Source organism: Acinetobacter sp. ANC_7511, from assembly GCF_056779975.1.
In genome coordinates this window covers 1-57,671 of record NZ_JBWYIY010000008.1, presented here as the reverse complement: position 1 = coordinate 57,671, position 57,671 = coordinate 1, and the positions used below count along the sequence as shown (strand labels likewise).

The following is a 57,671-nucleotide window of genomic DNA, read 5'->3' as shown; positions in this document are numbered from 1 at the left end:
TCAAAGTGTTCGCTGGTCCTGCTAAAGATCCTAAAGGTCGTATTGTTGCGCTTCGTGTACCGGGTGCAGGCTCTCTTCCACGTAGCCAAATCGACGAGTATACTAAATTTGTTGGCATCTACGGTGCAAAAGGTTTGGCGTATATCAAAGTTAACGAACTTGAAAAAGGTATCGAAGGCTTACAATCTCCTATCGTGAAATTCATCGAGCCAATCGTGCTTGATTTATTGAAACGTGTGGGTGCTGAGAATGGTGACATCGTATTCTTCGGTGCAGATAAAGCGAAAGTTGTAAACGATGCAATGGGTGCTTTACGTATCAAAGTCGGTCATGACATGAAGATGGCAACTTGCGAGTGGGCACCACTTTGGGTTGTTGATTTCCCAATGTTTGAAGAAACTGATGATGGTAAATGGACCTCTGTTCACCACCCATTCACGCTGCCTAAATCTAGCGTAGAAGAAGTGAAGAACAACCCAGGTGCAGCATTATCTGTAGCTTACGATATGGTGCTTAACGGTACTGAAATCGGTGGTGGTTCACTTCGTATTCACAACCTAGAAATGCAAAAAGCAATTTTTGAAGCTTTAGGTATTGGTGAAGAAGAAGCAGAAGAGAAATTCAGCTTCTTATTGAACGCTCTACGTTATGGTGCACCTCCACACGGTGGTTTGGCATTCGGTTTAGACCGTCTTGTGATGCTAATGACAGGTGGTTCATCAATCCGTGATGTGATTGCATTCCCGAAAACGAAAACTGCGGAATGTCCGTTAACACAAGCACCTGCACCAGTTGAATCAACTCAACTTCGTGATCTTGGTATTCGCTTACGTGAAAAACCAAAAGCTGAATCACAAGAATAAGTTTTTGTTGATCTAAATAAAAACCCTGCAACGGCAGGGTTTTTATTTCATTGAGATAAACGCTCAAAAATGGCATAATCGCAGAAAATATTTAAGAGTTCATTCATATGGCTATGCGTCCTGATGTTCGTCGTCATACAATCATTATTATTGTATTTTGCATCGTGCAGTGGGCATTTATGCGCTATATTTTGAATGAACAGTTGTTTAACTTAACAACTTACCAACGTATTGTTTATTTCAGTACCAGTAGTTTTATTGCAGGTTTTGGTACTATCGCAGCATTAATTTATATGGTGCTTAAAGGAAATGCAGATCAGGAATAACTCATTAAAAGAAATCATTATTTAAACAATAAAAAAGCCCAATTTGCTGGGCTTTTTTATTTACGCTAAACCATTCAAATCTTTGAATTTACTTGATTTAAGCTCTTAGGATAAAGGTTTTACAATCGTTTTAAGCAAATAAGCCAAACTATATCTCAGGCGTAAAGCCAAATATGCAAGGTAATTTTTTTCTTTCATTGGTCTAATCTTATAAAATTTATAAACCTTATATTCTGCATATGCATAACCTTTTTTATTTTTATATCTTTGTAAAATCTTGAATACTTCCTCGAACATTAATGATTTATCTCGACTTAAATTTGTATCGTGCATACGATAAGCCACTATGACCTGTGGAAGATAAACCAGTTTTGCTCCTCGCTCCGTTAATCTTAGCCATAAATCCCAATCTTCGACCTTAGTATTTTCATTATACCCCCCAATCTCTTTCAGCAGTTTTAGGTCAATTAATTGTGAAGAAGCTGGGATATCATGCTGATGAAAAAAAATCTCCTGAAATGTAAATTCTCGATAACGTGCATTCTCCTTTACTCTCATGATCTGACCATCATCATTAATGAGTTGATGTGCTCCAAAAATTCCAGCAATATTGGCGTCTTTCTTTATTGCTGCAATTTGGATTGCTGTTTTTTCAGGAAGCATCATATCATCTGAAGCAACAATACTTAAAAACTCACCTTTAGCTAAAGCCATTCCTTGATTTAAAGTTTTACTTAAGCCTCTATTCTCTCGAGAAATAAATAAAAAATTCTCAAAACGTCGCTCACAATTCACTCGCATTTGCTCAATTTTCAAAATCGAATCATCACGAGAACCATCATCAATAATAATGAGTTCAATACGTTCATATGTCTGATCAATGACGGATTGAATACTTTGCTGAATATATTTTGAATGGTTATAGCTTGGAATGACAACGGTCACTAATGGTAAAACAGTATTCATATTATTCACCATTAAAAGCATTACATGCAGCAATTACTTTTTCAATATCATCATCTTGTAAAATCGGGCTGATAGGTAAGCTTAAAACTTGCTCATGAATACTTTCAGTGACAGGGAGACTCAAATGATTTAACTCTGTATAGGCTTGTTGCTTATGAGGTGGAACTGGATAATGAATAAGCGTTTGAATACCTCTTTCTACCAAATATTTTTGTAACTCATTTCGTTTAACTGTTCTTATAACAAATAAATGCCAAACATGCTGAGAGTAATTTTTAGGATCAACATCTTGCAATGGTAAGGTGATTAAGGAATTTTTAATTCCTTGAATATATTTAGATGCAACCGCTCTACGACATTCGATTTCAGCATCCAAATATTTTAACTTGATATCTAACATTGCGGCTTGAATTTCATCGAGACGACTATTTACCCCAACAAATAAATTTTTATACTTTTCATGTGATCCGTAATTTCGCAATGCTTTTAAAGTCTGTGCCAATTCCACATCATTAGTGGTTATAGCGCCTGCATCTCCTAATGCACCCAAATTTTTACCTGGATAAAAACTAAAACCTGCGGCATGTCCCCAACTACCAGCCTTACGACCATCAAGTTCTGCACCATGTGCTTGTGCGGCATCCTCAAGCACCAGCAAATCATATTGATCAGCAAGACTCATTATTGCCGGCATATCAGCCAATTGCCCATACAAATGAACAGCTAAAATAACTTTTGTTTTTGGTGTAATTGCTTGTTTAATTAAGTCTAAACTAATGTTAAAAGTTGAGAGGTCTGGCTCAACCAATACAGGTTTTAAATTGTTTGCTGTAATAGCTAAAATACTGGCGATATAAGTATTAGCAGGAACAATAACCTCATCCCCATCCGTTAATTTACCTAGTTCTTTCCACGCCCTTAAACTAAGAATAAGAGCGTCTAATCCATTGGCAACTCCAACAGCAAAATTAGTCCCACAATAGCTTGAAAAATTTTTCTCAAATGTTTCTAATTCTTTACCATCAATATACCATCCTGCATCAATAACGCGACTGCATGCCGCCTTTAAATCCTCAGCATACTGACTATTAATTTTTTTCAAATCTAAAAAAGGGATCATTCTATTACATAACCTTTTATCACTGCTGGATTTCCCACAACTATAGCCCGATCTGGTATATCTTTTGTGACCACAGCCCCAGCACCAATCATGGATTTCTTGCCAATTCTTATCCCAGGCAAAATTGTAGCATTTGCACCAATACTTGCCCCTTCTTTCACGACTGTTCTTAAAAAATCTGTAGGATACTGTTTTGAGCGTGGATGTTTATCATTGGTAAAGCTGACACATGGTCCAACAAATACGTTATCTTCGATAGTAATTCCATCCCAAACAAACACACCTGACTTTATAGTGACATTGTCGCCAATCAAAACATCATTTTCGATCAACGTGTGTGCACAAATATTACAATTTTCTCCGATTTTCGCTTGTGGTAAAATCACACTGTATTGCCAAACACGTGTATCACAACCTATATTTTTACTCTGCACATCAGCAGTTGGATGAATTATAGGCCGATGCACCTCTTTAAGAAAATCATCATAATCACGAATATAATCTGACTCATCATAATTTTCGCTAGCCAACACCAACAGTACACAATCTGGCGAAAAGTCATGCATTTCACGCCACAATAGACTTTCAATAAGAAGACCTTGTTTGGCAGAGGACAAGACTACTTCTTCCTTTTGATAACCATTATCTAATATAAAACGGCATGATCCATGTAAACATATTGCGATTTGTTTTAAATTCTTATGTGCATGAAATCCGCGCGGCGAATTTTTTGTATTATTAAAAATATAATAGATCCGCTTCAATTGAAATGGAATTGATTTCATTGACTCCAAGGCAACAAGCCCACCTCGATCATCACTCAAATCAGGTAGATCAATTAATTTTATCAAACTCATAAATTTCAACTTACCAAAGAGATCAAATATTGGCCGTAGTCATTTTTACTCATGCTTTGACCAATTTCTAGAACTTGTTCTTTTGTTAACCAACCTTGATTCAAGGCAATTTCTTCAAGACAAGCTACTTTATAGCCTTGTCTTTTTTCAATAGTTTCTACAAATTGTGCAGCTTCGAGTAAGCTTGCATGCGTGCCTGTATCCAACCAAGCAAAGCCACGCCCTAACAGTTCAACGTTAAGATCACCCCGCTCTAAGTACATCTGATTAATTGATGTAATCTCTAACTCACCGCGCTCCGATGGCCGCACTTTTTTTGCAATTTGCACCACATCATGATCATAAAAATATAATCCTGTTACCGCGAAATTTGATTTTGGTTGCTTTGGCTTTTCTTCTAAAGAAATTGCTCTCTTCTGCTCATCAAACTCAACAACACCAAAACGCTCAGGATCTTTCACTTGATATCCAAAGACAGTTGCCCCCTTGGTACGTGACACAGCATTTTTCAGCATTTGTGTAAATCCCTGTCCAAAGAAAATATTATCTCCTAAGACTAAACAAACATGATGGTCGCCAATAAAGCTTTCTCCAAGAATAAAAGCCTGTGCTAGACCATCTGGACTTGGCTGAACGATATAAGTTAGCTCAATGCCAAATTGAGAACCATCCCCTAGTAAGCGTTTAAAACTCTCTAAGTCCTCTGGCGTAGTAATAATCAGAATTTCACGGATACCCGCTAACATGAGCACTGAAAGGGGATAATAGATCATTGGCTTATCATAAACAGGCAGCAGCTGTTTAGATATACCTTTCGTAATCGGATACAAACGTGTACCTGAACCACCAGCGAGAACAATACCTTTTGTCTTCATTCTATATTTCCTAACCGCTCACCTTGATAACGTCCATCTTGAACCCGATGGCACCACTCTAAATGATTCAAATACCATTGCACTGTTTTACGTAGCCCTGATTCAAATGACTCTTTAGGTGTCCAATCAAGTTCTTTTTGAATTTTAGAGGCATCAATTGCATAACGCACATCATGGCCAGGTCGGTCGGTCACATAATGAATAAGGTCCTGATAGTGCTTTACACCTTGTGGCTTGGTTGGGGCCAGCTCCTCAAGTAAATCGCAAATACTTTTTACTACGTCAATATTCGCTTTTTCATTATGTCCACCAATATTATAGGTTTCGCCGACTGCACCTTCGGTAACCACTTTATATAAAGCACAAGCATGATCTTCCACAAATAACCAATCACGGATTTGTTGGCCATTTCCATATACAGGTAAAGGCTTCCCTTGTAATGCATTGAGAATCATCAATGGGATAAGCTTTTCAGGAAAGTGATAAGGACCATAGTTATTTGAACAGTTAGTGACAATCACTGGTAAACCATAAGTCCGATGCCATGCTCTCACCAAATGATCTGAACTAGCTTTAGAAGCAGAATATGGCGAACTCGGTGAATATGGTGTTTCTTCAGTAAAAAGATCTGTCGTTCCGTCTAAATCACCATACACTTCATCTGTTGAAATATGATGAAAGCGAAATTTTTTCTGCGCGCTTGAATCCAACTTTGACCAATAATGGCGGGCAGCCTCAAGTAGTTGGTATGTTCCAATAATGTTGGTTTCAATAAAAGCAGAAGGTCCAGAAATAGATCTATCTACATGCGATTCCGCAGCCAGATGCATGACAGCATCTGGGGAAAAATGGCTAAACAGCTGTTCTAATGCCACTCTATCACAGATATCGGTCTGACTAAATTGATAACGCTCATGCTTTGCAACAGAAAGCAAAGACTCTAAATTACCCGCATAAGTCAATTTATCGACATTTAAAATGTGATGTTGAGTATGTTCAATAATATAGCGTATTACTGCTGAGCCTATAAAACCAGCACCACCGGTTACTAGAATACGCATTCAAGCTGTTCCTATCATTCTTTGTATAAAACTAAATGGAGAGATAAGTCTGATGACAAAATCATTTAAACCCGACAACTTTCCCCACCAATGCGCATTTGATTTGTTTCAATATGCGCATAATTTCTAACTGCACTTTTGCCCACCCTTTTTTCTTTTGTTTTTTCATACGCGCTTTTCGCTCTGCTAGCAAATCACTTGACAGTACGGTTTTCTTAGCAGGAAACAACATCATTTCTTGAATACATAAAGCTGGAGACATCTGATAAACATCAAGACATTTTGTACCCACAAATTCACTGAACATTACTTGATCTAAGGGGATTAATGGAATAGATTTCACATACTCTAGGAAAGCTTTCGCTCCATTTAAAGATAAAATATATCCAGCAGTCCCTAAATTCTTTCCAACCAATTGAACAATTTGCCTTTGACCTTTTGCAATAGGTACATTTTTTTTACCTAAAAAGACTTTTTCAGCAAAAGCTTCCGTTTTGATAATATCCCAATCAGGTTGAATCCACTGAGAATCATTCAGAAGTTCATGAGCTTGTTCACCTAAATACACATCATCTTCAAAGACAGCCAAATAAGGAATATTTTCATCCACGATTTTTTGCCATACAGAAACATGGCTCATAAAGCAGGCGAGTTCACCCGGACTTAAAAAATCATCATGAACATTTAATCGCATTTCTTCAGCTAAAGGACGTGCTAAATCAGGTGTCAGTGCATCAAAAAAATCATATTCAATTTTTTGTTTCGAAAATTCAGCCTCTATATGTTCACGACGTTGATGAGCGGTTTTTAGACTAATTACGATACTTTGCATTAGAATGACCTTAATTTATTTAAATGCAATTAAATGCTGAAGAGCATAGAGTTTATCTCGCCACATTCTTTTTTGCTTTTTCAAACCATAAGAAGCAGATCGGTTTTCCTTTTCCTTTCTTGCAATCCCTTGCGATGCTACAGTCCCTAAAATATCGCTATCTAAACCTGCGGGTTTAACCAATGCTGGCCAAACACCAAGCCCCTTACCTGTTTTACTCAACCAAGACTGGAATAAAATATCCACGGGTTTACAGATAGGTTGCGCTTGTTGTAAAAATGCTTCAGCCCCTTTTCTTGACCAAATTAACCCTAGGCCACGAATTGGGAAATAATATGCATGCCACAATGCAAAATCACCAAACTGAATAATATCTTTGGCAAATTTCTTTTTCTTCGCCGCAATATTCACTAAGTACCATTCGAGATCTTGGTGAGTGTCGAGATATTCCAAAATCTGATGCATCTTTTCAGAGAAATCTGCTGAAATTTGCATATCATCCTCAAGCACAACCAAATAATCTGCATCTGTCGATAAAAATTTCTCAACACACCCCTGATGACTCAGATAACACCCTAATTCAGAATTTAACAAACTACGACCCAACAATTGTTGTGACAATTTATCGTTATATTGACTGAATTCTGTTAATTTTTTTCCACGACCATCATAGGCAGAAAAACGCTCATACGGCCACTTCACGGCGTTTAACTGCTTCGTCGCCTGTTCTAGACGCTGATCACTACCATCTAGATTAATTAGATAAGTTATAACTTTCATAATTTACTCTTGGTCTAGAAGAGACTGTGGTAAGTAGTCCTTAAATTTAGCATTTAGGGCATCAATTACTTGCTGTCTTTGATCAGCTGTAAATTGATCTAAACTCTGAACACACCCATAAGGAATATCTGTTTGCTGTAGTGCTTGATTAAAATTATCAATACCATCTGCATTTTTCAGATACGCAATATCAACATCTGGTAATAAAATTGCTTTATGATTTTGAATACATAGATGATTACTGAGTCCTACTGGCAGTAACTGATAAAAACTTCGGAATCTTGGCGAAATCTGTTCAATTAAAAGTTGTGGATGTGCTTTAAAAAATGCAGCAAGTCGTGATTGTACTAATACATGTGGGCGATGGTGAATCTCAAAATAACGATTGAGACCTACTACATCAGCACTCAGCATTTGTGCCATTGTATATTTAGCTTTAGGTGTTTTATTTAACGTCTTATTGAGCCAATCGCGCCATTTAAACTTTATTTTTAAAGCTGTGCTTGAACTCCAATGACCATATATTTTTATTTGATCATTAACAATGAAATCTTCTAAAGCAGAAGGTGAGTTAAAGAAAAAATCATCATTCAAATACAAAAAATACGGTGAAATATCGGGAATATTCCATAGCATCATTTCAATGGATAGGGAGTTAAATGTTGGTAAATAATCCTGATAACCTGCAAACAAAACTTGATGATCAATGATTCTAATCTGATCTTTTATAACTAAACCTTGTTGCTCGAACTCATCTATCCACTGAGGTTTCTGCTGATCTGTAACAATGTAAATATGCCTAGCATAAGGTACATATTTTAAAATCGAGGCAATATTATAATAAATTTCATTATTACTAGCATAGCGAGTATTCTCAATTTTAACATCGGTATCCCGAAGATAAGATTGACGTTTTTGCTGAAGCTCAACATCCTGACCATCAACCCATGCAATGACAATATCTAAGCTTTGCTGCATATTTAAATAAGTACTCATCAACAATGTTACTGCCAAGCGTCCTTAATCCATTGACTTGGCAACACATAGCGGTACCATTTACCACCGCCACCATTCACAGCATCAGGTGGATTAATCTCACCATGGAAAATAATAATTTTGGCACCTTCAGGTTTTACTGGTGGCTTAAAAAATGCCATTGGGATTTTTTGTAAACAGTGATATTTATAACTCTTACACCAGCTATCTGGCCAATAAGTTTGCTTCGCATGTTTATCTACATACCATGACAAATAGGCTTGCTCATTACGGAATTTTTTTCGAATTTCATCAAAGTTTTCACGAAAATATGGTAATAATCCAGGGAAAGCGCCCAATTTAAAACGATATACTGAGCTATTACCTGTGATTCGCCATGGTCGTTTCCAGTCGTGAATAATTAAAAAATCACCTGGATAAGTGAAAAACTCATCCATGTTATCAACGATAACAACATCCAAATCTAAAAATAGCGCGTTACCCTTTAAGCCATATAAGTCAGGCTCAAAAGTTGAAAGTTTGTTCCAACCACGCTCAGGCGCACCTTCAGGCAATGCTAACGGTGGAATAGGAAAGCATTTAACATTTGGATCAATTCCTTCTGTACGGTCAGTGAGACAAACCATTTGGAAATCAACAGTCGTGTGTCGTTTCACCATATTGTAAAGACGATTCACATACTCAGAACCATATTTGGTTCCCCACTTCATACACAAAACAATGTTCTGTTCTTGTGCAATCTCTTCTTCTAATAAGACATTGTTTTCATGTATTGACATGTCGTTTTATTCCACCGAATCAATAGCTGCATCATACCACAGAGTTAAAATATTCTTGAACGATAAGAATTCAAACTCGTCCAAATTGAAATCAAATCTTCATTAAATTGTCACGTCTTAGAAACCCTATTTTGTCAAATTAAATTTAATCTGGCTTGAACTAAAATAATGAAAATTACTATTGTCGGCACTGGGTACGTCGGTCTCTCAAATGCGATGATTTTAGCACAACATCATGAAGTCACCGCCTTAGACATTGATCAAAACAAAGTAAATTTATTGAACAAGAAAATCTCACCTATACAAGACACAGAAATCTCTGATTTTCTAAGTAATAAACCATTAAACTTTAAAGCAACAACTAATGCTGTGGATGCGTATTTTCAGGCAGACTATATTCTTATTGCGACGCCAACCGATTATAACCCTACAACCAATTATTTTGACACTTCAAGTGTTGAATCTGTGATCACTGAGATTTTAAGGATTAATCCATTAGCGACGATCATTATCAAATCGACAGTTCCTGTAGGTTACACCCAACAACTAAAAAGTAAATTTGAAACACAGAATATTATATTTTCACCTGAGTTTCTCAGAGAAGGAAAAGCATTGCTGGATAACTTATATCCTTCAAGAATTATAATGGGTGAAAATTCTGAACGAGCACATCAATTCGCAAACATGCTCATAGAGGGTGCTTATAAAACAGATTGTCCAGTCTTGTTCACTGACTCCACCGAAGCAGAGGCAATCAAACTTTTCGCAAACACCTATCTAGCTATGCGCGTTGCATTCTTCAATGAACTAGATACTTACGCGCAAATATACCAATTGGACACTCGCCAAATGATCGAGGGCGTATGTTTAGACCCTCGTATTGGTAAATTTTATAACAATCCATCTTTCGGTTACGGCGGATATTGCCTTCCTAAAGATACTAAACAATTACTCGCCAACTACGATCAAGTTCCAAGCAATTTAATTCAAGCCATTGTAGATGCAAATAGTACTCGCAAAGATTTTATCGCTCAGTCTATTTTGGAAAGATGCCCTAGCGTTGTTGGGATATATCGTTTGGTCATGAAAAGTGGTTCAGACAATTTTCGATCGTCAGCAATACAAGGTGTTATGCGTCGTCTCAAAGCGCAAGGAATCAAGATCATTATTTACGAACCAACGCTTTCAGAGAAAAAATTTCAAAACTCAAAAATCATCAAAACACTAGAAGAATTTAAAAAAAGAGCAGATTTAATTATTAGTAATCGTCATTGCGATGAACTGAATGATGTTGCAGATAAAGTGTATACCAGAGATATTTTTGCTAAAGATGATTAAAAAAGGACTCAATTGAGTCCTTTTTTCAAAGCATTAATTATTTCACATATGTTAACCAGTGAGCATATTTAGGGTCTTTACCTTGTACGGCATCGAAGTATGCTTTTTGGATTTGTGTTGTGATTGGACCACGAACACCCTCACCAATTTGACGGTCATCATATTCACGGATTGGCGTTACTTCAGCAGCAGTACCCGTAAAGAATGCCTCATCAGCGATATAGAATTCATCACGCGTAATACGACGTTCAACGACTTCATAACCAAGGTCTTTCGCAATCGTAATAATGGTTTGACGTGTAATACCATCAAGAGCACCACCAGCGATATCAGGGGTATGAATCACACCATCACGCACTAAGAATACATTTTCACCTGAACCTTGACACACATAACCTTGTGGATCAAGTAACATTGCTTCGTCATAACCTGAGTGCGCAACTTCTTGGTGTGCCAAGATAGACAGCGTATAGTTTCCTGATGCTTTCGCCTTACACATCGTCACGTTAGGATGATGGTGTGTAAAAGAAGAAGTTTTTACACGAATACCCTTCGCCATTGCCTCTTCACCAAGGTAAGCACCCCAGCTCCACGCAGCAACCACTGCATGAATTGTATTATCCGTCGCTGCAATACCTAGCTTTTCCGAACCAATAAAGATAATTGGACGTAAATAGCAAGAAGCCAATTTATTTTCACGTACCACATCAATTTGAGCTTGTTCTAACGTCGCCTGATCAAACGGAACTTTCATTTGATAAATTTTGGCAGAGTTTAAAAGACGTTTAGTGTGTTCTTTTAAACGGAAAATTGCCGTTCCATTCGGAGTTTCGTAGGCACGGACACCCTCAAACACACCCATACTGTAGTGTAAAGTGTGTGTTAAGACGTGAGTTTTTGCTTCACGCCAATCAACTAATTGTCCATCTTGCCAAATAAAACCATCACGATCAGCCAAATTCATGACCTAAACTCCAAATTTTTATACACAGTCATTTCTATCCAACTACTGATGCAGTTGGATCTATTAATCTTTGCCATAGCTTGCAAACGACCTTACGGGTATCGAGCCAATTCGCAGCACTCACTTGCATGGATTGATTTGCAAGGGCTAAACGATGACTCTCGGCACGTTCACGGAGATAAGCTTGAATCAATGCTGTCGCATCGGCGCTGGATAAGCAGCCAGTTTTTGCGGCATCCTCAAGGATTCGTACATTGTCGGAGTAATGGGCGAGATCAGGATTCGTCCCACTCCATGCTAATACTGCATACTGTGCCATAAATTCGATATCAACGATACCACCTGCATCCTGTTTTAAATGAAAAATTCCATCTTTTTTTTGCTCATTTGATGAGCCTAAATGGTCTTTCATTTTTTGACGCATTTTTAGCACTTCTGCTCTTACCGTTTCTTCATTTCGAGGCAAAGTTAAAATACGACAGCGTAATTCTTCAAACTTTTCTCTTAAGCTTTGCTCACCCGCTATACTACGTGCACGAACAATGGCTTGATGCTCCCAAAGCCATGCGTTTTTAAGTTGGTATTGCTCAAAAGCCTTAAGACTTGTGACGAGAAGCCCAGCTTCTCCTGAAGGACGCAATCGTGTATCAATCTCATACACACGACCATCTAAAGTTTGGGTTGTCATCAGCGACATGAGCTTTTGCCCAACACGCATCGCAAATTCAAAACCACTAATTGGTTTCAAGCCATCCGTATCTGCCTGTTCATCCATATAGTGAATAAACACTAAATCAAGGTCTGAACCATACCCAAGTTCGATACCGCCTAATTTCCCATACCCAATGACACTAAATGCCATATGATTTTGTGAACAACGTTGACCATCTGCATCTACTGGGTAACCATGTTTTTTGGCTGTAATTTGATATGCCAAATTCAAGGTCGCTTGAACTGAAACCTCAGCAATATCGGTGAGCGCATCAGACACACGCATCAGGGGACTTTCAGCCAATACATCACTGGCTGCTACAGTCAAAACATTCGATTTTTTGAATAAGCGCAATACGCGCATTTGATCTTCCACCTGATCTATTTCAATGCGCAGCAGCTGCTGTCTGAGTGAATCCTCCAAATCTTGGCGTTTAGGTAGCTCAAAATCCATCGATAAAAATTCATCGAGTAAAACTGGATAATGGGTTAACTCTTCACAAATCCATGGGCTTACAGTCGCCATTTTAACGAGTCGCTGTAATGCTCCTTTGCTTTCAATTAACATCACTAGATAGACTGTTCGCCGCATCACAGATTCAACCAGTGGCATCAGCCTTACCAAAGCGACTTGTGGATTATCCGATTCGAGAACAGCTTGAATCAGATGAGGCCAAAACTCTTTTAAACGATTAACTGCTTTAGCGGGTAATTTTTTTATGGCATGTCCATACCAAAATTCACGAACCAAATTTTTAGCAGACTCATCTAAAACTTCATTCAATTGCTGCTCTATTTGGCTAAAGCTTTCAACCAATGGATCTACTTCTTTTTCTTTAATTAAATGCTCAAACTGATAAGTTACTATAGCGCGCTTCTCATTGAGAACATTTAAGAAAGCATCCCAACTCTCAAATCCAAGTGTCTCTACGATGCGATTTCTTTGGTCAAGTTCTGTAGGCAGTGATTGAGTTTGTTGGTCGTTCAACGCTTGAATGGCATGTTCTACACGACGCAAGAATAAATAAGCATTTTCAAGCTCATCCACCACTTCAGGTTCAAGTAATCCAACAACCCCCAAATGATGTAGACTCACTAAACATTGACGGTCTTGTAGCTCAAGTTTTGAACCACCATAAATCAACTGGAAAACTTGAACGATAAACTCAACTTCACGAATACCACCTGCACCAAGTTTAATATCATCTTCAATATTTCTACGTTGAACTTCACGCTCAATCATCGCTTTCATTTCACGCATCGCTGCAAAAGCGGTGTAATCCACATAACGGCGGAATACAAAAGGTCGAGTCATTTCCAGAAGCTCATCCCCTTCCTTTCCTCCTGTAACAATACGCGCCTTTATCCATGCATAACGCTCCCACTCACGTCCATGTTGACTGAGATACTTTTCAAGTGCCACATGACTGATTGCAAGTGCTGAACCATCACCCCATGGTCGTAATCGCATATCCACTCGGAATACAAATCCATCTGCGGTGATATGTTCCAACAAATAAATAATTTTTTGCCCCCAAAGGATGCAAAATTGCTGAACATCAATACATTTACGACCATTGGTTTCACCTTGCTCATCGAAGGCAAATATAAGATCAATATCACTGGATAAATTAAGTTCCTGAGCCCCCAATTTACCCATTGCAATCACGATAAGGTCTTGAAGCTTACCGTTATAGCCGATCGGCTCTCCATGTTTGGCTTGCAATGGACGATAAGCGAAGCTTTTGGCTGCATCAATACTGGCATCGGCAAAGTCTGAAAGCTCACGAGTCAATGTAATAACTGAAATGAGGCGGTTCGCATCCTGCCAAATCCACCGAAACATTAAACGTGCTCGCAAAATTCGAATTTTTTGCATCCATTCTTTTTCATCCTGAATGTCAGCAAGTTCTTTTTGTACAATGTGATAGATTTGTTCAGTACTTAAAAATTTATTAAATTGATCAGATGAATAATCTTGTTCTAATAATGTTTGATGTAAATTATAAACTTGTTCCGCGTATTGACTGGCTCTAAGAGTTTTTTGCAACTGATCAGCATTCATTTGAAAAAAAGCCTGAATAAATCTAAAACTCTTTTATATCAGTCCTTACGCATTTTGTGGACTATTTAGTTCACTTTTTCCAAAGATGTTTGATTACTCGTATTTGGGGTGGCAGGTAACGCTGCATGAGTGTCTGCTTCAGGTAATATGACTTTAAAAGTCGTACCTTGACCTTGTTGAGAACTGACACAAATTTCACCATGATTCAAATCAACAAATCTTTTACATAACACCAAACCTAAACCAGCACCTTTTTCACCAGATGTACCACGAATAGATACCTTCAAATCCGGTTGAAAAAGCTTCTCAATTTGCTGTGATGTCATACCTAAACCTGTATCGCGAATGGCAATTTCGACACCTTGATCGCATTTTGATGCTTCGATATAAACTTTTCCAGTTCCATCCACATGAGTAAACTTCAAAGCATTGGATACCAAGTTTTGAATCACTGATGTGATCATATTAATGTCGGCAAAGACTTTTAACTCTTGCGGCACACTTTCAATTAATTGAATATTTTTTTTCACAGCCAACGTGTTTAAAACATCAAAAACGATTTTTGTCACCTGTTTAAGCTCAAACTGAATAGGGTGATAGACAAATCTCCCGCCTTCAGCCATTGCCCAATTTAATAGGCTTTCCAATAAGTTATAAGTCGATTGAGCGGTATCATGTAGATACTCAGCGATATTCTGTACACTGTCCTCATCCAAACTTTCACGTTCATTGGCCAATACATCAGAAAAACCTAATAAGCCATGAAATGGTGCGCGTAAATCGTGTGCAATGATTTGAAAGAATTTTGTTTTACTGAAATTAAGCGCCGATTGTTGTTCATATAATTCTTTGAGTTCCGCATAATCCGAATGAAGCTCTAATATACGAATTAAGCTCATTGAAAAATCATAAACCAGTTCTAAATTTTGATCATCAAAAGGTTGGTGCTGATTATCAAATAAAATCACTTGACCAATTGAAAAATCATCATTCACTTTTAAATCAATGGCTATAATTCGCTCGTGATCAACTCCGAGTTGATGAATATGTGCTGAAAAAGATGAATAATTAGGATGATCACGACTGATCGAAGTTTGACCCGCGAAATATGGTAATAATTTTGCTTTTTTATTGGCATTAAAAGCTTTAAATCCATTTGGAGAAGAATGCCACACATATGGTTCATCATGAAAAGCTAAGATTGCTGACTCCGCATTTAAAATGCCACGCGCAAATCTTAAAAAACTCTCAAGTTGATTTTTTGGCGTTGATACACCGAGTAAAAGAGACATTTTGCAGGCACTGAGCTGATCAGCTTGATCGACATCTATAAATTCTATTTTCATGTCTACATCCTGCCATGGAGTAAAGGGGAATAATGATCGATTACATTTTATTTTTTCATTTCACAGTAAAGAAATGAAACCTTATTTCATCAAGACTAATACATTCTCAAATATTAAGAAAGTGCATTTTTGAGGACTGAATATCTAGCTAAAGCATGAGTCGTACTTTATAAAACGTAAGCGTCTAGTGAAGATCGATTGAATAAACCATAACTATTTATTATTAAAATAAAATTTACTCAATCCTTATCTTATATATTATTCATCAAATCTTCATTTGAAATTTTAAAATTCCTTTATTTATTTAAAACAAATAAAAAGGCCCTCAAGTCTGAATATGCTTGAAGGCCTTTAAGTATTTGGTCCCGAGGGTCGGACTCGAACCGACACGTCATCTCTGACAGCGGATTTTGAGTCCGCCGCGTCTACCAATTTCACCACCTCGGGAAAGGTTGTGTTCGGTATAATATCGTTTTTCTTTTCTTTGTCAATGCAAAACCTGACTCAAGCGCCTATTTTTAAATCAATAGCATGCATTATGCTTTTTTAACCACCAAACTCAACTCGAACTGGGCAAAAAAAGCATATACTAATGCCAAAATTTTTGCTGATTCCATTTTTATATTCTTATGCAACTTTCTGATTTTAACTTTGAACTCCCTGACGAACTTATTGCCCGTTACCCTCTTGAAGAGCGAAGCGCTTCTCGCTTACTTCATCTTAAAGCCGATGGTCAATATGACGATCACCAATTTACCGATATTTTAGACCTGTTTAATGAAGGTGATTTATTAGTTCTCAATGATACTAAGGTAATGAAAGCTCGCTTGAAAGGTAAGCGTGCTTCGGGTGGTGCGATTGAGGTTCTGGTTGAAAGAATGCTTGATCAATTTATTGCTCATTGCCATATCAAAGCAAGTAACTCACCAAAACCAGGTGCTGAGCTTTTTGTCGGATCAGATGAGGTTAAAGTTACGGTTCAAGGGCGCCATGAAAATCTCTATGTGGTGGAATTTTCCAAACCAATCTTAGATGTATTGGATCAGTATGGTGCATTGCCTATTCCACCTTACTTCAACCGAGAAGCAGAAGATATTGATACTGTTCGTTATCAAACCGTATTTAATGATCCTACAAAAATTGCTAGCGTTGCTGCTCCAACGGCGTCTCTACATTTTGATGAACAACTATTAAAAAAACTTGAAGATAAAGGTGTAAACAAGACATTTGTCACCTTACATGTGGGTGCAGGTACCTTCTTACCAGTACGCACCACTGATATCGAAAATCACATCATGCACAGTGAATGGTGCCAAGTCAGCGATGAAGCTATGGCGTTGATTAAGGCGACTAAAGATCGAGGCAATAAAGTGATTGCCGTCGGAACGACTGCAACACGGGCAACTGAAAGTGCGGCTCAAGCCAATGATGGCCAACTGAAGGGCTGGACTGGTGATACTCAGATTTTTATTTATCCTGGTTATGAATTTAAAGTAGTAGATCGCTTAATTACTAACTTCCACCTTCCAGAATCAACATTATTAATGCTTGTCTCAGCCCTGTCCAATCGTGATTATATTTTGAATGCGTATCAACATGCTGTAAAAGAACGCTATCGTTTCTTTAGTTATGGTGACGCAATGTTGATTGACCAAGCAAAAGATTAGGATCTGATCTATGCCGATTGATTCTGTTCAGCAACTGCTTCACCTTCGCACCCGAAAGAACAAGCAAATTATGGCCAGTGTTGATCGGCTTTGGGCTCTTGGACGTTCTGCTCAACATTCTGATGACATCCTGCAAGGATTACATCCATGGGGTTCGAATACCCAACTCTTTTTTCACAATGGCATACCTAAATTTTTAGTTACGCTTGCCATCATATTCAGTGTTTTTTCGCTCTTTCCTATTTTTGACACATTAAAATGGATGGCATATAGCGCATCGGCGATACTTATCCTGATTGCATATATAATTTATGAACCGAATAAACCTATTCATGAAGTGATTTCATTTCTTGAAGAGCGAATGATTGGTTTTAAATTCGGTATAGAAGCTTATTCAACGCCATCACACCTTGGAACAAATAGACATAACACCTTGATCATAAGTCAGCTAAGGCAAAAATTTCCTTTGTTTAACCAAGGTAACCATGCCAATGATATTTTAAAGTTTGCCTCCACCACGTGGAAAAACGCGCAAAATCAAGATTTTCCTGTTATGCTTTTTCATTACCGATTTATTGATGAAATCAATCTGCCTGAGCAAAACAAAACACCACAAAAATTAAAAAAAATTGAACGTCATCATTGGGGCGTATTTGTATTTGATATATCACCACTAGGATTAGCGACAACCAGTAGAAAGAAAGGGTTCACAGCACCATATACAGAGCACTGGGAGAGCAGCGATTTAGAGCTACGTAAAAAAGTTCAGATTTACGGTACAGACCGCTTACAACTCGCAAAGATCATGACGCCATCAACCACACTCAAACTAATTGAATTTTATCGACTTCACCAGGGCGACTTAATTTTCCACCCTCATGACCAAATCATGTGCTATTTGGGAGAGCGCGATTTATTTGAAGTCACGCACAAGCTTGAAATCAAAGACATTAAAAATATATCCGCTTTGCGCGGTTACTTAAGAACATTAACCATGCCAAATTATCAACAACTCAAACAGAGCATGCTAAACTTAGTTGCATAATAACGATCATATTAGGTAATGCGTGTGGGCTTATTCATTTTTCTTTCCATCTTTGTTTTGATTATTGTTTGGGGAATATGGGTTCGAAATAATATCGTTAGATATTTGAATGCTTCTCAGCGTGCTTGGTCAGATGTCGCAAATTTTGAACGTCAGAAAATTAAAACATTAGAGCATCTTGAGCAAAATTTATCTCAATACACTGAGTTTGAAAAATCAACATTAGAAAATATCACAGCCTTACGCCAACAAATCCTAAATCTCAATACACAATCAACTGATGTAGCTCAGCTTCAGCATATTGAAGCGCTAAGTCAGTCGTTAATGAAAAGTTTAAATGTGGTTGTTGAGAATTATCCAGATCTCAAAGCTGATCAGCTTTACAACCAAATGATGCATGACATTCAAGAGCAAAATGAAAATGTCAGTGCTGCAATTTCAATATTCAATCGAAATGTCGAAGAGTTTAATAACTTGATTCAAATTTTTCCAAATAACTTAATCAACAGTATCAGCCTCGCAAAGAAACCTATTCGCCCATTTACAGATCATCAAGCTCAACAAAATTTTGATTATCGCCCTAATTTCAAATAAGGATTCCACCTTAAAAAGTGGCAATATCTTAGAGAATCACGTTGTTTATCCATTACGATTTATTCATATTAAGATATGCTAAAAACTGTATAGCTGGGCGAAAAATAAGCAGATATCTTCATTGTTTAGCAAGATCATGAATCTCTTGTAATTTTTCATAAACAAAAATCCAAGTCGTTAAGAATAATGTAATTTTTCTAGCATAAACTGCGCGAATCTAGGAAAATAGAGCGCTTTATCGCTATCAATCAGCGAACTGTTTTTTCGCCTCGATTTGGACAATTTATGAAGTTTGAAAAATTAGGTCAGTCTGGTCGCGCTCGACGCGGACGCTTAACCTTGGAACATGGTGTCGTTGAAACACCGATGTTTATGCCTGTCGGAACTTACGGTACTGTTAAAGGCATGCTCCCACGTGATATTGAAGAAATTAAATCACAGGTCATTTTAGGAAATACCTTTCATTTATATCTACGCCCTGGTCTAGATGTCATTCGTGAGCACGGTGGTCTACATGGTTTTATGAAATGGAATAAACCAATTTTGACTGACTCTGGTGGCTTCCAAGTATTTAGCTTAGGCGCAATGCGTAGTATCAAAGAGGACGGCGTAACATTCCGCTCTCCAATTGATGGCTCTAAAGTCTTCCTTTCTCCTGAAATTTCGATGGATATTCAACATACATTGAATTCAGATATCGTGATGATTTTTGATGAATGTACACCCTATCCAGCGACTCACGAAGAAGCTCAGAAATCGCTACAACTTTCATTGCGTTGGGCAAAGCGTTGTAAGACTCAACATCATGACGTGTTAAAAAACCGCAATGCCCTGTTTGGTATTATTCAAGGCGGCATGTATGAAGACCTCCGCCAAGAATCCCTAAATGGATTAAAAGAAATCGGTTTTGATGGTTACGCGATTGGCGGTCTTTCTGTAGGCGAGCCAAAAGAAGAGATGATCAAAGTCCTTGATTATCTTCCAGAGCAAATGCCTGCGGATAAACCACGTTATTTAATGGGTGTAGGCAAACCAGAAGACATCGTTGAAGCTGTTCGTCGTGGTGTAGACATGTTTGACTGTGTTATGCCAACTCGTAACGCACGTAATGGACATTATTTTGTTACGGACGGTTTAGTGCGTATACGAAATGCGAAATACCGCCATGATCAAAGCCCACTTGATCCGCATTGTGATTGTTACACTTGTACCAATTTTACCCGTTCGTATCTATACCATTTAGAAAAATGTGGTGAGATGCTTGCATCAATGCTTGGCACAATCCATAACCTCCGTTATTACTTGCGTTTAGCAGAAATGATGCGTGATGCATTAGATAACGGAACATTTGATGATTTTGTTCACGATTTTTATGCACGCCGTGGGCTTGAAGTACCACCTTGTCCGCAAGATTAATACATCAGTATTTGCGCTGAGCAAAAAGACAATGTAAATTGCTGAACAAGCCGATTTTTTATCATCTTTTTTGATATTTTTAGTTTAGGAAAATGAAATGAGCCTTTTTATTTCGACTGCACACGCAGCTGGTGAAGCTGCACAACAACCAAGCTTAGTTGCTAACTTATTGATGATTGCAGTATTCATTGCAATTTTCTACTTCTTAATTTGGCGTCCTCAAGCAAAACGTGCGAAAGAACATCGCACTTTGGTTGAGAGCTTAGGCGTTGGCAGCGAAATCGTTTTTGCAGGCGGTTTAATGGGCCGTATTACTAAACTCGAAGGTGATTTCGCTGTGGTTGAATTAAACCGTGGCAACGAAGTTAAAATTCAGCGTGCAAGCGTGATTTCAGTATTACCTGAAGGCACACTAAATAACCTTTAATTATAAAATAGTCGTGCAGCTGCACGACTTTTTTCATTTTAAGAAGAAAGCGAATGCGTTACCCAGCATGGAAATATTTACTCATTCTAGTTGTACTAGTCGTGAGTACATTATATGCCCTGCCAAGTTTGTATCCTGATGAACCAGCTGTCCAAATTTCTGGTGCAAAAGCTGGTTCTGTCATTGATGACACAGTGATTCAAAAAGCAGAGCAACTATTAAAAAGCAACAATATCCAATCCCACAATAACAGCTTTACTCAAAATGCTGCCCTTCTACGTTTAGACAGTTCTGAAGCCCAATTAAAAGCAAAAGATATCCTACGTGAAGGTCTGGGTGAAAACTATGTTGTTGCATTAAACCTCGCACCAACAACACCTGAATGGTTACAGAAAATCGGTGCACGACCAATGAAACTTGGTCTTGATTTGCGCGGTGGTGTCCACTTCCTCCTTGAGGTGGATATGGACAAAGCGATTGCGCAGCGTATGGAAACTTCGGCTGCTGACTTGCGACGCGAATTCCGTGAGAACAAGATCAAATTCAATAGTCTTTCACTAAATAACAATGCGATCACTGTTCAATTTGCTAACAATGAAGATCGTGCAGCAGCGATGGATCAACTTCGTCGTAACGGCAATAAATATACTCAACAAGCACTTGCAACTGAAAATGGTGCCAGTCTTCGTTTAACCTATACAGACACCACGAAGCAAGAAATTCAGTCATATGCGTTAGATCAAAACTTAACAACACTTCGCAATCGTATTAATGAACTTGGTGTTGCAGAAGCATTGGTTCAAACCCAAGGTAGCAACCGTATTGTGGTTGAATTACCAGGTGTCCAAGACACAGCTGAAGCAAAACGTATCTTAGGTCGTACAGCAAACTTAGAATTCCGTTTGGTGTCTGATCTAAATGATCAATATATTGATCCTTATTCAGGGAAATATAATGGTCAACCCTTACCTCCAGGGACAGAAGTATTCGCCTATGAGTCTTTAGACAGTGGTCGTGAACTTTTACTTAACCGTAATCGTATTCTGACGGGTGAGCGTGTACAAAATGCTTCTTCAGGCTTTGGACAAGATAGTGGTACAGCAGAAGTTAACATTACCCTTGATAATGCAGGTGGTAAGTTAATGTCAGATGCGACTCGTAGCGCTGTTGGTAAGCGTATGGCGGTACTGTTCATTGAGAATAAACAACGTATCAGTTACGTTGAAGATCCTGAAACAGGTGCACAAACTGAAGTACGCACACCATATACTGAATCTGTCGTCATTAATGCAGCAAATATTCAAGCAGTACTGGGTTCACAGTTCCGTATTACTGGTTTAGATTCACCTCAAGAAGCAGCTGAGCTAGCTTTAATGCTTCGTGCAGGTGCGCTCGCTGCGCCAATGTACTTTGTTGAAGAGCGTGTTATCGGTCCAAGCTTAGGTCAAGAAAACATCGATAAGGGTGTACTATCCACTCAAATTGGATTCATCTTGGTCGCAATTTGGATGGTGGTATTCTTCCGCTTATTCGGTGTCATTGCGAACTTCGCTCTAGTATTTAACTTAGCCATGATCTTGACGGTTATGTCTTGGATCGGTGCTTCATTAACGCTGCCAGGTATTGCAGGTATCGTTATTACCATCGGTATGGCGGTGGATGCAAACGTTCTAATTTGCGAGCGAATACGCGAGGAAATCAAATGGGGAGCATCGCCTAAACAGGCGATTGTTGCAGGTTATGATCGAGCTTATAACACCATCTTTGACTCGAACTTAACCACATTCCTTGTTGCATTTATCCTCTTTGCCATTGGTACTGGTCCGATCAAAGGATTTGCCGTGACACTCATGATTGGTATTGTTTGCTCGATGTTTACTGCGATTACAGTAACCCGTGCAATTGTACAGATCATTTACGGTAAAAAACGTAACTTGAAAAAGTTGAGCATTTAGGAGATCTATCATGACTGAAAATACTCAACTCGAATCAAAACAGTACGGCCGTCCAGACAACGAACGCGTAATTCCTTTCATGAAGATTGCAAAGCCAGCAGCTTGGCTTTCAATCATCCTCACTATTGCAAGTATCTTCTTTATTGCGACCAAAGGTCTTAATTTAGGACTAGACTTTACTGGTGGTGTTGCAGCTGAATTGAATTATACCAATCCTGTAAAACCCTCTGAAGTTACGCAAGCATTAAGTAATGCGGGTTTCAATGATGCTGTAGTTCAAACCTTAGGTTCTGAACGAGATTTAATGGTTCGTATGCCTGTTCAAGAAGACCTTGAAGCGGAAGATTTAACCAAAGCAATTACCACTGCAGTTCAGTTAGACAATAATCCAGTCACTGTTCCAAAAGTGGATGTTGTTGGTGGTCAAGTTGGAAACGAACTTTACGTTAAATCAGCAGGTGCTGTGGCTTTAGCACTGATTATCATGCTGATTTATGTGACGATTCGCTTCGAATTCAAGTTGGCAATGGGTGCAGTTCTATCGTTATTTCACGATATTATCGTGACTCTTGGTATTTTTGCATTGATGCAGTGGCCATTTGACTTAACCGTGCTGGCTGCCCTGCTTGCGATTATTGGCTTCTCATTAAACGATAATATTGTTGTCTCGGATCGTATTCGTGAAAACTTCCGTAAAATTCGTGGGGCAGAACCTCTTGAGATCATCAATATTGCATTGACTGAAACCTTACGTCGTACCATCCACACTTCGATGACGCTATTGCTTGTGGTCGTTGCTATGATGATCATGGGCGGCGATGGTTTGAAATGGTTCTCGATTGCAATGTTTGTCGGTGTTTTTGTCGGAACATATTCTTCGATTTATATCGGTACTGCATTTGCATTGTGGCGTGGTCTGAACCGCCAAGACTTTATTGTTCAAGTAAAACCTGAATTTGAAGAGGAAGAAGAAATTCCTCAATAAACATTCAGTACAAAAAAGCCCATCAAATGATGGGCTTTTTTAATGTTGAGTGATTTGAATTTGAGGAATTGCAAAACCACGGCAAGAGTATTCACTTCGCCATGCGACTGTCAGCATACAATCCATGATTTCAAAATTCTGATAAGCAAATACCCCTAAGACTGGATGCTCACAAACCCCACCCATGTGTGTGGTATGGGCATTGGTATTCAACTCATTTAAGCTCATGCGGATTCCCATCCCATGTGCCTTCAAAATTGCTTCCTTAATGGTCCAGACTTTAAACCAATAGCGAGAATCAAAATCCAATTCTGCCCATATCGCATATTCCAGTGGATGAAATGCATGTTTGGCTAAGGCTTCGAATCGAATTGATCGATTCAGCTCCTCAATATCCACACCCAAATCTCGAATGCGATGTGAGGTAGCTAAAGCATAATAATGTTGACTATGACTATGATTAAACTCAAAGTTTGAAAATTCCTTCAAAAAAGGTTTTCCATCTTTTGTTTGGTCAATATCCTCATTTTTTATTGTTCTGTTTAATTTACTTCCTAGTAAGCTGTTGCGATATTGGTGAATCATGTTTTTTCTAAGACTGATTTCTTCTGTGCGTGTGAGATTTTCAGGAACTTGAAAAAAAGAAGAAATTTTTGAAATATCAATTTGAATATGACGGGTCATAATAGGGTTCTCAATGATTCCATTTATCTTAATTTATTCGCATCATAAAAAAAGCCCAAACTTCACATTTGGGCTTTCTGAACTGAATTTACAATTGATTAACCGCGTTTGAACTTCTTCTCGGCTTTCTTAAACTTCTGCACATAACGACGTTTTCGTGCCGCAGTACGTTCATCAATTTGAGATTTACGACCTTCAAATGGGTTTTCTGAAGTTTTGAATTCAATTTTTACAGGTGTACCTTCAAGTTTATACACTTTACGGAACACGTTTTCTAAGTAACGACGATAGTCAGCTGGGGTTTTATCAACTTTATTACCGTGAATCACAATCGTAGGTGGGTTTTGACCACCAATATGCGCATAACGCATTTTAATTGCACGACCTTGAACTTTAGGTGGATGATGCGCGTCTGTTGCATCTTTTAAGATCTCAGTGATTTTCGCTGGAGATACTTTCAAACGTGAAGATTCATATGCACGATGAATTGAAGGATAAAGCTCACCCACACCTGTACCATGCAAAGCAGAAATTAAATGGATTTTTGCCCATGGAATAAAGTCAAAACGACGCTCAACATCCAATTTACATTGTTTGCGGTCATATTCTGACATATTGTCCCATTTATTGATCGCAATCACCATCGCACGACCAGCTTCAATCGCATATCCAATCAAATGCAAGTCTTGCTCAACAATACCTTCACGCGCATCAACAACAACAACGACAACGTTGGCATCTTTCATTGCTTGTAAAGTCTTTACGATTGAGAATTTCTCAATCATTTCATCCACTTTACCTTTACGACGAACACCGGCAGTGTCAATGAGCGTATATTTTCGACCATCACGCTCAAATGGGATGTAAATTGAGTCACGTGTAGTACCAGGCTGGTCAAAAGCAACGACACGTTCTTCACCTAACAGGCGATTAACTAATGTTGACTTACCTACGTTCGGACGACCGATAATCGCTAGACGAAGCCCAGTATCTTCATCACGCTGTTCACTTAGGTCATCTTCTGGCACATCTTCAAGCACTTCTTCGAGCATTTGTTGAACACCACGCCCATGGCTTGCAGCCACTTGCATCGGTTCACCCATACCCAACTTAAAAAACTCAACCAATGCTGCCTCTGCATGGACACCATCGACTTTGTTGGCAACTAAAAATACTTTTTTACCGAGTGTACGTAACTCACGCGCAATCTGTTCATCAGAAGCTAGAAGACCTGCACGCGCATCGACAACAAAGATAATCATATCTGCTTCATGAATCGCAGTTTTAGACTGCTCTGCCATGTAAGAGTCGATCCCACCTTCGTTTTCACCGATACCGCCAGTATCTACAACGATAAATGATTTATTTTGATAAACTGCATCACCATATTTACGGTCACGAGTAAGACCGGCAAAGTCTGCAACAAGCGCGTCACGACTTTTGGTAATCTGGTTAAACAGCGTTGATTTTCCGACGTTCGGACGACCAATGAGCGCAATAACGGGTTTCATAGATTAACCTTTAACAAGATCAGCCAACTCAATTGGCCTGAGCATCAGAAACTGTGGAAGAAGTTAGACGAATCATCTACTTAAAAATAAAAATGTCGGGGTCTGAAAATTCAACACCCCGAACTTAAAATATGTATTCAGCGACTAGTTTACCATAAGCAGAGAAAAAATTAACGATTCTGCCAAATTGTAAGTGCGCCTGTACGTGTCACTGAGTAAAGCTGATTGTTTACTACACGTAACGAACGTACTTCACCACGCGTTTTTTCACGACCAACAAGTTGACCATTTTTAGGATCTATAAGGTGGAGTACCCCCTCATAATCACCTACCACTAAATACTGACCTAACATTACGGGGTTGCTTAATTGACGGTTAAGCAATTGATCATTAGTCCATAACGGCTGACCCGTCACCAGATCAAACGATACAATTTTACCATCTGTTTGCGTGACGAAGACTTGGCGACCTGCAACTTCAGCACGATTAATACTGCTTGCATCTTCACTCCAAATCACACGTTGCGAAACTAGATCTAGTACAGTGACTTGGCCTTGATAGCTAGTGGTTACAACCAATTGTCCTGCAACGATTGGATCTGCATCCACATCAACTAAACGCTGTATATCAGAACGACCATCGCTGACTGCCACACGTCTTTGCATACGCAAAGTTCCAGTGAGACTATCAATTGCGTACACGTATGCATTTGACGAGGCCACTAACACTGTTCGTGGGTCTAAGCGCACAGGTGAAGCTTGACCGCGTAAGCTCAATTGTTCGTTAGGCATACGATAGGTCCACACTTGTTGACCTGTTTTTTCATCCAGACCAAACACCGTACCGTCATTTGCAACAACGATCACTCGACCAGTCTGAATAAGCGCCGCACTCAAAATTGCACCACTTAATTGCGCCGTCCAACGGATATCACCCGTTTTTTGATCGAGAGCAAACAGTTGACCTTTCTTGTTGCCGACGATCACTAACCCATTGGCCGCTTCAACACCTGAACTTAAACCAAGCTTTGTAACTTGTTTTTCCCAGACACGCTGCTTACCTTGATATGCAGAAACCTGTCCCTTAGGATCTAAAAAGTATAAAACACCTTGATCATTCGCCATTCTCAAACGCAATGGATCAGCAGTATCCGTCGCTGAAACGTTATGTGAAAAAATAGGTGCTAAGCTCACCGATTGCTGAATTTTAGGCAACGGATTAGGTTTCACCTTTTCTTCTTTCACCGTATTGCTTGTACACGCCATTAGTGCACACGACAATGTCGCTAGAACAAAAGAAATTTTATACTTTCTATCCATTAAGACTCATCCGTTTGTATATCTAAAATTGGGCGCTCAATTTCAGGATCATCTACTAATATGCCAACACTTTCGAGTTTAATTTGTAAGATTTGGCGTTCTTGTTTAGTTGCAATTAAGTTATCCCATGCGCTCTGATAAGCTTTTTTCGCATTTTCAATATCATTCTTAGCAATATAAATATCGCCACGTGCTTCATCTACAGTTGTTTTGAAAGCGGGCAAATTTAACCCAGACAGTGTTTTTAAAGCCTCATCATATTTTTTTTGTGCCAGTTGAGCATCTGCTAAACGAAGCTTAATGATGTGTTGTAAACCTTCATCTTTGATTTGAGCATTTTCAATTTTTTTCAATTCACGTTCAGCTTTGGCATAATTCTCTTGATCATAAGCCAATTTTGCCATTACAAATTGCGTTTGAACCGCATGAATCGAATCAGGATTTTCTTTTACAATTTTTTCTGCAGTTCCATCCAAAGCAGTCGCTACTTTAGGATCAGTTGTTGCAGCTTTCGCTTCATCAACTAAGAGCTGTACTTTAGCAGTCTGTATTTGATCTTCTGCTGCGTTTTTCTTCTTCCAATATTCCCATCCGAAAAAGGCGATCAGGGCAAGAAGAATCAGCGTAATCAACGCCGATCCATATTTCTTAAAAAACGACTTTGCTGTATGCAGTTGTTCTTCGTCAGTCATTGCGCTCATATGATCGCCCTTTCCTTATGTTCTTAAATTTATTTTGAAGATAGTTTATCAATGATGAACGGCACAATGTCATTGACCGCTACTTGTGTCTGCTCTGCTGTAGCCAACGCTTTGACTGAAAGTTGTTGCACCTCAGCTTCACGCTCACCAAAGATTAAGGCATAAATTGCACCAGACTGATCCGCTTTTTTCATTTGACTTTTCATCGAGCCTTGAGAGCCAACTTTCAGACGCACTGAACTGCTTGCAGCTTCAAGTTGATCTCGAATTTGCTCAGCCAAAACTAAAGCTTTACCTTGCGTCGAAGGATCTGCAAGTAAAAATACTTCACAATCACGTACTGGTGTATTGTCTTCTACTTGTTCTAAAAGAAGCAATAAACGCTCAATACCCATTGCAAAACCAACCGCAGGAACCGATTGATCTGGTTTACCTTTTAACTGACCCACTAAACCATCATAACGACCACCAGCACAAACCGTACCCTGTGAACCGAGATGTGTCGTCGTCCATTCAAATACAGTTTTATTATAGTAATCCAAGCCACGAACCAACTTTTGGTTAATGACAAATGAAATACCTGCATCGGTTAGATATTGCTGTAATTGTTGGAAATGTGCCAGCGTCTCTTCACCCATAAAGTCATGAAGTTTAGGCGCATTTTCTAAAATGCTTTGAGTTTTAGCATCTTTAGAGTCCAAAATACGCAGTGGATTCGTCGTTAAACGACGCTGCGAATCTTCATCTAAATCTGACTTATGTGATTCTAAAAACTCAACCAAGGCTGCACGATAAGCTGCACGCTCATCTGACTCACCTAAAGTATTAAGCTCTAATTGAACTTTGTCCGCAACACCCATCCGTTTCCACAGACGCGCAGTCATCAAAATCAGTTCAGCATCTTGATCAGGAGTTGCAACACCAAACGTTTCCACACCAAATTGATGGAATTGACGGTAACGACCTTTTTGCGGTTTTTCATAACGGAACATCGGTCCAATATACCAAACACGCGGTGTCGCACCACGAAGCAAATTATGTTCGAGCATAGCACGTACACAACCCGCAGTACCTTCAGGACGTAAAGTCAAAGACTCAGGAGGATTACCTTTATCTAAAAACGTATACATCTCTTTTTCAACGATATCCGTTGCATCACCAATAGAACGCTTGAACAAGTTTGTCTGTTCAACCATCGGCAAACGAATTTGTTGATAGCCATAGGCATCCATCAAACCAGACAGATGCTGTTCAAGACGTCTCCAAGCTGGGGTTTGCGTTGGGAGAATGTCATTAAAACCTTTGATTGCGACGATTGAACTCATGATCTACTCAGAAAAACCTGTGCGAATAATCTCTTTTGATTTAGCTTTTTCAAGCTCGTTAACACGTTGACGAACCATATTTTCGATTTCGTCAACCAATTGATTTGTGTCAATTAAATGACTCTTTTCACCATTACGATACACCAGTGAACGTGGACTTGCGCCCACTACACCAATATCAGCTTCTTTAGCTTCACCAGGACCGTTGACTTTACACCCGATGACAGAAACATCCATTGGAGTACGTACATCTTCCAAACGCTCTTCAAGCATTTGCATCACTTTGATGACATTAAATTCTTGACGTGAACAACTTGGGCAAGCAATAAAGTTAATACCATTTGAACGTAAGCCCAAAGATTTAAGAATATCAAAACCAATTTTGATTTCTTCCTCAGGTTCCGCTGCTAATGAAATTCGCATAGTGTCGCCAATGCCTTCCATTAACAATCCGCCCAGTGCAATTGCCGACTTCACCGAACCAGTACGGTAAATTCCAGCTTCAGTCACCCCTAAATGTAAAGGATTGTCAATTTGTTGTGACAACAAACGATAAGCATCCATCGTCAAAAAGACATTCGATGCTTTCACTGACACTTTAAACTCTTGGAAATCCAAACGATCTAAAATATCAATATGACGCATTGCTGACTCAAGCAAAGCTTGACCTGTTGGCTCACCATATTTCTTTTGAATATCTTTTTCGAGAGAGCCTGCATTGACTCCAATTCGCATTGAAATATCGTTGTGACGAGCCGCAGCAACCACTTCACGAATCTTTGCTTCTGAACCGATATTCCCTGGGTTAATACGCAGACAATCTGCACCCAAATCTGCAACAGCTAAAGCAATTTTATAGTCAAAATGGATATCGGCAACGAGTGGAACTTGCACTTGTTTACGGATTTCTCCAAAAGCAGTAGCGGCTTCCATACTCGGTACAGACACACGCATAATATCCGCACCCGCATCCACACAACGTTGAATTTGTGCAACTGTTGCAGCTACATCACACGTTTCAGTATTGGTCATGCTTTGAATACTGATTGGCGCATCGCCACCCACATACACAGAACCTACGCGAATTTTACGCGTTGGTTTGCGTCGAATCGGATTCTCGATCATCGTTTTACCTTTAACCCATTAACGTGATAAACGGAATTCAGCTTTTCCGTTTACGGTATATGGTGACAATGAAATATTTTCATTATTTAAACTCAATGAAACGGCTTGAGCATCATCTAATCGAATTTGGAATGGAGACTGTCCATTCAAACTAATCGCAGTTGATTGGCGTCCAGTTGCTAAAACTTTACCCGTACTGTCCACAATGTGTACTGATGTAGGGCGGCTAAAACTGAGATTCATCGTATCGCCTGATACTGCTTCAGTCGTGCCTGTACCATTGTTTAAGGTCAGAATTTGGACATTGTTGGATTGATTCGTATCAGAGTTTGACGAATCGCCTTTAGCAGCCCATTTTTGGATTGCGGAGATTAATAGCCAAGCCACGCCCAAAATAATTAACGCAATCACGATGCGTTTAATCCACTTGCGATTACGTACGCTTTTCGAGCCAGGAAGTTTCCCCATAATTTTAATTGGAGAATTGTTCAAAGCATGATTTGGCAGTAAACCTGTATCATTTTGATAGATTTCATCAAAACGTTGAATCAAAGCAGAGGCATCAACTTTGAGATACTTCGCATACGAACGATAATATCCCTTAATGAAAGTCGCTTCTGGCAACGATTTGTATTCGTCTTGCTCTAACGCTTCAAGCGTTTTTACTGGCATTTTCAAATCACCAGCAACTTTGACCAGATCACGTTGTTGAGAAATACGGATTTGACGCAAATACTCGCCAGGGCGTTGAATATTTCCTAAAGCATTAGGTGCTACGTTTGAACCAGTAGGTTGCTGTGAATTAGGATTTACTTCCATACGGCCTCAGTATTGAACTGTAATTGCAAATAACGTTGAAATTCTTGACTATTTGGAAATAAAGTACGCAACTGATTCACCAGCACATACATTCCCGTTCTATCACCATTGGCACGTGCGATACGTAAACCAATCCAGAGTGCTCGCGCACCTTGATTTTGCTGGCCAACTTTGAGTACAAATTGCTCATATAGCTGACGCGCGGCAATATTATTCTTTTGCAGATAAAATATCTCTGCTAACTCTATCATTGAAACAGTCGAGTCACGATTGACTTGCAGTGCTTGTTTGAACGTTTTTTCAGCATTCGGTATATCCCCTAGAATGAGATAAATCCGCCCAAGGTTTTCTAATGCACGATGACGTTGGTCATATCCAAGCGTTGCGCCTGCAATTGAAAGCTGTTTAACAGCATCATTATATCGCTTCACTTGATACAAATAAGTACCATAGTTGTTACGTGCTTGCGCATTTTTAGGATCAATTGAAATAGCACGAGAAAAATAATGATCTGCACGTTGCATGTTGATGTCACTTCCTTCCTGCTGAAGCAACACCCCCATCATCATATTTGCAGTTGAATCGCGCGAATTAACCTCTAATGCCTGATCAAGCACACGTTTGGCAGCATCTAAATTCCCATTCCGAATATATTCAGCCGCCATTTGGGTACGAACTTTCACTGATTTCTCAGGATCCTTTTTGCTCGTATCGCCACTGGTAGTTTGGCATCCAAAGAAAAGCAATCCAGATAAAGCGACTGTCATCGTCATGACTATTTTTTTATACATCGGCTTGCTCAAATGATGCCTCCCTCTTTTTAATCATTCACATCTAAATGATACAACTAGCCTTGTGAACGCATAATTTCATTACGTTCTAGCACTTTTTTCTTCCATTGTTCTGCACGACGAGTACGGTCAGCCACTTGACCTACCAATTGACCACAAGCTGCGTCAATATCATCCCCACGTGTCTGACGAATCGTACACACAAAACCAGCATCAGACAAAGTTTTTTGGAAAGAAATGATGCGATTTCGGCTCGAACGCCCGTATGGTGCATGTGGGAATGGATTAAATGGAATCAAGTTAATTTTACTTGGTAAATTTTTCAACAACTTAATCATCTGCTGTGCATGTTCAGGATGATCGTTGACCCCGTCTAACATGACATACTCAATTGTGACATGCTTACGTGCACTTTCATTACCATCTTTAGTGATGTAACGCTGACACGCTGCAATGAGTTGGTCTAACGGATATTTTTTATTAATTGGTACTAATTCGTTACGTAACTCATCATTGGTTGCATGCAATGAAATTGCAAGAGCAACATCAATGTCTTGAGCCAATTGATCTATCTTCGGCACAACCCCTGAAGTTGACAGTGTGACACGGCGTTTAGACATTCCATAGGCGAAATCATCAAGCATGATACGCATTGAGTTAAGCACAGCATCATAGTTCAGTAATGGCTCGCCCATACCCATCATTACCACGTTGGTCACAGAACGCTCACGCTCAGCAACAGGCACATCTTCCATATAGGAATAGTTCGCCATCCACAACTGACCAATGATTTCAGCCTGTGTTAAATCGCGTTGAAAACCTTGTTTTCCTGTTGAACAGAACGAACAGTCCAAAGCACAACCGACTTGTGATGAAATACATAAGGTTTTACGCGAACCCGTTTTATCCTCAGCAGGAATCAGTACTGTTTCAACCAAAGAACCCGCACCATCACCTACACGGAATACCCACTTACGTGTTCCATCTTTAGAATAGTTTTTATGCACGACTTCTGGTGCTTTAATTTCACAAATCTTTTCAAGTTTTTCACGTAATTTCCCTGAAATATTGGTCATTTCAGCAAAATCAGTAACGAAGAACTGATGAATCCATTTCATCACCTGACCCGCACGGAACTTTTTCTCCCCCATATCCTCAAAGAATTTTTCCATTTGCGGACGTGACAGGCCAAGTAAATTCACTTTCTGTACAGTATCAGCCTGCTGTACTTGAACAGTAGTGGGCTGTTGTTCATCTAAATTGACGGATGAAGCGACAACTTCAGAATTCATGAGTATTACCTAAACCATAATGTGGGATAAAAGAACATGCTCAATTTTCAAGCAATAAAATCTTTCAGAAATAAAAAAACCAGATAAGCAGTATAGCACTTATCTGGTTTGAATACTGCGAATTAACGAGTACGTGGAGCGATCTCAGTTTGAGCGAAGAAGTAGTTAACTTCACGATCAGCAGATGCTACAGAGTCAGAACCGTGAGCAGCGTTTTCATCGATACTTACAGCGAAGTCAGCGCGGATTGTACCTGGAGCAGCTTCTTTAGGGTTAGTAGCGCCAAGGATGTCACGGTGAGCAAGAACTGCATTTTCACCTTCAAGAACTGATACAACAACTGGACCAGAAGTCATGAACGCAACGAGGTCAGCAAAGAAACCACGTTCTTTGTGCTCAGCATAGAAGCCTTCAGCTTCAGCTTGAGTTAAATGTTTCATTTTAGTCGCAACGATTTTAAGACCAGCTTTTTCGAAACGAGCAAAGATGTCACCGATGTGGTTTTTAGCAACTGCATCTGGTTTAACGATAGATAAAGTACGTTCAATAGCCATGATTGGCTCCTTTAGTCAAATTGACATGAAAATTTTGGCGCATTATACCGAATAATGCGCGATTATCTGCTTTTCGCGTGTAAAAAAATGGTTTTTTTCGATCGATGAATTATCGAGCTTCGTCAATCCAAGCCATTTGAATTGCTTCTAACAACCCTTCTGTTGATTTGTTTGGATCATCTTCGAACTCTGGAAGCGCACAAACCCATGCATGAAGATCAGTAAAACGGATCCATTGTGGATCTACATCTGGATGGGCTTCATACAGTTCAATTGCGATATCAAGGGTGTCTGTCCAACGTAAACCCATACTTATTCCTAAATCATCTTTGGTGAATTCATGGCTTAATTTTAGCAAAAAGCAAATCAAGACGTACAATTATATTGCTTTTGTACGCCTTACCATGCAATCAACTTACCCTCACAATATGATATTCAATGCTGGAGCAGCCAAGATAATACCACTTGCAACCGTCGCCCCAATTAAGGCACCAACTAAAACATCAGTTGGATAATGCAATCCCAATACCATGCGCGACAAAGCAACCAAAATGGTAAATGGCATCATCATCACCAGCAAGACAGGCTCTACATAACCCAATACGATTGTTGCCATTACTGCATGCAATGTATGACCAGAAGGAAAACTAAAATGATCTAGTGGTCTTTCGCCAATATGAATAACTTGGTGAACTTGGTATGGTCGTGGACGTACTGTTTTTGTTTTTAAAATTTTATAAATCAGCGTACCTAACGAAGCAGCTACAACAATATATAAAATTTGAATAGTGTATTGCGGTCCTTGCAGTAGCCACACCAACGCCACCATCATGTACCAAAAAACTCCATCTCCGAGCCGACTAATAATTTTAAATATGAGCGCAATACTTTGTGTATGCGATAGATTATTGAAATAGAGACATCCTCTTAGATCAAGATCGAGTATTTTTATTTTGGTATTTTTAAAATTCATTTCACTCTACTCCTATCGTTCAGGCCGTGAGCGTTTTCTGCTGCACGACACGATAAAATGCATGTTCGAGTTGTTGAACTGGATGTTGCCATCCGACTTGTTGTACTTTTTTCAATGCTTGCATCCCCATTGCATGCAAGCGTTTGTTCTGGGGCAGATTAACAATATATTGAACCAAAGTTGCAGGCTCACCCAAAGGTGCTAACCATGCTGTTTCCGCATCTAAATACTGCTTAGCACAAGCATAATCATAAGCAACGACAGGCAATGCACTCGCCATCGCTTCAAGCACGACATTGCCAAATGTCTCTACTTGACTGGCAAAAACAAATACATCTGCGCTTGCAAATGATTCAGCAAGATTTGTACCACTTAAGCTTCCAGTAAAGATGATATCGGTATGTTTGCTCTGACGAACCAAACGCGAATAATCGGGCCCATCCCCCACGATGACCAACTTAAATCTGCGCGTTGTTTGTGTTTTAAGTTTTAAATAGGCATCAATTAACACCTGAATTTCTTTTTCAGGTGAAACACGACCAACATAAAGTAGCACAGTTGTATTCTCACAAGCATCCCATTGTCGTCTGAGTTGTACACTTCGAAAAGTAGGTGAAAACTTTTCAACATCCACCCCAGTCTTAATCACTTCAACTTGACATGTAACACCAAAGTTACGTATCGCATCAGCCGAGTCCTGACTTGGTACACAGGTCAATTGCGTATTGTTATGAAACCATTTGAGATAGTGTTGAATCGGCTTGACCATAAAAGCAAGATCATAAAAACGACTAAAGTCATGAAAAGCAGAATGAAAACCACTACTCACAGGAATCTTTTTGTTTTTTGAGAGCTGAAGTACCGCTAAACCTAATGGTCCTTCCGTCACGATATGCACCAAATCTGGTTGAAATTCATCAAAAGCTTTAGCCACTTTGCCATACTGTGGCCAGCCAAATTGCATATGGGCATACTTCGGAATGGTTTGACCATTCACCAAACACTCACGGTTCGGAGAAAATTCCGAACATATTTGTTTTTGTGAAGGTCGTACCAATAGAATTTTGTGACCAAGCTTCTGTAAACCTTTGCAAATCTGTAGTAAAGACAATGAAACACCATTCAGTTCTGGCGGCCATGTCTCCGTAACGACAGCTATTTTTAATCTAGATCGCCCCAATTGCTCAAGCACCGATACATCCCGATCGGAGTTTTGATTTTTAAATTTTAGCCTCTGGTGATCATATTGCGTTGTCGATCTAGGCAATACAGTGTCCATGATTCCCATCATCACACCTCTTTTGTATTTTTTTCATACTTTTACTTTAGAGATGGATCATTTCATTATGATGATGATTTCATTAAATACTTGTCATAATTAGAATAGATGACTGATTCACCGACCACCCTCAAACACGCGACAAGAAACTACGAATTCAAAATAATTTAGTGACATAAAGTACGATGCACAGCAAAAAATAACGCTTGCTCAAAATCAATAACAGGTTTCAACCATCCTGTTGCAGCAACTGCAAGATGCGCTTTCTCACCCATTATTTTTAAATCGGGTTGATTCAATGTTGCTGTCATTGCTCGTTCGAACATATCTAGATCACCGAGAGGGATCAGCCATCCCGTTTCATTGTGCACAACATGCAGTTTGGCACATGCATAATCATAAGCCACCACAGGCAAGCCACTTGCCAATGCTTCAAGCGCGACATTTCCAAAGGTTTCAACTTGACTTGGAAAAATAAACACATCTGCACTGGCATATGCACATGCCAAATCATCACCAGTCAAACTTCCCATAAAAATAATATCAGGGTGATGATTCGCAAGGGCTTCAAGCCTTACTCGATCTGGCCCATCTCCGACAATGACCAATTTAGTATAATGATCAACCTCACCTTTCTTTTTCAAAAAAGTCCGAATAATCTGGTCTACTTCTTTTTCAGGTGACAACCGACCAACGGAAATCAGCACTCGTGTATGCTCATTTGCATTCCATTGCTCTCTGAGCAACTCCGATCTTTTATTCGGATTAAATAATTGGGTATCAACACCTCTCCCCACCACCCTTAACTCACCGCTTACTCCCATTTGTTTTAAAGCATGCTGTGTATCTAAACTTGGCACACAAGTCACGTCTGTCTTATTGTGAAACCATGTTAAATATTTTGAGATAGGTTTAACGAGAAAAGGAAACTCAAAATATCGACTAAACTCTTGAAAAGCAGAGTGAAAACCACTTGAAACAGGAATATTCTGAGTTTTAGCCACCATTAGACTCGCAAATCCCAATGGCCCCTCTGTCACAATATGCACAACATCTGGCTGAAATACCTCAACTGCTTTTGAGATTTTAGAAAACTGTGGCCAACCAAACTGTAAGGTGGGATATTTTGGAATCGCCTGAGCATGCACCCAACACTCTGCATCAGGTTTAAACCTTTTACATTTCACTTTGGGTTGAGGACGTATCAACAAAATTTGATGACCTCGCTTCTGCAAACCCAGACATAAATTCATCAGTGAGTTTGCAACACCATTAATCTCTGGTGACCATGTCTCAGTCACAATGGCAATTTTTAATTGAGGATGTCGTTTAGGCTGATCAGCATCAGGAAGAAGAATAAAATCCTCAAATGACGTATTTTTTTTAATGTCCAATAATTCAAATAATTTTTTTTGTTGTGTTGCTTGTAAATTTAGGAGTGCCATCATCACACCTTTTATTGATGTTATCCCTAAAATTTATAAGAACATAATGTCAATATGATGATGGTTTCATGACAGCTTTGTCATAAGGCTCATTCAGATTTTCACATTTTTAAGGCTCTTGCTCTTGAACACGATCTACATCACTACCTAGATCATTCTCTTGCTTTTGACCAGAGTTAACTGGTGGTTCTTCAATCCGTTTTTCCAAGTTTTCTCCTTGAAGTGCTACAGAGGATTCTGATGATGTCCGATCTTCTAATTGTTTAGTTTCTTGTTCAGCGTTAACTGCAACTGGTTTCAAACTGCCTTCAACAATTGTATAAACCTGTCCATTAGAAAAATCGATGTGCTGTTTATCACCATGTAATAGTGCAAATCCAACGATTTGCTCGTACTGCTCTGCACGTTTAAATTTTTGTTAAACAGAATCATAAATCCAGTAAATAAAACGACGATCTTGAAGCGTTTTATCCTCTGACAGATCAGAGAGCACTACATCATAGTAACCATCAAAATTCATATCCATATAACCAATACTATTGGGAAACGATTGAAAGCCTTCAAGTATTTGCATGCTTTTTTGATTGGCTTTATCAAACACCTCGATACGTGTCATTAATTGTTTGAAAGGATGTTCTGATTTAGATATGCCGTAGAAATTAAAACTCACATCAGGCATATTTTTTACTTTAAAAGCAGGCTCGAATTTCTTTGTTCGAATCACACCCGCATGATTGACCAATGTAGATTTAAACACATTCGTTTTATAGTTAAGCTGTTCTTTAAACTCTTGAAATGTATTTGAATCATCACTCGATTGTTCTGCTTTAAAAAAACTTGATCGCCTTTTTGCTCCCCTTTAAATTGGATAGCGACGTTGTCTTTGAGCGAAGTAAGCGTTGCGTTTGGATGAAGCACATCCAAATAAAGACTCAAAAAATATTCGTTATCTGTTGACCTTAATAATCGCTGCATTGATAAGCGAACATTATCCAAGACAAGCTCAGCATCACTATTTGGCGTTTTTTTCTCAATATCAATGGTTTGTTGCGCCCATCTACAGATGGGCTAAATCGCCAATAAGTAACATACAAACGATAATTTCATTCCCAACCTCAATCCTTGAGTTATTAAGTATTCTTGTTAGATACTAATTATTATGTTTAGCTAAGCCTCACTCAGCTAAAACTTGATCTACCTGTCATTGAGTTACTTTTTAATGACTATTTTTATCATGCCTGTCGTCTTTTTTTAATGCATTACAAAAAAGACAAGTCTCAGGATTCAAGGTTCCTAAAATAGTGGTAACCTATTATCAATAATCCAAGGTATGAACGAGTACAAAACACTGTTTTTTTACGAAGTGCAAGGAAGCAGTGCCCTACTTTGAATAAAATACAAGAAATGAAAAACACTGCCTTACCTTGAGGCACACAATTTTAATTAATAATCTGATCCATTTTTTAAGACAAAAAAAGCCCACTCATTTTGAGTGGGCTTTCGCATTCAAATCAGATGATTCGAGAAATTAGTTTTTCTCTTTATCAACGATTTTGTTTGCTTGAATCCAAGGCATCATCGCACGCAATTTAGCACCAGTTACTTCGATACCGTGAGCAGCGTTTTGACGACGACGAGCAGTCATAGATGGGTAGTTCAACGCACCTTCTTGGATGAACATCTTCGCATATTCACCAGATTGAATACGTTTAAGCGCATTACGCATCGCTTCACGAGACTGTTCATTGATTACTTCAACGCCAGTTACATATTCACCGTACTCAGCATTGTTAGATACAGAGTAGTTCATGTCCGCGATACCGCCTTCGAACATTAAGTCAACGATCAATTTAAGTTCGTGTAGACATTCGAAGTAAGCCATTTCTGGCGCATAACCAGCTTCAACAAGAGTTTCGAAGCCCATTTTAACCAATTCAACAGCACCACCACAAAGAACTGCTTGCTCACCGAAAAGGTCAGTTTCAGTTTCTTCACGGAAAGAAGTTTCGATAATACCTGTACGACCGCCACCAACACCTGAAGCGTAAGAAAGCGCAAGGTTACGTGCATTACCAGAAGCATCTTGGTGAATCGCGATAAGATCAGGAACACCTGAACCACGTTGGTATTCAGAACGTACAGTGTGACCAGGTGCTTTTGGAGCAACCATGATTACGTCTAAATCAGCACGTGGAACAACTTGGTTATAAAGAACAGAGAAACCATGAGCAAATGCAAGAGTAGCACCTTGCTTGATGTTTGGCTCAATTACATCACGGTAAAGTTGAGCTTGGAATTCATCTGGAGTCAAGATCATTACTACGTCAGCTTGAGCTACAGCAGCAGGAACTTCAGCAACTTTAAGACCAGAATTTTCAGCTTTTTTCCAAGAAGCAGAACCAGCACGTAAACCAACAGTTACGTCAACGCCAGAATCTTTAAGGTTAAGCGCGTGAGCGTGACCTTGTGAACCGTAACCAATGATTGCTACTTTCTTAGATTGGATGATAGATAAGTCGCAGTCTTTATCATAAAAAATTTGCATTGCTGTCTCCGCTAAAATGCTTTGGCTTCCGTTTGATTAGCGAATGTTAATGTGGTTCGCCAACCCCCTCCTCTCGGAGGAGGGAAGAATTTGTTAATAAAAAATTAGATTGTTAAAACTTTTTCGCCACGTGCGATACCAGACACACCTGAACGTACAACTTCAAGAATGGTATTCTCTGCCAAAGCATCAATAAAACCGTCAATTTTCTCAGTTGTACCCGCGATTTGAATCGTGTAAGTCGTTGGTGTTACATCCACGATTTGTCCGCGGAAGATATCTGCTGTGCGTTTAATTTCAGCACGCGCAGAACCCAAAGCTTTTACTTTGATTAACATCAATTCACGTTCAATGTGTGAACCTTCAGAAAGGTCAACCACTTTAACCACTTCAACAAGTTTGTTGAGTTGTTTTGTGATTTGCTCAATCTTGTGATCATCACCATAAGTCGTCAATGTCAAACGAGACATTGTTGGGTCTTCTGTTGGCGCAACGTTCAAAGTTTCAATGTTATAACCACGTTGTGAGAACAAACCCACTAAACGTGAAAGCGCGCCAGATTCGTTCTCAATGAGAACAGAGATGATATGTCTCATGCTGTGCGCTCCCCTTTAGATAACCACATATCTGTCATAGATTGACCCGCGATTAACATCGGATAAACATGCTCAGTACGGTCAACCATCACGTTGATGAATACACATTTATCATTAATCTCCATTGCTTCTGCAAGCTTCGATTCAAGCTCATCCGCATGATCAATTTGAATACCTACATGTCCGTAAGCTTCCATCAACTTCGCAAAGTCAGGCAATGACTCAACATATGAACTTGAGTGACGACCTTCATAATTCATATCTTGCCATTGTTTCACCATACCTAAAGCACGGTTGTTTAAGCACAAGATTTTAACATTTAGGCCATATTGCTTACATGTTGAGAGCTCTTGGATACACATCTGAATGGATGCTTCACCTGTAATACAAACAACTTGTTGGTCAGGGAATGCAAGCTTAGCCGCCATCGCATATGGAAGACCAACACCCATCGTGCCTAAGCCACCTGAGTTAATCCATTGACGTGGACGTGTGTATTTGTAATACAACGCACCAAACATCTGATGTTGACCAACGTCAGAAGTGATGATTGCTTGGCTGTTCGTTACTTTATCTAAAGCTTGAACAACTTGTTGAGGTTTCATCGTACCGTCAGTTGGTTTTTCATATTTCAAACCATGAACCTGACGCCACTCATTGATTTGTTTCCACCAATCCGCAATAGCTTCAGGGTTCGGCTTAGAAATATTCAGCTGTTTTAATTGCGCTAACATTTCTTGAAGAACTGGCTCTACCGCACCCACGATTGGGATATGCGCCATGATTGTTTTTGAAATCGTCGCAGGATCGATATCAATGTGAATCACTTTCGCATTTGGACAGAATTTTGCAGGATTATTGGTTACACGGTCATCGAAACGCGCACCAACACATAGAATCACATCAGCGTGACCCATGGTCATGTTCGCTTCATATGTCCCATGCATACCCAACATACCAATAAATTGAGGATCATTACCAGGGAATGCACCTAGCCCCATCAATGTATTGGTTACTGGATAACCCAATAGATGTGCTAATTCAGTCAATAAATGTGATGCATTGCCTTGAACAACACCACCGCCCGTATAAATAATAGGACGTTTAGCATTGATCAATTCATCAATAGCTTTGCGGATCTGACCAGTATGACCACGATGTGGCGGCTGGTAAGAGCGCATTTTTACTTTTTCAGGATATTCGTATGCAAATTTTTCAGCAGGGTTTGTTGCATCTTTTGGAATATCAACAACCACAGGACCTGGACGACCTGATGACGCGATATAGAAAGCTTTTTTAATAACCGCTGGAATTTCACTCGCATGACGCACTTGGAAACTGTGTTTCACGATTGGACGAGAAATACCAACCATATCCGTTTCTTGGAATGCATCTTCACCAATCAAATGGCTTGCAACCTGACCAGACAAAATCACCATTGGGATTGAGTCCATGTAAGCTGTCGCGATTGGTGTCACAGTGTTAGTCGCACCTGGACCCGAGGTCACCAGTACAACACCTGTCTTACCTGTTACGCGCGAGTATGCATCTGCCATATGACCAGCAGCTTGCTCATGACGCACGAGGTAATGATTAATTTTGTCTTGTTTGAATAGCGCATCGTAAATGTGTAAAACTGCGCCGCCTGGATATCCAAAAACATGTTCAACGCCTTCGTCCGCCAATGCGCGAACAAGCATTTCACCACCAGATAAAAGTTCCAACGTATTCACCCTAATCTTATTTCCACGACGGTTATGGGAGACATAAGTCGTGTTTCATTCATTCGTTTGTATGCACTGTTATAGCACACATATTTCATCGTTTTTGCTGCAATAATAAAATTTTTCGATCACAACCGTTTGAGTTGCGACTGCATATTCAACATGTTGGGATAAACATATTTCTGCTATTTCATTATCTCGGCTTAGAGACAACGTTATTGCAAGCTATGATATTTATTCGAAGGGTGATCGAACAAAACATATAAAACTAGAGCAGCATTTTTAGTTTTTTCACGACCAAAGTCAAGGTTTGCCGAAACCTTTTTATTGTTTATTTACCAACCGATTATTTTTCAAACGATAACTTTTGGTTGGATGATTTATAAAAAAAAATTCAAACACTTATTTTTAATATTTATATAAAACATTTTATACGCAAAATGATTTTTTTGATTAAAATAAAACCAATTAATCTTCATCAGTATCCAGCAAAATGCTGCGATATAAACGTGTAAAAGAACTCACTCCCCTCATATTTCTTTATAGGTGAAGTCATGAATTCACTAGCATCATCTTTAAAACTTTCTTGTTTAGCATCAACGGTTGTTTTCGTTTCTATTTGTTCATCTATGGTGCAGGCAAAAGAATATTACAAATGGGTCGATCAAAATGGCTCAACCCACTACACCACCACCCCACCACCAAAATCAGCAAAAAAGAAAGGAAAAGTTGAAACATATGGTTGGAAAGCACCGACAACATCTGTCAATGCAAATTCAAACCAGACCGAAGCTCCTCAAACCTCACAGACTCAAACGATACCAACGCAACAGCAAACAAACAGTGCTTCAAATACTGAGTCACAAAACATAAATGCTGCTCCATTAAGCGAAACTCAAGTTTCAAATGAGTGAATTTGTCTTTTTGATCTTAATTTAAGTTTTGCATCCATTTTCAGTCTGTAAAATTCACTTTTAGGTGCTTTTTGCGCTATGCTGTGCGCTAAATTTTTTAACCGTTCTCTTGTATTACGTATATGACTACTCACATTGACTCTGAATACCAAGCCAGTGCGATTGAGCCCCAAGTTCAACAGGACTGGGAATCTCGCAAAGCCTTTAAAGTTGCCGACACTGTAGAAGGTCCACGTCGATATATCCTCTCGATGTTCCCTTACCCAAGTGGCAAACTGCATATGGGTCATGTACGTAACTACACGATTGGTGACGTGATCAGCCGCTTCCACCGTTTAAAAGGTGAAACTGTATTACAACCAATGGGTTGGGATGCGTTTGGTTTACCTGCTGAAAATGCTGCGATTGCACACCAAGTTGCACCGGCAAAATGGACCTTTGAAAATATCGATTACATGCGTAATCAGCTTAAAAAATTAGGTCTTGCGGTGGATTGGGATCGTGAATTTGCAACGTGTACACCAGAATATTATCGTTGGGAACAATGGTTATTCGTTCAGCTTTATAAAAAAGGCTTAATTTATCGTAAGCTTTCAACAGTGAACTGGGACCCTGTAGACCAAACTGTGCTTGCAAATGAACAAGTAGAAAATGGTCGTGGTTGGCGTTCAGGTGCATTGGTAGAAAAACGTGATATTCCAATGTACTACTTCCGCATTACCGACTATGCGCAAGAATTACTTGACGATTTAGACACACTCAAAGACGGTTGGCCACAACAAGTCCTTACGATGCAACGTAACTGGATTGGTCGCTCACAAGGGATGGAAATCACCTTCCCTTCAGCGAACCCAGACGTTTATGCAGATGGTTTAACTGTATTTACCACACGTGCCGATACCTTAATGGGTGTGACTTATGTTGCAGTTGCAGCAGAACATCCAATGGCATTAAAAGCTGCTGAAACTAACCCTGAATTGGCTGCATTTATCGAAGAATGCCGTATGGGTTCAGTGGCAGAAGCAGATCTTGCCACTGCTGAGAAGAAAGGCATGGCAACAGGTCTTTCTGTGAAGCACCCTGTCACAGGCGAAGAAGTTCCTGTTTGGATCGCAAACTATGTATTGATGTCATACGGTTCAGGTGCGGTGATGGCGGTTCCATCACACGATGAACGTGACTTCGAATTTGCCAATAAGTATGGCTTAACTATTAAGCAAGTCATTGATGCCAAAGGCGCTGATGATGCTGAATTCTCTGCGACAGAATGGCAAGAATGGTACGGCTCAAAAGAAGGTAAATTGGTCAATTCAGGCGAATTTGACGGTTTAGACTTCCAAGGTGCATTTGATGCTTTCCTTGCAAAATTAGAACCACAAGGTCTTGCGAATGTAAAAGTTCAATTCCGTTTACGTGACTGGGGTGTTTCTCGTCAGCGTTATTGGGGTTGTCCAATTCCAATGATTAACTGCCCAACTTGTGGTCAAGTGCCAGTACCTGAAGATCAACTTCCTGTTGTACTTCCAACTGACGTTGTACCAGATGGTTCAGGTAACCCTCTCAACAAGATGCCTGAATTCTATGAAACGAAATGTCCAAGCTGTAACGGCGACGCACGTCGTGAAACAGATACACTTGATACATTCGTAGAATCATCTTGGTACTATGCGCGATATGCATCTCCTGACTTTACTGGTGGTATGGTTAAACCTGAAGCGGGTCAAACTTGGCTTCCTGTAAACCAATACATCGGTGGTGTTGAACACGCGATTCTGCATTTGTTATATGCACGTTTCTTCCACAAATTGATGCGTGATGAAGGTGTAGTACAAGGTAACGAACCATTCACCAACTTGTTAACGCAAGGTATGGTACTTGCTGATACCTATTACCGTGAATCTGAATCAGGTAAGAAAACGTGGTTCAATCCTGCTGACATCGAGTTAGAGAAAGACGAAAAAGGTCGTATCACTTCTGCGAAATATAAAGAAGATGGTCAAGACGTTATCGTTGGCGGTCAAGAAAAAATGTCGAAATCGAAAAATAACGGTATCGACCCACAAGCGATTATTGACCAATACGGCGCAGATACTGCACGTGTATTCATGATGTTTGCTGCACCACCTGATCAATCACTTGAATGGTCTGATGCAGGTGTGGAAGGTGCTAACCGTTTCTTAAAACGTGTATGGCGCTTGGCAACTGGTTTCCTTGAACAAGGTAATACTGCATCAGCGATTGATAAAGCTGCGCTTTCAACTGCTGCGCAAGACTTACGTCGTAAGACTCACGAAACCATCCAAAAAGTGGGTGATGACATCGAACGTCGTCATGCATTTAATACTGCGATTGCAGCGATGATGGAACTTCTGAATGCAAACAATAAGTTTGAAGCGAAAGATGATAACGATGTTGCTGTAGCACGTGAGTCTATTACAACGCTTCTAACTTTACTTGCTCCATTTGCACCGCATTTAAGTGAAACGTTATTGGCGCAGTTTGGTATCGAGTTAAATGCAACATTATTCCCTCAAGTGGATGAATCTGCATTAACACGTAATACACAAACCATTGTGGTTCAAGTGAACGGTAAGCTTCGTGGCAAACTTGAAGTGTCTGTAGATGCATCGAAAGATGACATTCTGGCGCAAGCAAAAGCATTGCCTGAAGTACAACAATTCTTAACAGGTCCAACCAAGAAAGAAATCGTTGTTCCGAATAAATTAGTGAATTTGGTGGTTTAAGAACCTTAAAGCCTCCCTGAGTAAGATATAAAGCACAGCTTTAGATCAAAGCGCAAGAAAGGGAGCTTTGGAGGGATTTAATTTCCATTGCGAAGCATTGCTTCTCACCTCTTTTAAAAAGAGGGGAATATAAGGATTTCACAATTCCCAAACAAAGCCCGTTGCCAGTCAACGGGCTTTGCACATACAATCAGAATATTCAAAATTTATCCTGAGTCTCAGGAAATACACAGAGGATCTACAATGCATTTGAGCAAACGTTTAGCTATTGCTGTTCTAACTTTAGGCTTAAGCGCAACTATGGTCGGCTGTGGATTTCATCTAAAAGGGACCAATCCAACTTCAACGCCACTGGCTTATACAAAGCTTGAATTAGCACTCCCTGCCAATACTTCTGATTTAGAGCGTAAACTCAGTGTTTATCTCACTGCTGCAGGTGTGCAACTAAGTAACTCTAACGATGCATATGTATTGCGTATCATTGACTATAAACCAATTCGCCATGAGCTCAACGGCAAACTCATTGAAGTTCTACTCAGACTTTCTGTGACTTTCCAAATCGAAGATCGTCAAGGTAACTTGGTGACAAAACCTCGAACTTTAACTGCGACACGTACATATCAATATAACGTTGCAACCGTGAACACAGATGATCAACAAAATAAATATCTCAGTGAAATCTTAATTGACGATGTCGCTCAACAGATCTCTCGTCAAATTGCTGCAAACCGTCTGCCAAAAGCAGAAGCAAATGTACTGTTACCTGTGCAACAAACTTTTGAACCTACTGCCTCTGAAAATCCGTAACTCAGAATGAAGTTAGATTATCTACAAGCATTAAAACGTGTAAACGAAGCACGTGGTGCATGGGTATTACATGGTCAAGAACCTTTACTTGAGCAAAATCTTTTAGATGCTTTCCGTCAAAGTTGGATCATCAATCACGTGGAAAGAGAACGCTATGACATCCAAAGCGTTGCTGATTGGAAAAATGTATTTAATGCACTCAACAGCCTTTCTCTTTTTTCACAAAATCTCGCAGTAGAGGTCCATGGCAACATTAAGCCAGATGCCAATGCGTTAAAGTTACTCAAGCATTATATCCAGCATAATGAACACAACTTGTTGTTGATCATTATGCCTAAGCAAGATAGCAGTAGCTTAAAGTCGGCGTTTTTTCAAACGATTGAAGCCAATGGCGTCTTGGTTCCTCTTACAGCAACTTATGCGCAAGATCGTCAGCGTATACTCAGCATAGAAGCTGATAAAATTGGGATTCAACTGAGCCAAGATGCATGGCAATGGCTCGAAGTCCACCACGAACATAATTTATTGGCTGCTAAAAACAGCTTAATGCGTCTGGCAGACACGTTCCCCGATGTACAGCATCTTGAAATGCAACATTTGCTCGAATGCTTACAAGATCAATCACGCTATACCACTTTTGACTTAAGCGATGCATTAATTTCAGGCAACCTAAGCCAAGCGATCAAAATATACCAATATTTAGTCGAAGCTGGCGAACCACATAGTTTGGTCTTATGGACGGTAAGCAAAGAAATGCGCTTACTGATGCAACTTTTTGAGCAACCACAAAATGCATTACAACTCGGCATCTGGAAAACCAAAGTCAGTCTTTATCAACAAGCCTTGAGACGTCTTAATCCCAAGCAATTTCTCACATGGCCACAATTGCTATTAAGAATCGATGCTGCCATCAAAGGCAAAAATAATGAAAATCCAGAACACCTCATACAACAAGCCATTGCTGAATTATGTGGAAAAACCTTGTTTGCTTAGTTAACGAGCAAGGTCTATTTATAACTATAAAAATGATTATTGATTTTATTTAAGAAAAATACACTTTTTATCCTTATTTCATCATTATAATTCTCTCAATTTCCGTCATTTTTCAATATCGCCATGCAAAAAATAAAACCAACGAAATTGATTATCATCGCGATCATTACGATTGCAGCTATCGCTTTAGCTTGGTATTTCTTTAAACCTAAAGATGAGCAACCTCAGTTTATTACCGCTGAAGTGACACGTGGTGATATTGAAAACTCTGTCCTTGCAACAGGTGTATTAGAAGCGACCAAAATGGTTAGCGTTGGTGCACAGGTTTCAGGTCAGGTAAAAAAAATGTATGTACAACTGGGTGATCAAGTCAAACAAGGTCAACTGATTGCTCAAATCGATTCCGTTCGTCAGGAAAATGATCTAAAAACAGCTGAAGCCAGCATTAAAAATCAGTTGGCTCAATTGGCAGTCAAACAAGCAAATCTGACTAAAGTTGAGGCGGAATATAATCGCCAAAAAGCCATGTATGCCCAAGATGCAACTTCTCGTGCCGAATATGAGTCCGCATTAGCAAGTTATAAAACTGCTCAAGCCGATATCGTCGCGATGAATGCTCAAATCGAGCAATCTCGTTTATCACTGGCTACGACTAAAGAAGATTTAGGCTATACCCGTATCGTTGCTCCGATGGATGGCACAATTGTGGCAATTGTGACTGAAGAAGGTCAAACAGTGAACGCGAATCAAAGCGCGCCAACCATCGTGAAATTAGCAAAACTTGACACCATGACGGTTAAGGCTGAAATTTCTGAAGCAGATGTTATGCGTGTTGAGGAAGGTCAAACTGTTTATTTCACTACTTTAGGTAATAGCGAGAAAAAGCATTACGCAACACTGCGTCAAGTTGAACCTGCACCTAACTCAATCAATACAGAAACCAACAACTCAAATTCATCTTCATCAAGTACAGCTGTGTATTACAACGCTCTATTCGATGTTCCTAATGAAGATGGAAAATTGCGTATTGATATGACTGCACAAGTTTATATCGTGTTAGATGAAGTAAAGAATGCACTGACTATTCCATCTTCTGCTGTTCAAAGCTCAAATCGTCCTGCTCGCCAGCGTGGTGCAAATGCGGGTTCAAATGCACAAGAACGTAATGAAAAAGCTCGTGGTGAAGGGCGTGCCGAACGTTCATCAGCTGATCGTCCTAAGCGTTTAGAATTAACCGCTGAGGAAAAGACATTAGTCGATCAAGGTAAAGCTTCCATGGCTATGGTACGCGTACTTCAAGCAGATGGCACAGTCAAACCGACCCCTGTTCTTATCGGTCTAAATAACCGTGCAACAGCACAAGTTTTACGCGGTTTAAAATTAGGCGATAAGGTGGTGATCGCTGATGGCTCTGATTCATCAAATGACTCAGCTAAACGTGGCGCACGTGGTGGCGCTGGCCCAATGAGAATGTAATTATGAGTCAGACGAGAATGCCTCTACTCGAGGTCAAAAACCTGACCCGTGAATTCCCTGCTGGTGAATCTACTGTGCAAATTCTAAAAGGGGTAAATCTTGAGATTTATCCTGGAGAATTGGTTGCCATTGTAGGTCAATCAGGCTCAGGAAAATCAACACTGATGAACATCTTAGGATGTTTAGATAAACCGACCAATGGTAGCTACAAGGTTAAGGGACGCGAAACACGTGAGCTAGAACCAGACGAACTTGCTCAATTACGCCGTGAATATTTCGGATTTATCTTCCAGCGCTACCATTTACTTGGTGACTTAAATGCAGCTGGTAATGTCGAAGTCCCTGCGATCTATGCCGGCGCTGATGCTTCTGAACGCCATGATCGTGCGGTTCAACTTTTGTCTGATTTAGGTCTAGGTGAAAAAACCCAAAACCGCCCAAGTCAACTTTCAGGTGGTCAGCAACAGCGTGTTTCGATTGCTCGCGCGTTGATGAATGGCGGTGATGTTATTCTCGCCGATGAGCCTACTGGGGCATTAGATAAAAACAGCGGTATTGAAGTGATGCGTATTTTACGCGAGCTGAATGCCAAAGGTCATACCATCATTCTCGTTACTCATGATCACAATGTTGCCAAAAATGCGACTCGTATTATTGAGATTTCAGACGGTAATATTATTTCAGATGAACCCAATGTTCCTGAGATTGATGATGGCTTTGAACGTGAAGAATTGATTCGTGCTGAGCAAAAGAAAACATCGTCTTGGCGTTCAGCTTTAGACCGTTTAGGTGAAGCTTTCCGCATGGCGCTTCTGGCCATGAATGCTCATCGAATGCGTACTTTTTTGACTATGCTCGGAATCATTATCGGGATCGCATCTGTCGTTTCGGTTGTCGCACTTGGTAATGGATCACAAAAACAAATTTTAGAAAATATTAGTAGTTTGGGGACCAATACCATTACGGTCTACCAAGGACGTGGTTTTGGTGATAACTCCCGATCTTCTCAGGCCAAGACCTTAATCCCTGCTGATGCTGATGCATTAGCGGAACAGCCTTATGTCGATGGAGTCAGTCCTTCAGTCAATAGTTCTGTCACAGGAAGATATAAAGATGTAGAGGCATCCACAACGGTCAATGGTGTCAGCGAAGACTTTTTCTATGTGCGTGGTTTAACGTTTAAATCAGGTCAACCATTTGACAAACATAGTGTTACTGAACAAGCCCAAGATGTTGTGATTGATACCAATACCCAAAAGACATTCTTTAGCGATGGTACGGATCCTATTGGTCAAGTAATTCTATTGGGCAGTGTACCTAGTCGTATTATTGGTATCGTAGATGCTCAACAAGGTGCAATGGGTAATTCAGATAGTCTCAATGTCTATCTCCCTTACTCAACTGTCATGAGTCGAATGCTTGGACAGTCGAATGTGAGAAGCATCATCGTTCGTGTAAAAGATGAATATTCAAGCACAGCTGCTGAAAATGCAATCTTGAATTTACTCGTTCAACGTCATGGGGCTCAAGATGTCTTCACACAAAATGCGGACAGTATTCGTGAAACCATCCAGCAAACTACCGCTACAATGACTTTACTTATTTCTGCGATTGCTGTGATTTCTTTAGTCGTTGGTGGTATCGGTGTCATGAACATTATGTTGGTGTCTGTCACTGAACGAACGCAAGAAATTGGTGTGCGAATGGCCGTGGGTGCTCGACAAAGCGATATTTTGCAACAATTCCTGATTGAAGCCGTATTGGTCTGTATTTTAGGCGGTATCCTTGGGGTGTTGTTATCACTAGGTATTGGTCAGCTGATTACACACTTTGCTGGTGGCACGTTCCAAATGGCGTATTCAACCACATCAATAATAGCCGCATTCGTTTGTTCAAGTTTAATCGGGATCGTATTCGGTTTTATCCCAGCACGAAATGCTGCTCGCTTAAATCCTGTCGATGCACTGTCAAGAGAATAATAGGGTACAACTATGCGTAATCAACTTCATAAACTGTTCATGACCTTAGCATTAACAGGCTCTTTAGTCGGTTGTGCGGCTGTAGTGAAAACGCCTTATCAAGCTCCTGCAGTCGATATTCCACAGGGCTTTCAAAACAGCCAACTACTCAGCCAAAATATCCACCAACAGGCTTTTCATGATCAATGGTGGACATTATTTGGTGATGCACAGCTCAACCAATTGGTTGAACAAGTGATTGCCCGTAATACTGATTTAGCTGTTGCTGGGATTAATTTGCAACAAGCACGCATTCAAGCCAAGCAATCTGAAAGTCAGCAAGGTGTGCGTATTGGCAATGCAGGTGCATCGGTCGGTCATCGTTTTAGTTTAGATGGTGATGGTGATTCTTCAAATGGTATTTCACTGAACTATCCTGGCTTAAGCTATGAGCTGGATTTATTCGGTAAATTGGCCAATCAAACTGAAGCATCTCGATGGGAAGCACTTGCGACTGAGCAAGATTTACAAGCCACTGCACAAAGCCTGATTGCAACAACTGCACAATTGTATTGGCAATTGGGATATCTTAATGAACGCCTATCTGTGGCTCAACAAAATTTGGCGAGTACGCAGAAAACTTATGAATTGGTGCGTACCCAATATCGTGCTGGGGCTGTCTCTGGACTTGATTTGACTTCAGCCGAACAAGCAGTTCAAAGTCAAAAAGCTACGTTAAGCCAGATCGAACAGCAAAAAGTTGAAACACGGACTGCTCTTGCAGTTTTACTGAATCAACCTGTTCAACAGTTGAATATTGCGGAGCCACAGCGCTTACCACGTTCTGCCCTACCTCAAATTCAATCGGGCTTACCTGCTGAACTTTTATCCCGTCGTCCTGACTTGCAGGCAGCTGAGTTACGTTTACGCAAAGCACTTGCCAATAAAGATGCCAATAAAGCAAGTTATTACCCTTCGATTAATTTAACAGGTAGTATAACTACTGGAGGCTCAAGCACTTCGCTGAGTAATGTGCTGTCTAATCCTGCTGCGATATTGGGTGCGGGTCTTACGCTCCCTTTCCTGCAATGGAATGACATGAAGCGTGATTTGCGTGTCAATGAACTTGAATATGAAAAGTCTATTATTCAATACCGTCAGACGCTATATAAAGCATTTGCCGATGTTGAAAATGCGTTATCCGCACGTAATGAAATAGACAAACAAGTCGCTTTACAAGAACGTAATGTTCAACTCGCTGAGAAAACGGAACAACTCACCCAAGTCCGTTATAAAAATGGTGCTGTGGCGCTGAAAAATTTGATCGATGCCCAGCGCACGACACGTGAAGCACGTTTAAGTTTGGTTCAAGCCAAACAAACTCAGTACAATGCTTATGTGACGTTATTGCAAGCATTGGGTGGAAGTCCGATTCAGCAATTGCCTTAAACAAAAAAGCCCGAAAGGGCTTTTTTATTATAGAAAATTCCAAAACTTCAAATAATTATCAAACCCACGTCCTCGTGTTTGCATAATAAATTCAATAAACGAAGTAAAACACAATAACCCTATATAAGCGCATAGAATACATATTAAATAGTGAGTGAGTCCAAATTTATTTGAATTTAAGCTAACACCTTCAACCTCACAAGCATCATGATCATCTTTAAAAGAATAATTTCTATTAAACACATGAATAAATAGATTACCTAATAATGAAATAAGATAATAAAAGAAAAAGAAAGATCGAGCATAGTCAATAATTTTATTTCTTTTTAAACTTCCAACCTCATCAACCACATATTCATATTTCGAATTAACGTTATTTTCCTTGAAAACATAATCATTATCAAAGAGTGTATACCAAGATTTTTTAATTATACCAAACACTTTTGAATAATAATTTTTTTTCTTAATATGTTTATATTCTTCACCTTCCATATAATTCACTACAAATTGCCAACAAGATGAAAACTTCAATAGATCTTTTTCATCACTGACTTTTCTAACTAAATAAAAAGGTTGCTCAATATCTTCCTTAGACTTAAATTTAATTTCATGATATTCGATATCTGACTTTATATTTATTTTTTCTACAGTCACATTTAAATCATCCCAATCAACAACAAACTCTTTATCATCAATTTTAGGGAAATATACTTTTTTTAAATTCCGATTAAATCTAATGGGAAATTGACGAAATGAAATAAAGTTTTTATATCCAGCAAACCAACTAAATAAAAAACATCCAGCAATAACAAATATTGTTAAAAATAATATTATAAAAAAATCATCACTTATTGTTTTTGTAAAAAGATCAGGTAATAAATAAGTTAGTGGCGTTAATAAAAAAAATAGGCAAATTAAACCCAACCCAACAACACCACCTCTTGCAAAAAAACTTTTATCATAAAATTCAATATAATTTTCGTTTAGCTCTCGAATATAGCCATAATCAGTTGGTTCTACAATCGGTAAATCTTTTATAGGATAATATCCACCTTGATAATTTTCTTTTTTTTTCGGGTATTTAGTGGTTACACCATAAAGCCTGTGATTAATCATATTATTCCTATGCTGCAATTGCCTTTAATGATATATCAAACTGAGATTTCAATTGATCTAAAGTTTTATACCTTTGATTTCTTAAAGTTCCAAATGAACTCCTTTCCACCCAATCTTGAAGAGCATTGTCCTTATATTTAGCTATCATAATTGATAACCCAATCATTACAGCTGCGATAATTAATCCATAAACCCCGAAAACAGTTAATCCTCTCAATAATGCATATCCTAGCCCCACACCTAAAAAACCATTTACCATTTGCATACTTAATAATGTGTAATTACCTTCTGCAAAAGAATCCGGAGCATCTAATAAATCCATGATGCCGACAGCAATAGATGCACTTCCTCCTAACAATCTAGAACTTAGATTAAGTGAAGTTTTCATAAATCCAGCTTGTTTTGTAAGAGCATCACCAAACTGTGCAAACGAAGCAATTGCTGCCATCGCACCTGCATAAGCTCTGTAACTATTATTCTGGGCATCATGCGCCATCACTTCATCACCATAGGCATCATCCCATAACTTTACAAAAACCCAAGTTTGGAATGCACCAATAATTAAAGAACTACCAGCTAAAAACATCTTAGTTACATTGGGGGCAGATCTATTTAGAGTTTCTTGAACTGACGTTTTTACTCTATCACGCCATTGCAGATCAAAGTCACTTGAGACTGCATTTTTAAGATCTATATTATCTACTGTCACCGCTTTTAAAGCTTGTTCAAAACTTGTAACGTTCTTAAAAACTCCTTTTACAATTACAAGGTTTCTTTTCACCACATGTTTTTTCAAATTTGTTTTTGTTGCTAAATCCAAAATATGTTGATCAATCATGAATTTTAAATTTCTTGGATCTGTTTTAATACTCTGCGCTAAAGCAGGATTTTCTCTGGCTGCTGCTAGAATCATCTCTTTTCTTAACACTGAAGCCAATTTACTTGTTCTGATGTTATTTGTAATAAATGGTTCGAATTTCACTCTGTACAATCCAGCATAACTGATTGCGGCTAAACCTGTATTTAATCCATTTAATATACCTTGAGCTAACAGTATATATAAGGAACCAAAAACGACTGCAAAACCACTACCTAATTTATCAACATGACCCTCAACAGTATTTTGAAATGCACCTGCGAAACTTCCCCAAAGCCCATCCCAGGGTATATCTCTAAACTTATTTTCAACTTCTGGTTTTAGTTTTTTAAATGAATCTCTCACCTTCGCCTTTAAAACATCTTGATTCAATACAAAAACATTTAGCATATAATTTTTTGAAGAGAATTCATTGTAGCTCATCATCTTTAACAATTTATTTTGAATATTATCAAGCACCCCCATACTACCTAACATCAAAATAATTTCTTTACCGTAAGCTATGCCACTATTCATATCAGATGAATCAAACTGATTAGAAAAGTATGCTACTACTCTATTACAATCCAACCATTTTTCATAAATTTTTGACAAGGGTAAAACATTATTTTCATGTAGCCTCTTCTTTTCATCAGAAAATTTTTTCAGCCATTCCTTTCTTTCTGAATGATCAATTTTACTATGATATTTTCTCCATTCTTCTTCGATCTTTTTTCTCAAATCCTGATGTTTGCTAATTTCAAAATCATAGTCACTTTTTTTCCATACATCACCAGATTTTAAAACTAAATCTGCAGCTCGAGATCTTTGAGTCTCTTTATCTCTAACCTCACCAAACTTATAATTTAATACAAGCCCTTCTCTTACACCCTCTTCAAGAGCTAATAAAGTTTGATGAGTAAATGATTGCTTTTCGTATCCTTTAATAGAATTAACTGCTACATATTTTTTCTCAACAGCAGTTTCAATTTCTGCCAATAACATGACTGGATCATGTAATGCAACCAATAATCCTTTTCCTTTATTCAATCTTTCTGCTGTATTAAATAAGTTTTTTTTGAATCTACTTATTACCTCATCTTGAATTTCCATTATTTTATTAATTGGAACATATTCTAAACCTGTAGTAGACCCTATTGATATCTTAGTCATATGACTACGAAACTTTGAATCTTTGATATGATTATCGATAGTTTTTTTTGTCCATTTATGTGCACTAAAACATATCCAGACATTGCGTTTAGTGTTAGCTTGAGGAACGGTAATTAACATTCCATTTAGTACTCGACTGCCATCAGTGGAGCAAATTTTACATATTGTGTTATTAGTTGATGATAATTGACTAACTTTTAATGTATTTGTTAAACCATGTCTGCTATAACAGGTTATCTCTTTAGGTTTTAACTCATCATAAACATATATATACCCTAAATTTCTTAGACTTTTTAATTCATACGAACCTTTGCCAGAAAGATCTGGATAATTATTAGGCTTATTTATAATTAACTTTCTATTTGCAGATGAGTGATATCCAATTCTAGTTAAATATATTGGCAATCCCTTTTTATTACATGTTTTACAATTTGAATTGTCTGGAAGTTTAGACATCATATTCACCATATATTTTACTCAATATTAAATTTACATCTAATACTGAATTATCTACTTCATATCTAAGTTTCTCATTGATTATTTCAATATCACTTAGATTTATTTTAAAATTATTTTTTTTTAAAAGATTTAACCTGTACCAACCACCATTTATAGATATACTCCAACGTTCAATTTTATTTGATAGATTCAAAAAATTCGGAAATACAACAGCTAAATGAAGAGCAACTCTTGGATCGTAAACCCTAAAAACATTTTTTTTATTAAAGGATATAATAGAATCAAGAAATAAAGAAAACTCATCAAAATTCAATTTAGTTTCTATTAAATTTTGCAACAAATAAATTTTATCAAATTCAGAAAAATAGGAATGCGTAGTAATTAAAAATAAATCATCCCATATCATTTTTTTCTTATCAAAAGAAATTTTGTTCAAATCAATTAATATAGGGCAAATATTTTTATTTTTAAAAACATTTAAGCCCACAAAATAATATGTTAAACCAAATTCATCAAAAAGTTTATGCAGTTCTGGCCAAAAACCAGACTCTAAGATTGCATAATTAGCCTCAGTAAATTGATTAAAATCTAAAGTAATTTGGCTTATTGTATCAATCGAGTTCAATTGCGGCACTTCCACTGTCTGATGCATCTAATGCTTTATACTCACACATAAGACTTGGTAAACTTAAATTTATATTATTACTTACCACAGGTCCTACGAACTTATGCTGCCCTGCCTTCGCCTCAAACTTGCCTCCTGTGGTTGAGAATACCCCTGAACCATTTAGTTTCACTTGAGAGCCGCCTGCAGTTAGATTAATTTCATTCGGACTGGTGATATAAATCGTATCTTCCGTCGAAATAATCTGCACCCCCTTTCTTGCAATCAGATCAGCACCATCACCTTGGGCTTGAATCTCGATCTTGCCTTTGCCTGCATACAGTCGTACTCCTTCTTGCGCGGCAAATAAACTGATTTTTTTGCTGGCATGTCCGATGATGCTGTCTTGGGTGCTGGTGTTAATGCTTCCTTGTGCAATCTGGTTGATCTGCCCATCTGCACTGAGGTGGA

At 39.0% G+C, this 57,671-nt stretch carries 52 protein-coding genes and 1 tRNA gene (1 of these 53 running past the window's edge); 17 read left to right on the top strand and 36 right to left on the bottom strand.

Annotated elements, in window-relative coordinates:
- Both aspS and AC1M9L_RS06835 read left to right on the top strand, forming a co-directional pair.
- On the top strand, window positions 1–863 hold the final stretch of the coding sequence (gene aspS / locus AC1M9L_RS06840) for an aspartate--tRNA ligase (RefSeq protein ID WP_035265578.1). It extends 922 nt beyond the left edge of the window; only the last 863 of its 1,785 coding nucleotides appear in the window; its start codon lies off the left edge, out of view; the stop codon is at window positions 861–863.
- A 107-nt stretch (window positions 864–970) separates the two neighbouring features.
- On the top strand, window positions 971–1,189 hold the full coding sequence (locus AC1M9L_RS06835) for a hypothetical protein (protein ID WP_481591699.1): 219 nt from the start codon (window positions 971–973) through the stop codon (window positions 1,187–1,189).
- Window positions 1,190–1,294: 105 nt separating this feature from the next.
- On the opposite strand, the gene AC1M9L_RS06830 is transcribed toward AC1M9L_RS06835, so the two are convergent.
- The 9 genes from AC1M9L_RS06830 to AC1M9L_RS06790 form a co-directional block, all read right to left on the bottom strand.
- Window positions 1,295–2,155 (bottom strand): glycosyltransferase, encoded by an 861-nt coding sequence (locus AC1M9L_RS06830; protein ID WP_481591698.1) that lies wholly within the window; start codon window positions 2,153–2,155, stop codon window positions 1,295–1,297.
- Between the two features lies 1 nt (window position 2,156).
- Window positions 2,157–3,275, bottom strand: coding sequence for a DegT/DnrJ/EryC1/StrS family aminotransferase (locus AC1M9L_RS06825; protein ID WP_481591697.1), 1,119 nt, complete (start codon window positions 3,273–3,275; stop codon window positions 2,157–2,159).
- Entirely contained in the window at window positions 3,272–4,132 is an 861-nt protein-coding gene (locus tag AC1M9L_RS06820; RefSeq protein ID WP_481591696.1) for a WxcM-like domain-containing protein, read from the bottom strand. Before AC1M9L_RS06820 ends, AC1M9L_RS06825 begins: the two co-directional genes overlap by 4 nt.
- A 5-nt stretch (window positions 4,133–4,137) precedes the next feature.
- The gene (gene rfbA / locus AC1M9L_RS06815; RefSeq protein WP_481591695.1) at window positions 4,138–5,007 is read right to left on the bottom strand and encodes a glucose-1-phosphate thymidylyltransferase RfbA; all 870 of its coding nucleotides are present in this window, start codon (window positions 5,005–5,007) and stop codon (window positions 4,138–4,140) included.
- Window positions 5,004–6,068 (bottom strand): dTDP-glucose 4,6-dehydratase, encoded by a 1,065-nt coding sequence (gene rfbB, locus AC1M9L_RS06810; protein ID WP_481591694.1) that lies wholly within the window; start codon window positions 6,066–6,068, stop codon window positions 5,004–5,006. The genes rfbA and rfbB overlap by 4 nt, the downstream gene beginning before the upstream one ends.
- A gap of 61 nt (window positions 6,069–6,129) precedes the next feature.
- Complete coding sequence (locus AC1M9L_RS06805) at window positions 6,130–6,900, bottom strand: glycosyltransferase family 25 protein (RefSeq protein ID WP_481591693.1); 771 nt, start codon at window positions 6,898–6,900, stop codon at window positions 6,130–6,132.
- A 15-nt stretch (window positions 6,901–6,915) separates the two neighbouring features.
- Window positions 6,916–7,680, bottom strand: coding sequence for a glycosyltransferase family 25 protein (locus tag AC1M9L_RS06800; RefSeq protein WP_481591692.1), 765 nt, complete (start codon window positions 7,678–7,680; stop codon window positions 6,916–6,918).
- 3 nt (window positions 7,681–7,683) lie between these two features.
- Window positions 7,684–8,658 (bottom strand): capsular polysaccharide biosynthesis protein, encoded by a 975-nt coding sequence (locus tag AC1M9L_RS06795; RefSeq protein ID WP_481591757.1) that lies wholly within the window; start codon window positions 8,656–8,658, stop codon window positions 7,684–7,686.
- A 26-nt stretch (window positions 8,659–8,684) separates the two neighbouring features.
- Window positions 8,685–9,455, bottom strand: a complete 771-nt coding sequence (locus tag AC1M9L_RS06790) for a glycosyltransferase (protein WP_179998943.1) — start codon at window positions 9,453–9,455, stop codon at window positions 8,685–8,687.
- Window positions 9,456–9,623: 168 nt separating this feature from the next.
- Between AC1M9L_RS06790 and AC1M9L_RS06785 the strand changes: the two genes are divergently transcribed.
- Window positions 9,624–10,793, top strand: coding sequence for a nucleotide sugar dehydrogenase (locus AC1M9L_RS06785; RefSeq protein WP_481591691.1), 1,170 nt, complete (start codon window positions 9,624–9,626; stop codon window positions 10,791–10,793).
- 37 nt (window positions 10,794–10,830) lie between these two features.
- Here the strand turns inward: AC1M9L_RS06785 and AC1M9L_RS06780 are convergent, their stop codons facing one another.
- The 4 genes from AC1M9L_RS06780 to AC1M9L_RS06765 form a co-directional block, all read right to left on the bottom strand.
- Window positions 10,831–11,757 (bottom strand): branched-chain amino acid transaminase, encoded by a 927-nt coding sequence (locus AC1M9L_RS06780; protein ID WP_179998941.1) that lies wholly within the window; start codon window positions 11,755–11,757, stop codon window positions 10,831–10,833.
- Window positions 11,758–11,791: 34 nt separating this feature from the next.
- Window positions 11,792–14,533, bottom strand: a complete 2,742-nt coding sequence (gene glnE, locus AC1M9L_RS06775; RefSeq protein ID WP_481591690.1) for a bifunctional [glutamate--ammonia ligase]-adenylyl-L-tyrosine phosphorylase/[glutamate--ammonia-ligase] adenylyltransferase — start codon at window positions 14,531–14,533, stop codon at window positions 11,792–11,794.
- Window positions 14,534–14,598: 65 nt separating this feature from the next.
- Window positions 14,599–15,879, bottom strand: a complete 1,281-nt coding sequence (locus tag AC1M9L_RS06770) for a sensor histidine kinase (RefSeq protein WP_180028869.1) — start codon at window positions 15,877–15,879, stop codon at window positions 14,599–14,601.
- Between the two features lie 360 nt (window positions 15,880–16,239).
- Window positions 16,240–16,326 (bottom strand) — tRNA-Leu (locus tag AC1M9L_RS06765).
- Window positions 16,327–16,508: 182 nt separating this feature from the next.
- On the opposite strand from AC1M9L_RS06765, the gene queA reads away from it, so the two are divergent.
- The 7 genes from queA (at window position 16,509) to secF (ending at window position 23,968) form a co-directional block, all read left to right on the top strand.
- Window positions 16,509–17,546 (top strand): tRNA preQ1(34) S-adenosylmethionine ribosyltransferase-isomerase QueA, encoded by a 1,038-nt coding sequence (queA, locus tag AC1M9L_RS06760; RefSeq protein ID WP_180028870.1) that lies wholly within the window; start codon window positions 16,509–16,511, stop codon window positions 17,544–17,546.
- 10 nt (window positions 17,547–17,556) lie between these two features.
- Complete coding sequence (locus AC1M9L_RS06755; protein WP_481591689.1) at window positions 17,557–18,591, top strand: hypothetical protein; 1,035 nt, start codon at window positions 17,557–17,559, stop codon at window positions 18,589–18,591.
- Window positions 18,592–18,609: 18 nt separating this feature from the next.
- Window positions 18,610–19,185, top strand: coding sequence for a LemA family protein (locus tag AC1M9L_RS06750; RefSeq protein ID WP_481591688.1), 576 nt, complete (start codon window positions 18,610–18,612; stop codon window positions 19,183–19,185).
- Between the two features lie 285 nt (window positions 19,186–19,470).
- Entirely contained in the window at window positions 19,471–20,601 is a 1,131-nt protein-coding gene (gene tgt / locus AC1M9L_RS06745) for a tRNA guanosine(34) transglycosylase Tgt (protein ID WP_035265598.1), read from the top strand.
- 97 nt (window positions 20,602–20,698) lie between these two features.
- Window positions 20,699–21,028 (top strand): preprotein translocase subunit YajC, encoded by a 330-nt coding sequence (gene yajC / locus AC1M9L_RS06740; RefSeq protein WP_035265599.1) that lies wholly within the window; start codon window positions 20,699–20,701, stop codon window positions 21,026–21,028.
- A gap of 53 nt (window positions 21,029–21,081) precedes the next feature.
- Window positions 21,082–22,983 (top strand): protein translocase subunit SecD, encoded by a 1,902-nt coding sequence (secD, locus tag AC1M9L_RS06735; protein ID WP_035265600.1) that lies wholly within the window; start codon window positions 21,082–21,084, stop codon window positions 22,981–22,983.
- A gap of 7 nt (window positions 22,984–22,990) precedes the next feature.
- Window positions 22,991–23,968 (top strand): protein translocase subunit SecF, encoded by a 978-nt coding sequence (gene secF, locus AC1M9L_RS06730; protein ID WP_481591756.1) that lies wholly within the window; start codon window positions 22,991–22,993, stop codon window positions 23,966–23,968.
- Window positions 23,969–24,007: 39 nt separating this feature from the next.
- On the opposite strand, the gene AC1M9L_RS06725 is transcribed toward secF, so the two are convergent.
- The 19 genes from AC1M9L_RS06725 to AC1M9L_RS06635 form a co-directional block, all read right to left on the bottom strand.
- Window positions 24,008–24,652: a 4'-phosphopantetheinyl transferase family protein gene (locus AC1M9L_RS06725; protein ID WP_481591687.1), complete on the bottom strand. Its 645-nt coding sequence runs from the start codon at window positions 24,650–24,652 to the stop codon at window positions 24,008–24,010.
- Window positions 24,653–24,750: 98 nt separating this feature from the next.
- Entirely contained in the window at window positions 24,751–26,163 is a 1,413-nt protein-coding gene (gene der / locus AC1M9L_RS06720) for a ribosome biogenesis GTPase Der (protein WP_035265604.1), read from the bottom strand.
- Window positions 26,164–26,333: 170 nt separating this feature from the next.
- On the bottom strand, window positions 26,334–27,482 hold the full coding sequence (gene bamB, locus AC1M9L_RS06715; protein ID WP_481591686.1) for an outer membrane protein assembly factor BamB: 1,149 nt from the start codon (window positions 27,480–27,482) through the stop codon (window positions 26,334–26,336).
- Window positions 27,482–28,183, bottom strand: coding sequence for a YfgM family protein (locus tag AC1M9L_RS06710; protein WP_481591685.1), 702 nt, complete (start codon window positions 28,181–28,183; stop codon window positions 27,482–27,484). Before AC1M9L_RS06710 ends, bamB begins: the two co-directional genes overlap by 1 nt.
- A 29-nt stretch (window positions 28,184–28,212) precedes the next feature.
- Window positions 28,213–29,508, bottom strand: coding sequence for a histidine--tRNA ligase (gene hisS, locus AC1M9L_RS06705; RefSeq protein ID WP_481591684.1), 1,296 nt, complete (start codon window positions 29,506–29,508; stop codon window positions 28,213–28,215).
- Between the two features lie 3 nt (window positions 29,509–29,511).
- Complete coding sequence (ispG, locus tag AC1M9L_RS06700) at window positions 29,512–30,633, bottom strand: flavodoxin-dependent (E)-4-hydroxy-3-methylbut-2-enyl-diphosphate synthase (protein WP_481591683.1); 1,122 nt, start codon at window positions 30,631–30,633, stop codon at window positions 29,512–29,514.
- Between the two features lie 18 nt (window positions 30,634–30,651).
- Window positions 30,652–31,452, bottom strand: a complete 801-nt coding sequence (locus AC1M9L_RS06695; RefSeq protein ID WP_481591682.1) for a RodZ domain-containing protein — start codon at window positions 31,450–31,452, stop codon at window positions 30,652–30,654.
- The gene (gene pilW, locus AC1M9L_RS06690; protein WP_179998933.1) at window positions 31,443–32,243 is read right to left on the bottom strand and encodes a type IV pilus biogenesis/stability protein PilW; all 801 of its coding nucleotides are present in this window, start codon (window positions 32,241–32,243) and stop codon (window positions 31,443–31,445) included. The genes AC1M9L_RS06695 and pilW overlap by 10 nt, the downstream gene beginning before the upstream one ends.
- A 56-nt stretch (window positions 32,244–32,299) precedes the next feature.
- On the bottom strand, window positions 32,300–33,535 hold the full coding sequence (rlmN, locus tag AC1M9L_RS06685) for a dual-specificity RNA methyltransferase RlmN (RefSeq protein WP_481591681.1): 1,236 nt from the start codon (window positions 33,533–33,535) through the stop codon (window positions 32,300–32,302).
- A 122-nt stretch (window positions 33,536–33,657) separates the two neighbouring features.
- Entirely contained in the window at window positions 33,658–34,089 is a 432-nt protein-coding gene (gene ndk, locus AC1M9L_RS06680; RefSeq protein WP_035265623.1) for a nucleoside-diphosphate kinase, read from the bottom strand.
- A gap of 109 nt (window positions 34,090–34,198) precedes the next feature.
- On the bottom strand, window positions 34,199–34,399 hold the full coding sequence (gene iscX, locus AC1M9L_RS06675; protein WP_035265625.1) for a Fe-S cluster assembly protein IscX: 201 nt from the start codon (window positions 34,397–34,399) through the stop codon (window positions 34,199–34,201).
- A gap of 111 nt (window positions 34,400–34,510) precedes the next feature.
- On the bottom strand, window positions 34,511–35,062 hold the full coding sequence (locus tag AC1M9L_RS06670) for a phosphatase PAP2 family protein (RefSeq protein WP_035265627.1): 552 nt from the start codon (window positions 35,060–35,062) through the stop codon (window positions 34,511–34,513).
- Window positions 35,063–35,081: 19 nt separating this feature from the next.
- Window positions 35,082–36,353, bottom strand: coding sequence for a glycosyltransferase family 4 protein (locus AC1M9L_RS06665; protein WP_481591680.1), 1,272 nt, complete (start codon window positions 36,351–36,353; stop codon window positions 35,082–35,084).
- Between the two features lie 155 nt (window positions 36,354–36,508).
- A complete protein-coding gene (locus tag AC1M9L_RS06660) occupies window positions 36,509–37,786 on the bottom strand; it encodes a glycosyltransferase family 4 protein (protein WP_481591679.1) in 1,278 nt (425 codons plus the stop codon).
- A gap of 109 nt (window positions 37,787–37,895) precedes the next feature.
- Complete coding sequence (locus AC1M9L_RS06655) at window positions 37,896–38,087, bottom strand: hypothetical protein (protein ID WP_481591678.1); 192 nt, start codon at window positions 38,085–38,087, stop codon at window positions 37,896–37,898.
- A gap of 117 nt (window positions 38,088–38,204) precedes the next feature.
- A complete protein-coding gene (locus AC1M9L_RS06650) occupies window positions 38,205–38,543 on the bottom strand; it encodes a hypothetical protein (protein WP_481591677.1) in 339 nt (112 codons plus the stop codon).
- Between the two features lie 771 nt (window positions 38,544–39,314).
- Window positions 39,315–40,331: a ketol-acid reductoisomerase gene (gene ilvC / locus AC1M9L_RS06645; protein ID WP_035265630.1), complete on the bottom strand. Its 1,017-nt coding sequence runs from the start codon at window positions 40,329–40,331 to the stop codon at window positions 39,315–39,317.
- 104 nt (window positions 40,332–40,435) lie between these two features.
- Window positions 40,436–40,927, bottom strand: a complete 492-nt coding sequence (gene ilvN, locus AC1M9L_RS06640; RefSeq protein ID WP_035265631.1) for an acetolactate synthase small subunit — start codon at window positions 40,925–40,927, stop codon at window positions 40,436–40,438.
- The gene (locus tag AC1M9L_RS06635) at window positions 40,924–42,651 is read right to left on the bottom strand and encodes an acetolactate synthase 3 large subunit (RefSeq protein WP_481591676.1); all 1,728 of its coding nucleotides are present in this window, start codon (window positions 42,649–42,651) and stop codon (window positions 40,924–40,926) included. Before AC1M9L_RS06635 ends, ilvN begins: the two co-directional genes overlap by 4 nt.
- A gap of 554 nt (window positions 42,652–43,205) precedes the next feature.
- On the opposite strand from AC1M9L_RS06635, the gene AC1M9L_RS06630 reads away from it, so the two are divergent.
- The 7 genes from AC1M9L_RS06630 to AC1M9L_RS06600 all read left to right on the top strand — a co-directional run bounded on the left by AC1M9L_RS06630 (window position 43,206) and on the right by AC1M9L_RS06600 (window position 52,992).
- Window positions 43,206–43,565 carry a DUF4124 domain-containing protein gene (locus AC1M9L_RS06630; RefSeq protein WP_481591675.1) on the top strand — a complete coding sequence of 120 codons (360 nt, stop codon included), beginning with the start codon at window positions 43,206–43,208 and terminating at the stop codon, window positions 43,563–43,565.
- Window positions 43,566–43,687: 122 nt separating this feature from the next.
- Window positions 43,688–46,309: a leucine--tRNA ligase gene (gene leuS / locus AC1M9L_RS06625; protein ID WP_481591674.1), complete on the top strand. Its 2,622-nt coding sequence runs from the start codon at window positions 43,688–43,690 to the stop codon at window positions 46,307–46,309.
- Between the two features lie 243 nt (window positions 46,310–46,552).
- Entirely contained in the window at window positions 46,553–47,116 is a 564-nt protein-coding gene (locus AC1M9L_RS06620; RefSeq protein WP_035270158.1) for an LPS-assembly lipoprotein LptE, read from the top strand.
- A 6-nt stretch (window positions 47,117–47,122) separates the two neighbouring features.
- Complete coding sequence (gene holA / locus AC1M9L_RS06615) at window positions 47,123–48,109, top strand: DNA polymerase III subunit delta (protein ID WP_481591673.1); 987 nt, start codon at window positions 47,123–47,125, stop codon at window positions 48,107–48,109.
- Between the two features lie 123 nt (window positions 48,110–48,232).
- Window positions 48,233–49,585 carry a MacA family efflux pump subunit gene (locus tag AC1M9L_RS06610; protein WP_481591672.1) on the top strand — a complete coding sequence of 451 codons (1,353 nt, stop codon included), beginning with the start codon at window positions 48,233–48,235 and terminating at the stop codon, window positions 49,583–49,585.
- 2 nt (window positions 49,586–49,587) lie between these two features.
- On the top strand, window positions 49,588–51,564 hold the full coding sequence (locus AC1M9L_RS06605; RefSeq protein WP_481591671.1) for a MacB family efflux pump subunit: 1,977 nt from the start codon (window positions 49,588–49,590) through the stop codon (window positions 51,562–51,564).
- A 12-nt stretch (window positions 51,565–51,576) separates the two neighbouring features.
- Entirely contained in the window at window positions 51,577–52,992 is a 1,416-nt protein-coding gene (locus AC1M9L_RS06600) for an efflux transporter outer membrane subunit (RefSeq protein WP_481591670.1), read from the top strand.
- Between the two features lie 27 nt (window positions 52,993–53,019).
- Here the strand turns inward: AC1M9L_RS06600 and AC1M9L_RS06595 are convergent, their stop codons facing one another.
- The 4 genes from AC1M9L_RS06595 to AC1M9L_RS06580 form a co-directional block, all read right to left on the bottom strand.
- The gene (locus AC1M9L_RS06595) at window positions 53,020–54,108 is read right to left on the bottom strand and encodes a hypothetical protein (protein WP_481591669.1); all 1,089 of its coding nucleotides are present in this window, start codon (window positions 54,106–54,108) and stop codon (window positions 53,020–53,022) included.
- A 7-nt stretch (window positions 54,109–54,115) separates the two neighbouring features.
- Window positions 54,116–56,593 (bottom strand): T6SS effector BTH_I2691 family protein, encoded by a 2,478-nt coding sequence (locus AC1M9L_RS06590; protein WP_481591668.1) that lies wholly within the window; start codon window positions 56,591–56,593, stop codon window positions 54,116–54,118.
- Window positions 56,586–57,236 carry a hypothetical protein gene (locus AC1M9L_RS06585; protein WP_481591667.1) on the bottom strand — a complete coding sequence of 217 codons (651 nt, stop codon included), beginning with the start codon at window positions 57,234–57,236 and terminating at the stop codon, window positions 56,586–56,588. The genes AC1M9L_RS06590 and AC1M9L_RS06585 overlap by 8 nt, the downstream gene beginning before the upstream one ends.
- Window positions 57,208–57,671: DUF2345 domain-containing protein (locus AC1M9L_RS06580; protein ID WP_481591666.1), on the bottom strand; the 464-nt coding region annotated here is incomplete at its 5' end. The genes AC1M9L_RS06585 and AC1M9L_RS06580, both read right to left, overlap by 29 nt.

Coding starts and splice junctions, on each gene's coding strand:
- AC1M9L_RS06835 (WP_481591699.1), top strand. CDS start 971: ATGGCTATGCGTCCTGATGTTCGTCGTCATACAATCATTATTATTGTA.
- AC1M9L_RS06830 (WP_481591698.1), bottom strand. CDS start 2,155: ATGAATACTGTTTTACCATTAGTGACCGTTGTCATTCCAAGCTATAAC.
- AC1M9L_RS06825 (WP_481591697.1), bottom strand. CDS start 3,275: ATGATCCCTTTTTTAGATTTGAAAAAAATTAATAGTCAGTATGCTGAG.
- AC1M9L_RS06820 (WP_481591696.1), bottom strand. CDS start 4,132: ATGAGTTTGATAAAATTAATTGATCTACCTGATTTGAGTGATGATCGA.
- rfbA (WP_481591695.1), bottom strand. CDS start 5,007: ATGAAGACAAAAGGTATTGTTCTCGCTGGTGGTTCAGGTACACGTTTG.
- rfbB (WP_481591694.1), bottom strand. CDS start 6,068: ATGCGTATTCTAGTAACCGGTGGTGCTGGTTTTATAGGCTCAGCAGTA.
- AC1M9L_RS06805 (WP_481591693.1), bottom strand. CDS start 6,900: ATGCAAAGTATCGTAATTAGTCTAAAAACCGCTCATCAACGTCGTGAA.
- AC1M9L_RS06800 (WP_481591692.1), bottom strand. CDS start 7,680: ATGAAAGTTATAACTTATCTAATTAATCTAGATGGTAGTGATCAGCGT.
- AC1M9L_RS06795 (WP_481591757.1), bottom strand. CDS start 8,658: ATGCAGCAAAGCTTAGATATTGTCATTGCATGGGTTGATGGTCAGGAT.
- AC1M9L_RS06790 (WP_179998943.1), bottom strand. CDS start 9,455: ATGTCAATACATGAAAACAATGTCTTATTAGAAGAAGAGATTGCACAA.
- AC1M9L_RS06785 (WP_481591691.1), top strand. CDS start 9,624: ATGAAAATTACTATTGTCGGCACTGGGTACGTCGGTCTCTCAAATGCG.
- AC1M9L_RS06780 (WP_179998941.1), bottom strand. CDS start 11,757: ATGAATTTGGCTGATCGTGATGGTTTTATTTGGCAAGATGGACAATTA.
- glnE (WP_481591690.1), bottom strand. CDS start 14,533: ATGAATGCTGATCAGTTGCAAAAAACTCTTAGAGCCAGTCAATACGCG.
- AC1M9L_RS06770 (WP_180028869.1), bottom strand. CDS start 15,879: ATGAAAATAGAATTTATAGATGTCGATCAAGCTGATCAGCTCAGTGCC.
- queA (WP_180028870.1), top strand. CDS start 16,509: ATGCAACTTTCTGATTTTAACTTTGAACTCCCTGACGAACTTATTGCC.
- AC1M9L_RS06755 (WP_481591689.1), top strand. CDS start 17,557: ATGCCGATTGATTCTGTTCAGCAACTGCTTCACCTTCGCACCCGAAAG.
- AC1M9L_RS06750 (WP_481591688.1), top strand. CDS start 18,610: ATGCGTGTGGGCTTATTCATTTTTCTTTCCATCTTTGTTTTGATTATT.
- tgt (WP_035265598.1), top strand. CDS start 19,471: ATGAAGTTTGAAAAATTAGGTCAGTCTGGTCGCGCTCGACGCGGACGC.
- yajC (WP_035265599.1), top strand. CDS start 20,699: ATGAGCCTTTTTATTTCGACTGCACACGCAGCTGGTGAAGCTGCACAA.
- secD (WP_035265600.1), top strand. CDS start 21,082: ATGCGTTACCCAGCATGGAAATATTTACTCATTCTAGTTGTACTAGTC.
- AC1M9L_RS06725 (WP_481591687.1), bottom strand. CDS start 24,652: ATGACCCGTCATATTCAAATTGATATTTCAAAAATTTCTTCTTTTTTT.
- der (WP_035265604.1), bottom strand. CDS start 26,163: ATGAAACCCGTTATTGCGCTCATTGGTCGTCCGAACGTCGGAAAATCA.
- bamB (WP_481591686.1), bottom strand. CDS start 27,482: ATGGATAGAAAGTATAAAATTTCTTTTGTTCTAGCGACATTGTCGTGT.
- AC1M9L_RS06710 (WP_481591685.1), bottom strand. CDS start 28,183: ATGAGCGCAATGACTGACGAAGAACAACTGCATACAGCAAAGTCGTTT.
- hisS (WP_481591684.1), bottom strand. CDS start 29,508: ATGAGTTCAATCGTCGCAATCAAAGGTTTTAATGACATTCTCCCAACG.
- ispG (WP_481591683.1), bottom strand. CDS start 30,633: ATGATCGAGAATCCGATTCGACGCAAACCAACGCGTAAAATTCGCGTA.
- AC1M9L_RS06695 (WP_481591682.1), bottom strand. CDS start 31,452: ATGGAAGTAAATCCTAATTCACAGCAACCTACTGGTTCAAACGTAGCA.
- pilW (WP_179998933.1), bottom strand. CDS start 32,243: ATGTATAAAAAAATAGTCATGACGATGACAGTCGCTTTATCTGGATTG.
- rlmN (WP_481591681.1), bottom strand. CDS start 33,535: ATGAATTCTGAAGTTGTCGCTTCATCCGTCAATTTAGATGAACAACAG.
- ndk (WP_035265623.1), bottom strand. CDS start 34,089: ATGGCTATTGAACGTACTTTATCTATCGTTAAACCAGATGCAGTTGCT.
- iscX (WP_035265625.1), bottom strand. CDS start 34,399: ATGGGTTTACGTTGGACAGACACCCTTGATATCGCAATTGAACTGTAT.
- AC1M9L_RS06670 (WP_035265627.1), bottom strand. CDS start 35,062: ATGAATTTTAAAAATACCAAAATAAAAATACTCGATCTTGATCTAAGA.
- AC1M9L_RS06665 (WP_481591680.1), bottom strand. CDS start 36,353: ATGATGGGAATCATGGACACTGTATTGCCTAGATCGACAACGCAATAT.
- AC1M9L_RS06660 (WP_481591679.1), bottom strand. CDS start 37,786: ATGGCACTCCTAAATTTACAAGCAACACAACAAAAAAAATTATTTGAA.
- ilvC (WP_035265630.1), bottom strand. CDS start 40,331: ATGCAAATTTTTTATGATAAAGACTGCGACTTATCTATCATCCAATCT.
- ilvN (WP_035265631.1), bottom strand. CDS start 40,927: ATGAGACATATCATCTCTGTTCTCATTGAGAACGAATCTGGCGCGCTT.
- AC1M9L_RS06630 (WP_481591675.1), top strand. CDS start 43,206: ATGAATTCACTAGCATCATCTTTAAAACTTTCTTGTTTAGCATCAACG.
- leuS (WP_481591674.1), top strand. CDS start 43,688: ATGACTACTCACATTGACTCTGAATACCAAGCCAGTGCGATTGAGCCC.
- AC1M9L_RS06620 (WP_035270158.1), top strand. CDS start 46,553: ATGCATTTGAGCAAACGTTTAGCTATTGCTGTTCTAACTTTAGGCTTA.
- holA (WP_481591673.1), top strand. CDS start 47,123: ATGAAGTTAGATTATCTACAAGCATTAAAACGTGTAAACGAAGCACGT.
- AC1M9L_RS06610 (WP_481591672.1), top strand. CDS start 48,233: ATGCAAAAAATAAAACCAACGAAATTGATTATCATCGCGATCATTACG.
- AC1M9L_RS06605 (WP_481591671.1), top strand. CDS start 49,588: ATGAGTCAGACGAGAATGCCTCTACTCGAGGTCAAAAACCTGACCCGT.
- AC1M9L_RS06600 (WP_481591670.1), top strand. CDS start 51,577: ATGCGTAATCAACTTCATAAACTGTTCATGACCTTAGCATTAACAGGC.
- AC1M9L_RS06595 (WP_481591669.1), bottom strand. CDS start 54,108: ATGATTAATCACAGGCTTTATGGTGTAACCACTAAATACCCGAAAAAA.
- AC1M9L_RS06590 (WP_481591668.1), bottom strand. CDS start 56,593: ATGTCTAAACTTCCAGACAATTCAAATTGTAAAACATGTAATAAAAAG.